At 38.4% G+C, this 57,671-nt stretch carries 58 protein-coding genes and 1 pseudogene (1 of these 59 running past the window's edge); 32 read left to right on the top strand and 27 right to left on the bottom strand.

All coding sequences use genetic code 11. The annotated features are described in order from the left end of the window. Positions 1–1,058: the 3' portion of a hypothetical protein gene (locus tag HYG88_RS09340; RefSeq protein WP_005160871.1), read on the top strand. It extends 103 nt beyond the left edge of the window; 1,058 of the gene's 1,161 nt are visible here — the last part of the coding sequence; its start codon lies off the left edge, out of view; it ends in the stop codon at positions 1,056–1,058. 34 nt (positions 1,059–1,092) lie between these two features. Continuing rightward, positions 1,093–1,920, top strand: a complete 828-nt coding sequence (gene thiM / locus HYG88_RS09335; RefSeq protein WP_005160873.1) for a hydroxyethylthiazole kinase — start codon at positions 1,093–1,095, stop codon at positions 1,918–1,920. 31 nt (positions 1,921–1,951) lie between these two features. Here the strand turns inward: thiM and HYG88_RS09330 are convergent. Both HYG88_RS09330 and HYG88_RS09325 read right to left on the bottom strand, forming a co-directional pair. Beyond that, positions 1,952–2,514, bottom strand: a pseudogene (locus HYG88_RS09330) (GyrI-like domain-containing protein); the annotation flags it as partial. Between the two features lie 15 nt (positions 2,515–2,529). Next, positions 2,530–4,242: an AAA family ATPase gene (locus HYG88_RS09325; protein ID WP_005160879.1), complete on the bottom strand. Its 1,713-nt coding sequence runs from the start codon at positions 4,240–4,242 to the stop codon at positions 2,530–2,532. A 159-nt stretch (positions 4,243–4,401) separates the two neighbouring features. Here HYG88_RS09325 and HYG88_RS09320 point away from each other — a divergent pair, with 159 nt between their 5' ends. Together HYG88_RS09320 and HYG88_RS09315 are read left to right on the top strand one after the other, a co-directional pair. Next, complete coding sequence (locus tag HYG88_RS09320) at positions 4,402–5,367, top strand: alpha/beta hydrolase (protein WP_005160881.1); 966 nt, start codon at positions 4,402–4,404, stop codon at positions 5,365–5,367. A gap of 31 nt (positions 5,368–5,398) precedes the next feature. After that, positions 5,399–6,112, top strand: coding sequence for a glutamine amidotransferase (locus HYG88_RS09315; protein WP_005160885.1), 714 nt, complete (start codon positions 5,399–5,401; stop codon positions 6,110–6,112). A 410-nt stretch (positions 6,113–6,522) separates the two neighbouring features. Here the strand turns inward: HYG88_RS09315 and HYG88_RS09310 are convergent, their stop codons facing one another. Then, positions 6,523–8,250, bottom strand: a complete 1,728-nt coding sequence (locus tag HYG88_RS09310) for a glutamine--tRNA ligase/YqeY domain fusion protein (RefSeq protein WP_005160889.1) — start codon at positions 8,248–8,250, stop codon at positions 6,523–6,525. Between the two features lie 166 nt (positions 8,251–8,416). Here HYG88_RS09310 and HYG88_RS09305 point away from each other — a divergent pair, with 166 nt between their 5' ends. From HYG88_RS09305 to HYG88_RS09295, 3 genes are all read left to right on the top strand, one after another. Beyond that, entirely contained in the window at positions 8,417–8,926 is a 510-nt protein-coding gene (locus HYG88_RS09305) for a peptidylprolyl isomerase (protein ID WP_004638567.1), read from the top strand. Positions 8,927–8,947: 21 nt separating this feature from the next. Beyond that, positions 8,948–9,664, top strand: coding sequence for a UDP-2,3-diacylglucosamine diphosphatase (locus HYG88_RS09300; protein ID WP_005160893.1), 717 nt, complete (start codon positions 8,948–8,950; stop codon positions 9,662–9,664). Between the two features lie 142 nt (positions 9,665–9,806). Beyond that, entirely contained in the window at positions 9,807–10,460 is a 654-nt protein-coding gene (locus HYG88_RS09295; RefSeq protein WP_004962856.1) for an oxygen-insensitive NAD(P)H-dependent nitroreductase NfsB, read from the top strand. 27 nt (positions 10,461–10,487) lie between these two features. Here the strand turns inward: HYG88_RS09295 and HYG88_RS09290 are convergent, their stop codons facing one another. From HYG88_RS09290 to tsaE, 5 genes are all read right to left on the bottom strand, one after another. Next, on the bottom strand, positions 10,488–11,348 hold the full coding sequence (locus HYG88_RS09290) for a DMT family transporter (RefSeq protein ID WP_005160896.1): 861 nt from the start codon (positions 11,346–11,348) through the stop codon (positions 10,488–10,490). A 79-nt stretch (positions 11,349–11,427) separates the two neighbouring features. After that, entirely contained in the window at positions 11,428–11,937 is a 510-nt protein-coding gene (gene hfq, locus HYG88_RS09285) for an RNA chaperone Hfq (RefSeq protein ID WP_005160898.1), read from the bottom strand. A gap of 92 nt (positions 11,938–12,029) precedes the next feature. Then, the gene (miaA, locus tag HYG88_RS09280) at positions 12,030–12,974 is read right to left on the bottom strand and encodes a tRNA (adenosine(37)-N6)-dimethylallyltransferase MiaA (protein ID WP_005160900.1); all 945 of its coding nucleotides are present in this window, start codon (positions 12,972–12,974) and stop codon (positions 12,030–12,032) included. A gap of 6 nt (positions 12,975–12,980) precedes the next feature. Beyond that, the gene (gene mutL, locus HYG88_RS09275) at positions 12,981–14,921 is read right to left on the bottom strand and encodes a DNA mismatch repair endonuclease MutL (protein ID WP_005160903.1); all 1,941 of its coding nucleotides are present in this window, start codon (positions 14,919–14,921) and stop codon (positions 12,981–12,983) included. Then, positions 14,911–15,387, bottom strand: coding sequence for a tRNA (adenosine(37)-N6)-threonylcarbamoyltransferase complex ATPase subunit type 1 TsaE (gene tsaE / locus HYG88_RS09270; protein WP_005160906.1), 477 nt, complete (start codon positions 15,385–15,387; stop codon positions 14,911–14,913). The genes mutL and tsaE overlap by 11 nt, the downstream gene beginning before the upstream one ends. 128 nt (positions 15,388–15,515) lie before the next feature. Between tsaE and HYG88_RS09265 the strand changes: the two genes are divergently transcribed. The 4 genes from HYG88_RS09265 to HYG88_RS09250 all read left to right on the top strand — a co-directional run bounded on the left by HYG88_RS09265 (position 15,516) and on the right by HYG88_RS09250 (position 17,768). Further along, positions 15,516–15,872: a hypothetical protein gene (locus HYG88_RS09265; RefSeq protein ID WP_005160908.1), complete on the top strand. Its 357-nt coding sequence runs from the start codon at positions 15,516–15,518 to the stop codon at positions 15,870–15,872. 18 nt (positions 15,873–15,890) lie between these two features. Beyond that, positions 15,891–16,802, top strand: coding sequence for a pseudouridine synthase (locus HYG88_RS09260; RefSeq protein WP_005160913.1), 912 nt, complete (start codon positions 15,891–15,893; stop codon positions 16,800–16,802). Positions 16,803–16,911: 109 nt separating this feature from the next. Continuing rightward, the gene (locus tag HYG88_RS09255) at positions 16,912–17,226 is read left to right on the top strand and encodes a type II toxin-antitoxin system RelB/DinJ family antitoxin (protein ID WP_005160916.1); all 315 of its coding nucleotides are present in this window, start codon (positions 16,912–16,914) and stop codon (positions 17,224–17,226) included. 98 nt (positions 17,227–17,324) lie between these two features. Beyond that, positions 17,325–17,768 (top strand): GNAT family N-acetyltransferase, encoded by a 444-nt coding sequence (locus HYG88_RS09250; protein ID WP_005160920.1) that lies wholly within the window; start codon positions 17,325–17,327, stop codon positions 17,766–17,768. Here HYG88_RS09250 and HYG88_RS09245 read toward each other — a convergent pair whose 3' ends face one another. Then, positions 17,769–18,485 carry a pseudouridine synthase gene (locus HYG88_RS09245; protein ID WP_005160922.1) on the bottom strand — a complete coding sequence of 239 codons (717 nt, stop codon included), beginning with the start codon at positions 18,483–18,485 and terminating at the stop codon, positions 17,769–17,771. It abuts the gene before it with no gap. 246 nt (positions 18,486–18,731) lie between these two features. On the opposite strand from HYG88_RS09245, the gene HYG88_RS09240 reads away from it, so the two are divergent. Continuing rightward, positions 18,732–19,235 (top strand): glycine zipper domain-containing protein, encoded by a 504-nt coding sequence (locus tag HYG88_RS09240; protein WP_005160925.1) that lies wholly within the window; start codon positions 18,732–18,734, stop codon positions 19,233–19,235. 156 nt (positions 19,236–19,391) lie between these two features. Continuing rightward, the gene (locus tag HYG88_RS09235; RefSeq protein ID WP_005160926.1) at positions 19,392–20,393 is read left to right on the top strand and encodes an LLM class flavin-dependent oxidoreductase; all 1,002 of its coding nucleotides are present in this window, start codon (positions 19,392–19,394) and stop codon (positions 20,391–20,393) included. Positions 20,394–20,457: 64 nt separating this feature from the next. Here the strand turns inward: HYG88_RS09235 and HYG88_RS09230 are convergent, their stop codons facing one another. Further along, positions 20,458–20,658, bottom strand: coding sequence for a hypothetical protein (locus HYG88_RS09230; RefSeq protein ID WP_034602717.1), 201 nt, complete (start codon positions 20,656–20,658; stop codon positions 20,458–20,460). Positions 20,659–20,721: 63 nt separating this feature from the next. Continuing rightward, entirely contained in the window at positions 20,722–21,558 is an 837-nt protein-coding gene (locus HYG88_RS09225) for a pyruvate, water dikinase regulatory protein (protein WP_004661375.1), read from the bottom strand. 158 nt (positions 21,559–21,716) lie between these two features. Between HYG88_RS09225 and ppsA the strand changes: the two genes are divergently transcribed. The 14 genes from ppsA (at position 21,717) to alr (ending at position 37,026) form a co-directional block, all read left to right on the top strand. Continuing rightward, a complete protein-coding gene (gene ppsA, locus HYG88_RS09220) occupies positions 21,717–24,095 on the top strand; it encodes a phosphoenolpyruvate synthase (RefSeq protein WP_004661374.1) in 2,379 nt (792 codons plus the stop codon). A gap of 65 nt (positions 24,096–24,160) precedes the next feature. Next, positions 24,161–24,922: an RDD family protein gene (locus tag HYG88_RS09215; protein WP_005160930.1), complete on the top strand. Its 762-nt coding sequence runs from the start codon at positions 24,161–24,163 to the stop codon at positions 24,920–24,922. Positions 24,923–25,222: 300 nt separating this feature from the next. Beyond that, positions 25,223–26,275 (top strand): ubiquinol oxidase subunit II, encoded by a 1,053-nt coding sequence (gene cyoA / locus HYG88_RS09210; RefSeq protein WP_005160931.1) that lies wholly within the window; start codon positions 25,223–25,225, stop codon positions 26,273–26,275. A 3-nt stretch (positions 26,276–26,278) separates the two neighbouring features. Beyond that, positions 26,279–28,270 carry a cytochrome o ubiquinol oxidase subunit I gene (gene cyoB / locus HYG88_RS09205; RefSeq protein WP_005160934.1) on the top strand — a complete coding sequence of 664 codons (1,992 nt, stop codon included), beginning with the start codon at positions 26,279–26,281 and terminating at the stop codon, positions 28,268–28,270. A 4-nt stretch (positions 28,271–28,274) separates the two neighbouring features. Next, entirely contained in the window at positions 28,275–28,895 is a 621-nt protein-coding gene (gene cyoC / locus HYG88_RS09200) for a cytochrome o ubiquinol oxidase subunit III (RefSeq protein ID WP_005160935.1), read from the top strand. Then, positions 28,895–29,224, top strand: coding sequence for a cytochrome o ubiquinol oxidase subunit IV (cyoD, locus tag HYG88_RS09195; protein WP_005160938.1), 330 nt, complete (start codon positions 28,895–28,897; stop codon positions 29,222–29,224). Before cyoC ends, cyoD begins: the two co-directional genes overlap by 1 nt. Before the next feature lie 10 nt (positions 29,225–29,234). Further along, positions 29,235–30,113, top strand: a complete 879-nt coding sequence (gene cyoE, locus HYG88_RS09190; protein WP_005160941.1) for a heme o synthase — start codon at positions 29,235–29,237, stop codon at positions 30,111–30,113. A gap of 86 nt (positions 30,114–30,199) precedes the next feature. Beyond that, positions 30,200–32,314: a hypothetical protein gene (locus HYG88_RS09185; protein WP_005160946.1), complete on the top strand. Its 2,115-nt coding sequence runs from the start codon at positions 30,200–30,202 to the stop codon at positions 32,312–32,314. 9 nt (positions 32,315–32,323) lie between these two features. Further along, positions 32,324–33,058: a DUF3142 domain-containing protein gene (locus tag HYG88_RS09180; RefSeq protein WP_005160950.1), complete on the top strand. Its 735-nt coding sequence runs from the start codon at positions 32,324–32,326 to the stop codon at positions 33,056–33,058. Between the two features lie 128 nt (positions 33,059–33,186). Further along, entirely contained in the window at positions 33,187–33,570 is a 384-nt protein-coding gene (gene rpsF, locus HYG88_RS09175; RefSeq protein ID WP_004654408.1) for a 30S ribosomal protein S6, read from the top strand. Between the two features lie 11 nt (positions 33,571–33,581). After that, the gene (rpsR, locus tag HYG88_RS09170) at positions 33,582–33,809 is read left to right on the top strand and encodes a 30S ribosomal protein S18 (protein ID WP_000090661.1); all 228 of its coding nucleotides are present in this window, start codon (positions 33,582–33,584) and stop codon (positions 33,807–33,809) included. A 12-nt stretch (positions 33,810–33,821) separates the two neighbouring features. Next, positions 33,822–34,268: a 50S ribosomal protein L9 gene (gene rplI, locus HYG88_RS09165; RefSeq protein ID WP_178882969.1), complete on the top strand. Its 447-nt coding sequence runs from the start codon at positions 33,822–33,824 to the stop codon at positions 34,266–34,268. Positions 34,269–34,450: 182 nt separating this feature from the next. After that, a complete protein-coding gene (dnaB, locus tag HYG88_RS09160; RefSeq protein WP_004661364.1) occupies positions 34,451–35,896 on the top strand; it encodes a replicative DNA helicase in 1,446 nt (481 codons plus the stop codon). A gap of 59 nt (positions 35,897–35,955) precedes the next feature. Next, positions 35,956–37,026: an alanine racemase gene (alr, locus tag HYG88_RS09155; protein WP_005160954.1), complete on the top strand. Its 1,071-nt coding sequence runs from the start codon at positions 35,956–35,958 to the stop codon at positions 37,024–37,026. Between the two features lie 46 nt (positions 37,027–37,072). Here the strand turns inward: alr and HYG88_RS09150 are convergent, their stop codons facing one another. The 4 genes from HYG88_RS09150 to HYG88_RS09135 all read right to left on the bottom strand — a co-directional run bounded on the left by HYG88_RS09150 (position 37,073) and on the right by HYG88_RS09135 (position 40,839). Further along, positions 37,073–37,807 carry a proteasome-type protease gene (locus HYG88_RS09150; RefSeq protein WP_005160957.1) on the bottom strand — a complete coding sequence of 245 codons (735 nt, stop codon included), beginning with the start codon at positions 37,805–37,807 and terminating at the stop codon, positions 37,073–37,075. Positions 37,808–37,824: 17 nt separating this feature from the next. Beyond that, complete coding sequence (locus HYG88_RS09145) at positions 37,825–38,604, bottom strand: transglutaminase family protein (protein WP_005160960.1); 780 nt, start codon at positions 38,602–38,604, stop codon at positions 37,825–37,827. Next, positions 38,601–39,203 carry an alpha-E domain-containing protein gene (locus HYG88_RS09140; RefSeq protein ID WP_005160963.1) on the bottom strand — a complete coding sequence of 201 codons (603 nt, stop codon included), beginning with the start codon at positions 39,201–39,203 and terminating at the stop codon, positions 38,601–38,603. The genes HYG88_RS09145 and HYG88_RS09140 overlap by 4 nt, the downstream gene beginning before the upstream one ends. An 85-nt stretch (positions 39,204–39,288) precedes the next feature. Next, positions 39,289–40,839: a circularly permuted type 2 ATP-grasp protein gene (locus HYG88_RS09135; protein ID WP_005160967.1), complete on the bottom strand. Its 1,551-nt coding sequence runs from the start codon at positions 40,837–40,839 to the stop codon at positions 39,289–39,291. A 212-nt stretch (positions 40,840–41,051) separates the two neighbouring features. Here HYG88_RS09135 and HYG88_RS15180 point away from each other — a divergent pair, with 212 nt between their 5' ends. Continuing rightward, positions 41,052–42,053: a YafY family protein gene (locus HYG88_RS15180; RefSeq protein ID WP_005160970.1), complete on the top strand. Its 1,002-nt coding sequence runs from the start codon at positions 41,052–41,054 to the stop codon at positions 42,051–42,053. Between the two features lie 13 nt (positions 42,054–42,066). Here HYG88_RS15180 and HYG88_RS09125 read toward each other — a convergent pair whose 3' ends face one another. The 5 genes from HYG88_RS09125 to HYG88_RS09105 form a co-directional block, all read right to left on the bottom strand. Then, positions 42,067–42,342 (bottom strand): DksA/TraR family C4-type zinc finger protein, encoded by a 276-nt coding sequence (locus tag HYG88_RS09125; RefSeq protein WP_005160973.1) that lies wholly within the window; start codon positions 42,340–42,342, stop codon positions 42,067–42,069. A 517-nt stretch (positions 42,343–42,859) separates the two neighbouring features. Then, on the bottom strand, positions 42,860–44,179 hold the full coding sequence (locus tag HYG88_RS09120) for an adenylosuccinate synthase (protein ID WP_005160977.1): 1,320 nt from the start codon (positions 44,177–44,179) through the stop codon (positions 42,860–42,862). Positions 44,180–44,237: 58 nt separating this feature from the next. After that, positions 44,238–45,404 carry an ATP phosphoribosyltransferase regulatory subunit gene (locus HYG88_RS09115; protein ID WP_005160980.1) on the bottom strand — a complete coding sequence of 389 codons (1,167 nt, stop codon included), beginning with the start codon at positions 45,402–45,404 and terminating at the stop codon, positions 44,238–44,240. 439 nt (positions 45,405–45,843) lie between these two features. Further along, positions 45,844–46,158 (bottom strand): hypothetical protein, encoded by a 315-nt coding sequence (locus HYG88_RS09110; protein ID WP_005160981.1) that lies wholly within the window; start codon positions 46,156–46,158, stop codon positions 45,844–45,846. Between the two features lie 39 nt (positions 46,159–46,197). After that, on the bottom strand, positions 46,198–47,223 hold the full coding sequence (locus HYG88_RS09105) for a type I glyceraldehyde-3-phosphate dehydrogenase (RefSeq protein WP_005160984.1): 1,026 nt from the start codon (positions 47,221–47,223) through the stop codon (positions 46,198–46,200). A 180-nt stretch (positions 47,224–47,403) separates the two neighbouring features. On the opposite strand from HYG88_RS09105, the gene alaS reads away from it, so the two are divergent. From alaS to csrA, 3 genes are all read left to right on the top strand, one after another. Then, positions 47,404–50,094, top strand: a complete 2,691-nt coding sequence (alaS, locus tag HYG88_RS09100; protein ID WP_171063563.1) for an alanine--tRNA ligase — start codon at positions 47,404–47,406, stop codon at positions 50,092–50,094. Positions 50,095–50,160: 66 nt separating this feature from the next. Further along, positions 50,161–51,441 carry an aspartate kinase gene (locus HYG88_RS09095; RefSeq protein WP_005160988.1) on the top strand — a complete coding sequence of 427 codons (1,281 nt, stop codon included), beginning with the start codon at positions 50,161–50,163 and terminating at the stop codon, positions 51,439–51,441. A gap of 240 nt (positions 51,442–51,681) precedes the next feature. After that, positions 51,682–51,945 carry a carbon storage regulator CsrA gene (csrA, locus tag HYG88_RS09090; protein WP_004661337.1) on the top strand — a complete coding sequence of 88 codons (264 nt, stop codon included), beginning with the start codon at positions 51,682–51,684 and terminating at the stop codon, positions 51,943–51,945. Between the two features lie 78 nt (positions 51,946–52,023). Here the strand turns inward: csrA and rnhB are convergent, their stop codons facing one another. From rnhB to HYG88_RS09075, 4 genes are all read right to left on the bottom strand, one after another. Then, positions 52,024–52,590: a ribonuclease HII gene (rnhB, locus tag HYG88_RS09085; RefSeq protein ID WP_005160993.1), complete on the bottom strand. Its 567-nt coding sequence runs from the start codon at positions 52,588–52,590 to the stop codon at positions 52,024–52,026. A gap of 39 nt (positions 52,591–52,629) precedes the next feature. After that, positions 52,630–52,836: a hypothetical protein gene (locus HYG88_RS15275; RefSeq protein ID WP_005160996.1), complete on the bottom strand. Its 207-nt coding sequence runs from the start codon at positions 52,834–52,836 to the stop codon at positions 52,630–52,632. An 18-nt stretch (positions 52,837–52,854) separates the two neighbouring features. Then, complete coding sequence (locus tag HYG88_RS15270; protein WP_005160999.1) at positions 52,855–53,016, bottom strand: hypothetical protein; 162 nt, start codon at positions 53,014–53,016, stop codon at positions 52,855–52,857. A 145-nt stretch (positions 53,017–53,161) separates the two neighbouring features. Next, positions 53,162–53,536, bottom strand: a complete 375-nt coding sequence (locus tag HYG88_RS09075) for a hypothetical protein (RefSeq protein WP_005161007.1) — start codon at positions 53,534–53,536, stop codon at positions 53,162–53,164. A 215-nt stretch (positions 53,537–53,751) separates the two neighbouring features. Here HYG88_RS09075 and HYG88_RS09070 point away from each other — a divergent pair, with 215 nt between their 5' ends. Continuing rightward, positions 53,752–54,306 carry a cytochrome b gene (locus HYG88_RS09070; protein WP_005161010.1) on the top strand — a complete coding sequence of 185 codons (555 nt, stop codon included), beginning with the start codon at positions 53,752–53,754 and terminating at the stop codon, positions 54,304–54,306. Between the two features lie 42 nt (positions 54,307–54,348). Here the strand turns inward: HYG88_RS09070 and HYG88_RS09065 are convergent, their stop codons facing one another. From HYG88_RS09065 to HYG88_RS15265, 3 genes are all read right to left on the bottom strand, one after another. Next, a complete protein-coding gene (locus tag HYG88_RS09065; RefSeq protein ID WP_005161014.1) occupies positions 54,349–55,347 on the bottom strand; it encodes an adenosine deaminase in 999 nt (332 codons plus the stop codon). A gap of 81 nt (positions 55,348–55,428) precedes the next feature. Next, complete coding sequence (locus tag HYG88_RS09060) at positions 55,429–56,748, bottom strand: NCS2 family permease (RefSeq protein ID WP_005161017.1); 1,320 nt, start codon at positions 56,746–56,748, stop codon at positions 55,429–55,431. A gap of 331 nt (positions 56,749–57,079) precedes the next feature. Further along, positions 57,080–57,277: a hypothetical protein gene (locus HYG88_RS15265; RefSeq protein ID WP_005161023.1), complete on the bottom strand. Its 198-nt coding sequence runs from the start codon at positions 57,275–57,277 to the stop codon at positions 57,080–57,082. Between the last annotated feature and the right edge of the window lie 394 nt (positions 57,278–57,671).

Here is a 57,671-nt window from a genome sequence, read left to right as displayed (position 1 = left end):
TCCAATTTCATGAATGTAGTCATTGCCAACATCGTGTATTTAAAAGTGACAGCAAGCTGAATTGCCATTGTGCTCAATGCACCGCTCAGCGCAAAAAACAAACTCAACAAACCATTTTACAAGAACAACGTAAATACAAAGTCAAAGATGAAGTGATTTATAGCCTGAATCAACTCAGCTTTATGCATAAATTATTTTTACTAAGTTTGTTGGACAGTTATGCTCGTGAAGATGTACAGCATGATGAATTCATCCACTGGAAGAACATTAAATATCATGATTTCACCCCCAATTATTTATTTCAAAATCAACTCGTTCAAGAGTTACTCAAATTAGGCATCTTTAAATCACAAGATTCGAGCCTAGAACCAGAACATTTTTATCTTAATCTTCGGCTTGATGGTTATTCTGATCCGAGTTTGTTTAGTGTAACCCAACAATTGCGCCATTGGTTTTATGAGAATCTAAGTTTAGGTATTCCCTTCAAAACAACAGATGAAGTTAAAGATGCTTTGTATTTGATTCTTTATCAAGAAATCGTCCAGTTCATGCAGTTTTATTGTAGAACTTGGGGAATTCAAATTGCAGGCAATCGCTCCTTTCAGGCCTTTTGCTATCGCTTGATGGAAGGACTCGCAGTGGGTCAAATTTTTTACTTAATCCAAACTGCGTTAGAGTATCTCTATAAGCAAAACGCATTGCAGCCAAGAAACGATAAATTTATTAATACCAACTTACTCAAAAAGACATTAGCACAATATCGTGAACGCGCTTTGGCTGAACGTTGGGAAACCACGACATTACCTCGCCCATACACCATTCCATTTAGTAAAATGAGCGAAGTATTATTATTTAAATTCTTGGGTTATGACGAAAGTGTTTTTATTCAACCTGTCTGGAAATCTTGGCGCAAGATTGAAGCTCGTTTAAATTTTTACGCAGTAAAGCGTTGCATGTATTGCGGTTCAAATGATCTTGTAGTCGATTATGATGCTACAGACTATGTCTCATTGATTTGTCGTCGATGTAAGCATCAAGACCACTACTTTACGCGTTAAACTATTATTTTTGTAAATTTTTAAGGGGTGATGAATGTCACAAAAACAACAACTGATTGAACAAGTGATTGAACAAGTGATTGAAGCTTGGCAAGCTCTTCAGCAAGAAGCCCCATTGGTACAATGTATTACCAATAGTGTCGCCAATAATTACGTCGCAAATATCTTACTTGCAGCTGGTGCATCGCCCGCAATGATCGACAATCCATTTGAAGCAGCAGATTTTACAAACATTTGTGCAGCTTTAAGCATCAACATTGGTACACCGACGACTGAACAAACTCAAGCGATGCTCATTTCTGCTGAAACAGCGCAACAGCAACAAAGACCATGGGTACTCGATCCTGTTGGCTATGGAGCAATCCTGAAATGGCGTAGTGAAACTGTCGATCAATTACTCAAGTTTCAACCTACGATTATCCGTGGCAATGCCTCTGAAATCAGCACTTTAGCGGGCAGTCAAGTTCAATCTAAAGGTGTTGATAGCACATTAAATAGCCATGATGTTTATGCTCAAGCAAAAAGCTTGTTACAGCATACTGAGTGTGTTGCGATTTCTGGTGAATCTGACTATATCATTTCCAAACAATTGGATATGGTAATCAAAGTAAATGGTGGTTGCCATTTACAGCCTAAAATTACTGCAACAGGGTGCGCTCTAGGAGCCTTAACCGCCGCTTATCATGCAGTAACGAATTCAACCATTGCGGCGCTCGCTGCACATATTCACTTTGCTATTGCAGGCAAACTGGCATATGACCATGCTCAAACAGTTGGAAGCTTTAATGTCGCTTTTTTAGATTATATTCATATGCTCGATGATAATTTAATTCAGCAATATGTAGACATTGAAATTTTATAATTCAGCTCTGCTTATTCGCAGCGCTTAAACCTTATTTCAGTAACAAATAAATGTCTGTGATCAAATCACATTCATCTACGTCATGAACAAAGTTGTGGTAGTGAAAAAAGACGGGAAAATCCCCTACTTCAAGCGCTGATTATGGTTACCAGTGCTTACACCATATGTATTTTCAGGGATATCCGCCGTGATTGTTCCAGCAATATCAAAACGGAATTCATCACTTAAAGTCTGTTCAGGGTCAGAAAATGGAATACCCTAGGTGCGGCTTTTTGCTATAGCAGATAATCCCGTTTCTTTGCGCCACTGAATAAATTGTGCTGCCGATTCAAATACACGTTCTGGTGCACCGTGATGAGAAATAAATGCAATTTTCTCTTCTGCTCTTTCTACAATATTAACGTTCATCATGATTTCTCTCGGAGGTAATGAAAAAACAAACCTTTCATGCCAAGACGACCAACGCGGCTGTTCTCTAAAAGCACTTGGGGTTTGATCAAATGAACGTTTAAATGCGCGGCTAAATGCTTCAGGGCTATCAAAACCAGACTGTAAAGCAATATCAATAATTTTGGTGTCTGTAGAAAATGTAAGAGGCATTTAAATCCCTTATTCGATAAACAGTAACGCTAAACGGACTTGATCATAAGCCATACGCGGACTTGTAGCTTCCACAATTGGACGTAACTTAATTGAACCATCATCGGTAAAATGCTCAGGATTTTTACGTTTGTGTAAACGTTTATAAATCTTACGAACTTCTTCAACGACTTCATCACCGGGATTGGCAATGGAAATATCTAATCCTTGCTCTTTATGCAATCGCGCGAGATGGTTAATAATCGTTGCAGGCGTTAGCCCTCGCTCATGCGCGATATCTTCAATTTCATAACCATCTTCAAATAAAGCACGTGTTTCCTCTAAAGTCGCTGCTGCATAATTCTGTTTTTCGCCTTTCGAAAGTTTTTTCTCGTTGCGTGCAATTTCAGTTGCATTCAGCGTGCCGCCACAATGACGAATAAAGGCATTATGCTGTGGGGTTAGATCAATATTTTCAAAATTCACTTCTGCTTCGGTCGATAATTCCTGAAAACGGCGGTCTGCTTTAATTGCTAAACTATCCAACTCAAGTGCTTGTTCATTAAACCCAAGCAATTTCAGTCCAGTTAGTGACTTTAATCGAGACAAAGCCACATAACCCTGACCTTTTTCAAAAGTATGCGTTAAATTAATTTCTGCTGCTTCTAAAGTCATACCCTGACTTTTATGAATAGTGATTGCCCATGCCAAACGTAAAGGAATTTGCTGATAACTTGCAATCACCTTGCCTGCTTCATTTTCAATTGACCATGTTTCTGGTTCAACAAGTAATGTCGTTCCATCTGTCAATTTGACTTTTGGTAAAATCCCTTGTTTATCATCTTCCTCAAAACCAATCACTTCACCTAAACTGCCATTGATATAGCCCATATCAAAGTTATTTTTGACAAACATCACTTTGGCATGCTTTTTAAGGGTCAATTCTTCAGGTGCGCGTACCGAGGACTTCAGTGTTTCGATTAATTTTTCATTACCATCTAAAACAGCATTAAATTGATGACTTTCATTCTCAATTTCGTTCAGATGCTGATAATTGATGTTATCCACATCCATATTATGTGTGTATAAACGGGTAAAGGTCTCGCCAATATCGTGCTGACGCGATTGTTGTAATGCGAAAATATGATTCTGCTGAATGCTCTGTGCTCGAATCGCATTTAATATCTGATTTAAAATTTCATCATCCTGACGGTGTTGCTCAGTCAAATAGCAAACTCGGAATTTTGCTTCAACCCACGCTTCAGACATGAAGCAAAATTTATCTCGATTACTTTCATCTTTCTTACCTACTGGTGGTAACTGGAAAAAGTCACCTGCAACAATGACTTGAATTCCACCAAAAGCTTCATCACTTTCTTTGAAGTATTTAAGCACCTGATTGACTAAATTAAGCTGTTTGGCATGCAGCATTGAAATTTCATCAATAATCAAGACTTGGGCATTTTCTAAATGCTCTTTTAAATATTTACGCTCTTTCATACGCTTCAGATCATCATCACTCAAACGATCTTTAATTCCAATCCCTGCCCACGTATGAATGGTCATTCCATTCATATGCGTAGCCGCGATCCCTGTAGAAGCCGTAATCGCAACGGGTACTTTTCGCGCTTTAAGATAGTGAATATATTGATTAAGCGTATAGGTTTTTCCTGCACCCGCGGAACCTGTTAAAAAAACATTTTCCCCAGCTTTAAGTAACTTCAGTGCAGTCTCTTGTTTCATAATTTCTTCAGTCAAAAACAACAGCACATAGCTTAACGATTTTTTTGTAAAAGTAAAAACTCAAACTGATTTTGAGAACTGTTTGTATCTCACTTTTACATTGACATCCAAACATTTTCATTTAATGTGTTTCTTAATTAATTCAGATTAGATATCAAAATGAACATTTCAAATTCACATAAATATCAAACAGATATATTGGGAGAAGATTATCAGCAACTCACTTTAAATTTTGCTGATGATTATGATGGGAAAGTCGTTGCAACATTAGTTCGCAAGAAATCAGCTCAAGCCACCAAGAAAGCAGTTCTATATATTCATGGTTTTTCTGACTATTTTTTCCAAACAGAAATGGCAGAACAATTTAACCAGCATGGTTATGATTTTTATGCTCTCGATCTCAGAAAATATGGTCGCTCAAAATTACCGCATCAAACCCTGTATTACGTGCGGGATTTACGTGAATATGATGCTGAAATTAGCAAGGCACTAGAGATTATTGGTCAGGAAAACCATAATCAGGTATTGCTTGCTGGACATTCAACAGGTGGCTTGATCACAACCTTATATGCAGCACATTATCCTGACCATCGTCTGGTTAAGGCGTTATGGGCAAATAGTCCATTTTATGATTTCTTTAAGAGTATCATTGAGAAAAAAGTGGGCATTCCTTTGCTGAGTGAATTTGGCAAACGCTTCCCAAATGCCAAGTTTCCAAGTGGCTTGAATCCGTGGTATGTACCAAGTTTACATAAAAACTTTCATGGTGAATGGGAGTTCAATCTGGAATGGAAACCTGAATCCACGCCATTTGTACAACTGTGCTTTGTTCATGCCATCCATGAAGCGCAAAAAGAAATCCATAAAGGGATTACACTGAATATTCCAACCCTGATCATGCATTCACATCAATCCAAATACCCTAAAAAATGGGGAATTGATGCCCAGCAAAGTGATGTGATTTTAGATGTCAAAGATATGACACACAATGCAAAGAAAATGAAAGGTGATGTACAAACCTTAGCAATCAAAAATGGCTTACATGATTTAGTCTTATCTGCACCGCCTGTGCGAAAGAAAGTATATGAGGATTTATTTTCTTGGCTTGAACAAAAAATGCCTTAACTAAGCTCTATTTATAGTGATTACACAGATTATGGATACTTCAATTTCTTTGCCTAAAACAGTTTATGCAATTCAACATCTTGCATTTGAAGATTTAGGTTCATTAGAAGATATTTTTTATCAACTCGGTTTCCGTTTTCGTTATTTTGAAGCGGGTGTGGATGATCTTAAACCCGCTTTAAATTATGAAGGTCTTACCATTATCCTTGGTGGACCAATTGGTGTTTATGAAACTGAAGACTACCCTTTTCTTATAGAAGAAATTGAAGGCCTTAAGCAACGCTTGAATGCGAATAAACCAACTATTGGTATTTGTTTAGGCGCACAATTGATCGCACATGCATTAGGTGCAAAAGTCTACGCAGGTCATCAAAAAGAAATTGGTTGGAGCCCATTAGAAATAAAAAATCTTGATCAAAACCCATTATCAGGATTAGAAAATATTCATGTCTTACACTGGCATGGTGATACTTTCGATTTACCATCACAAGCAACTTTACTCGCTAGCTCAGAAATTTATCCAAATCAGGCATTCGCCGTGAGAAATAATATTCTAGCTTTACAATTTCATCTTGAGATAAACCAACACAGTTTTGAGAAATGGCTCATTGGGCATACGTGTGAAATACGGCATGCAGGCTTATCAATTCCTCAGTTACGACAAGCTAATTTAGATTATGCTGAACAATTAGAAAGTAAATGCAGGGCAATTATTGAATTTTTTTTAGAAAAACTTGATGGTTGAATTCATGACTCGAAAACAGTATGTTTATGATAAATTTAGACATACTATTTGCCTAACTTAAATGAGTTATTTAAAAAATAGAATATTACACTTATTGAAATTTTATTACAGAAACAAACATTAAGACCAATAAGTAACGACAGTACTCGCAAGCTATTTTCTAAAAAAGCAATAAAATAACATTATTCATTTACACTCTTTTAGTTGGAATAAAAATATGATCAAGTTAATAAAAAGTTTTCACTCAATTAATACTTATTTATTCATGTCGACGGCTTTACTTATTTCAATGATTATTTATTTCTATCACATAAATCCATAATATAATAGAAAAACCCAATTTAAAATTGGGCTTTTCCATGTCTGAACTAAATTCTTCGAGCTAAAAAGAGTTCAAATTCACCTAAAGGTTATTTCTTCTCTACTTTAAAGCTATCTTTAAGATCAAGAATACGGTTAAACACTGGTTTTTCAGCTTGATGATCATGTTGATCTGCAACAAAATACCCCTCACGTTCAAATTGGAAACGATCTTCAGGCTTTGCCTGAGCTAAAGCAGGTTCAATCACAGCTTGCACAACTTTTAATGATTCAGGATTAAGATTTGCTAAGAAGTCATCATCTGCATCTGGCGCAGCTTCGGTAAATAAACGATCGTAAATACGAATTTCAGCAGGTATACCTTTCGTTGCAGAGACCCAATGAATAACCCCTTTGACTTTACGACCTTCAGGGTTTTTGCCTAATGTTTCAGGATCAATTGAACATTTAAGCTCAATTACTTCACCATTGGTATCCTTGATTACTTCATCACACTTGATCACATAAGCATGGCGTAAACGCACTTCGCCTTCTGGAATCAAACGTTTAAATCCTTTTGGTGCAACCTCTTCAAAGTCTTTACGATCAATATAGATTTCACGAGTTAAAGGGATAATTCGCTCACCCATATCTACGTTTGGATGGCGGGCATGCGTTAGATCTAACTCTTCAGCTAAATTCGTCAGAGTCACTTTAAGTGGATTTAGTACAGCCATTCCACGTGCTGCGGTATTTTCTAATGACTGACGAATACAGAATTCAAGCATTGCTACATCAACAATACCATCCGTTTTAGACACACCTACACGCTTACAGAAATCACGTAAACCTTCTGGAGTAAAACCACGACGACGCATACCAACAACAGTAGGCATACGTGGGTCGTCCCACCCATTCACATAACCACCCTCAACCAATTTACGTAGTTTACGTTTAGAGGTGATCGTATAATCCACATTTAGACGCGATGACTCATACTGACGAGGAACTGCATCAGAGTGAACTTTTTCGATAATCCAGTCATAGAATGGACGATGATCTTGGAACTCTAATGTACATAAAGAATGCGTAATTCCTTCGATAGCATCTGATAATGGATGAGCATAGTCATACATTGGATAAATTTTCCATTTATCCCCTGTTTGATGATGTTCTGAATGTAATACGCGATAAAGGATTGGATCACGCATATGTACATTCGGGCTTGCCATATCAATTTTGGCACGTAAAACCGCCTTGCCCTCGCCCAACTCACCATTACGCATTTGCTCAAAACGCGCCAGATTTTCTTCCACAGTCGCATTACGGTATGGTGAGTTTTTACCTGGCTCCACAAAGCTACCGCGATTCAACTTGATTTCTTCAGGTGTTTGCAAGTCCACATAGGCATCCCCCTGTTCAATTAATTGAACAGCCCACATGTAAAGTTGATCGAAATAACCAGAAGCATAGCGAGGCTCACCATTCCAGTTAAAACCTAACCACTTCACATCATTGGCAATACCATCAACATATTCTTGTTCTTCGGCATCTGGGTTTGTATCGTCAAAACGTAAATTACATAGACCATCAAATTCTTCGGCAATACCAAAGTTCAAACAAATTGCTTTGACATGACCAATATGCAGATAACCATTTGGCTCAGGCGGGAAACGAGTTACAACTTTTTGGGTACGACCTTCTTTTAAATCATCGGTAATCACCTGACGTACAAAGTCCAAGCCTGCCTGTTGTTCTTGCTGCGCGGCATCGACAGAGGCATGAGTATTCGGCGTCGGGGTCTTTGGCAGTTCTGAAACAACATCATTTGGCTTCATAGGGTGTAAATCACTTCTTACAGTTAAAAATGGGAAATAAAAACGCAATCTTTGCTATTTATGAAAGATTTTAACGTTTTTTACTTGCCTTGTAGTTTACAGTTTGCTTATGCTTCTCTCAACCAAAAACCCATGGTCACAAACCCATGTTTAGGAGATTAATGTAATGAGTTTTCCTCAAGTCGAATTAAATACCAACAAAGGTCGTATTGTTCTTGAGCTTAACGCTGAAAAAGCACCAAAAACGGTTGCAAATTTCTTAGAATATGTACGCGACGGTTTCTATGACGGCGTAATTTTCCACCGTGTGATTGATGGTTTTATGATCCAGGGCGGTGGCATGGACGAAAACTTCAAAGAAAAAGCAACTCGTGATTCAATCGAAAACGAAGCAGACAACGGTTTAAGCAATGATGAAGGCACAATTGCTATGGCACGTACGCAAGCTCCTCATTCTGCATCTGCTCAATTCTTTATCAACGTAAAAAATAACTCTTTCTTAAACCACACTGGTAAAACAGCACAAGGTTGGGGTTATGCAGTATTTGGTAAAGTTGTTGAAGGTATGGATGTTGTAGCTGCAATTAAAGGTGTCCGTACTGGTAACCGTGGTTATCATGCTGATGTTCCTTTAGAGAATGTAGTTATCGAATCTGCTAAAATTATCTCTGAATAATTTTATCCAACAGGATTCTTTGTGACTTATCTGTTTATTTCAGATTTACACTTGTCACCTGATCACCCTCGACTCGTTCGAGGGTTTTTGGCTTTATTAAAAGAATATAAAAATAAAAACACTCAACTCTATATTTTAGGTGATTGGTTTAATGCTTGGATTGGTGATGATTATAGTGCCCCATGGCTAGATGAAATTATTACAGCCTTACAAGAATTCACAGCTGCGAATAATCATGTTTATTTCCAAGTTGGAAATCGAGATTTTGTTTTGGGTAAGAAGTTTTTAGCACTATTTAATGCTACGCTTTTACCTGATGTTTATATTCTAGAAATTAATCATAGGAAGTTTCGCCTCGAACATGGCGATGCTTTATGTACCGATGATGTTGCTTATCAACGTTTTCGCAAAGTGATACGTAATCCAATCTTATTGGGCATTCTAAAACGCACACCTTTAAATTTTAGACAAAAACTTGCCAATGGTTTTCGTAAAAAAAGTAGTGAAACTAAACAACTAAAAAGTTATGACATTATGGATGTGAATCTACATGCCGTTGAAAATGCAATTTATCAAGTAGATTTCTTAATCCACGGTCATACCCATCGCCCTGAAATTCACGAAGTTATTAATAAAAAGCGTATTGTCCTTGGTGATTGGCGTGAAGATACGGCTTGGATACTTGAGATAAATGAACAAGAAAACTTTAAGTTAGATTTCAAAAAATGGTCATATTAATCGAGTAATTATGTAGAATATTTTTGACTAACTTATTCACCGTTCGTAAAACTTAAATCTCTATAAAAAATCACATTTAGCTACTTTCGATGTAATTAATATCAAGTAAAATCATTAAAATTTCTAATTGAGTGAAAGACGGATGGATGTTCTAGTTACTGCCAAAACACGCTATGCAACAAAGGCATATAATGCAGAGAAAAAAATTCCACAACAACAATTTGAAAAACTACTCGAAGTTCTGCGTTTTAGCCCTTCTTCAGTAAATATTCAGCCTTGGCACTTTTTAATTGCTGAAACCGATGAGGCGAAACAAAGAATTGCGAAGGCCCTAACTGGTAATTATATTTATAATTCAGCAAAAGTTTTAAATTCTTCGCATACTCTTGTATTTTGTACTCGTACTGATATCAGCGCTGAATACTTAGAACAATTACTACAACAAGATGAACTAAATGGTCGCTTCAAAGATGAAACCGCAAAACAAGGGCAACGAGATACTCGTAAAGGCTATGTTGAGTTTTATCGCAATGAACTTAAAAATCTCTCTGCTTGGATGGAGAATCAAACTTATCTTGCTCTTGGGCAACTACTATTCGCTGCAGGATTAGAAGGAATTGATGCAACCCCAATGGAAGGCTTTGATCGAGATACTATCAATCAAGAATTTGGATTAGCTGAAAAAGGTTTAAAGGCATCCGTTGTTGTTTCTCTAGGTTATCGTAGTGAAAATGACTTTAATGCAAAATTGCCTAAATCGCGACTGCCAGATCAAGTCGTATTCACTCGCTTATAATTTTAATTTAAGGGAGTTAAAGCTCCCTTAATTCATCATTGATTTAGCTAAACACAGCACTGCAAATATTCCAGTAAATAAACCAATCCATGTGTAAGTAGTTAGTTTTTCTTTAAAAAACACTACGCCACTAACTACACCTAACATGACGACAAGAATATTCATTCCAGCAAATACGATTGCAGGTGACTCTTTAAAAATCATATGTGCTTTTACATACAAGGCAATATTCGCGAAATTTACCCCACCAAGAAGTAGACCCATAAATATATTTTTAGGTTGCCAATTTGGTTGCGCAAATGCGAGATAGCCTATTGATAAAATAAATGCAGCTATAAATGTTAAATTTAATGTCAGTGCAAACTGCAGTCCTAAAGTACTGCTATATTTAAGCAATACATCAATTGCAGCATATCCAGCCCAAACACTTAACAGGAAAAGCGCTGATCTTACACTGGTGCCTTTAAGCGATTTCTCAGTCGCCTGTCCAAAAATAATAGCGAACACTGCGATTATTCCAACACCGACACCAATTAATTTTAACTGGCTAAATTGTTCTGAAAATATAAAGTAGGCCGCAAGTAAAGAAAGTACAACTGATAATCTTTGGGCTATTTCAGTTTTAAGAATTCCAGCAAATTGCAATGATTTAGCTAAGCATAAGAAAATGCTAGGGAGTAAAATAGCTAAAAGAAAAATAAGCCACCAAGGAGTATTCTGAATTGAGATATGCGTGATGTCAGTTTTAAACCAATAAAAACATAAGATGCTTGCACTCAAATAATTCCATGCGATCATTTGAAAGACATCAAACCCTTTTGTTTTTAAAAACTTTAATAAAATCGATACCAGTACACTGCAACACGCAGCAGCAAAAATCATTTCCATAATATTTATTCTGACTTTTTAAACACAAAAAAATGCCAGTCTGAAATTAGACTGGCATTTTCTTAACGATCATTATCAATTAACGATTATTTTCGTCTTCTTGACCATCTTCGAATTTAGTTTCGCTGTCGAAGCCACCTTGATGACCACCGAACCCACCTTGACTACCAAAGCCGCCTTGACCACCGAAGCCGCCTTGACCACCGAAGCCACCTTGACCGCCGAAGCCACCTTGACCGCCGAAGCCACCTTGACCACCGAAGCCACCTTGACCGCCGAAACCGCCACCTTGACCACCAAAGCCACCAGCAGCACCTTGACCACCGAAGCCACCAGTCGCACCTTGAGCTGGGAAGCCACCAGTACCTTGAGCACCAGCTGGACGAGGGTTACGCGCAGGAACAACTGTAGAAATAGCGTGTTTGTAAACCATTTGGCTTACAGTGTTCTTTAACAAAACAACATATTGATCAAAAGACTCAATATGCCCCTGCAATTTAATACCGTTCACAAGGAAAATAGAAACTGGAATACGTTCTTTACGGAGAGAATTTAAGAACGGATCTTGTAAAGTTTGACCTTTAGACATTTTTAACTCCAAAAAAAATTTTAAATCAGCGCAAAAAAACTATCTTTATTTTTCAACTAAAAATTATAAAAAGACAGCCTGCGAATTTTGCTTTATCCAAAGAAGTTTCGCAAGTCTTCTTTCGCCTGCTTTATCGTCACGTAAGTTTTAAAATCGTGTGTTTCTTGCAAAGAACGTAACCAAGTGTATTGACGTTTGGCAAGTTGCCGTGTCGCAAATAATGCTTTATTCTCCATTTCTACTTTATTTTTGAGACTTAGGTCACTTTTTAATAAAAAATCTAAAGCTTGACGATAACCCACAGACCGCATGGATGGTAAATTATCACTTAAATCGTATTTTTCAATTAATTCCTCTACTTCATTTAAAAATCCAATACTCCACATTTTGCTTAAACGTTGCTCAATACGTTGATGTAATTCTACCCGATCTGGCATCAATGCGTAATTATGAAATTTGTAACGATAGGGTTGATTTTTAGGCTGCTCTGCCTGTAGTTTTGTTATTGGTTCACCTGTAATTCGGTAAACTTCTAATGCCCTAATAATTCTTTGTTTATCTGAAACTTTGAACTTTTGTCCAGCAATTGGATCAACAGAAACCAATTCATCATAAACAGACTGCCAGCCTTCAAGATCAGCTTTAGCGAGAATTGCATCACGAATACTTTGATCCGCATTCGGTAGATTATCAGCTAATCCTTCAAGTAGTGATTTAAAATATAGCATTGTGCCGCCCACTAAAATTGGTGTTTTGCCACGCGAATGCATGTCATCAATTAATGGGCAAACATCTTCAACAAATTGTGCTGCTGAGTATACATCCAATGGCGTAATAATATCGATTAAGTGATGCGGGTATTGTTGTTGCTCTTCTTTTGTGGGTTTAGCAGTCCCAATATCCATATCTTTATAAACTAAAGCTGAATCCACAGAAATCAATTCGAAATTACCGCGTTCATAGAGTTCGCATGCCAATGCTGTTTTACCACTTGCGGTAGGCCCCATTAAATTGATGACGGGCAATTGATTTGACATGTAAAACTACTCTCCTCGAGCAAATAATTTATCTAATTGATGTAATGGAAATGCGCGCCAAGTTGGACGCCCATGATTACATTGACTGGCAAATTCAGTTTGTTCCATTTGGCGTAATAAAGCATTCATTTCAGAAAGACTGAGTTGTCGATGTGCTCTTACAGCCCCATGACACGCCATACCAGCAAGAAGCTCATCACGTTTTTGTAATAGGCCTCTGGCTTCATCATTCGGGTCAAGATCATTTAATAATTCTGGAATTAAATTACTAAAGTCAGCTTTATGCAAAATAGCAGGCACACCACGCACAATCACTTGATCATCGCCGTATTGATCAATTTCCAACCCCAAACGTTCTAATTGTGGCTGTAAATCTTCAACGCGAGTCGCTTGCATACGAGTAATGGAAACAACTTTAGGAATCAGCAGTTGTTGCGAAGTCCAAAATTCAGGTTTATCCCATGCTGACTTCATCTGCTGCAACAAGATACGTTCATGTGCCGCATGCATATCCACAATGATCAGGCCTTCAGTATTTTGCGCCAAAATATAGATGCCATGCAGTTGTGCGATTGCAATCCCCAAAGGAAACTCATCTACACGTGATGGACCAGGATTATTTCCATCTTCTGTTTCTTCACGTAAAGGCGCTAAATAGCTTTTGAGTGCATTATTTAACTGTGCAGAGCCATTATAACGTGCTTCTTGAGTTGTTGAATTGTACTGTACTGCCTGTGGGCGGCTTTGATTAAACTCAGTGAGTAAATCTGTCGCAACAACAACCTGCTGATTGGGTTGTCGTTCAGGCTCAGCTACTGCTCGATGTAAATTGAATTGTTCTTGGTATTTTGGCTGAGGCTGATAATTAAAATTTTCTGCCTCAGCTTCATCTGTTTTCATCGCTTGTGCTAAATCAGCAGTTGCGGTTTGAAATTGAGACAAGGTTGCTTTGGCATAATGCCGTACAAACTCATGTACTTCACGCTGGTTCAAAAAACGAATTTCATGTTTGGTTGGATGTACATTCACATCGATATTTTCAGGATCAACTTCTAAAAACAATAAATAAGAGGAATGTTGATGACCATGCAAAATTCCTTCATAGGCCATACGTAACGCATGCGAAATGGTTTTGTCTTTGACAATACGACCATTCACATACACATATTGCATGTCAGCCTGTGCTCGTGCGTCGGAAGGATGTCCTAACCAGCCTGACAAACGCATATTGATACTTTCAGCATCGATCCAATAGGCATTTTGAATAAACTGTTGACCTAACAACTGCTGGACACGCTGATAACGTAATTCACCACTATCAGCAATCGGCAAATTTAAACGAATATTATCATTATGTTCGAGTACAAAACGAATTTCAAAATGAGTCAAAGCCAAACGACGGACTATTTCTTCAATATGACCAAATTCTGTACTTGGTTTTTTTAAAAACTTTCGGCGCGCTGGCACATTGAAAAATAAATCTTGTACACGAATATGTGTACCTTTTTGTGCTGCAACAGCCTGTATTTGTTGATGATCAAATGCTGTTCCATTCACTTCAACCTGATAACCCACGCCTTGTTCATCTTGACTACTGGTCAACGTCAAACGTGATACTGCAGCAATCGAAGCTAATGCTTCTCCACGAAAGCCTAAACTAACAATTGCATGCAAGTCTTCCGATGTTTTAATTTTACTTGTCGCATGCCGCATCACCGCCAATGGTAAATCTTCAGGATGAATTCCATGGCCATTATCAATGATTTCAATCAGGGTCGAACCACCTTGCGCTACCCGAATAATAAGTTCGGTTGCGCCAGCATCGATTGCATTTTCTAATAATTCTTTAACAACTGATGATGGACGTTCAATCACCTCACCCGCAGCAATCTGGTTGGCTAAGGCAGCATCAAGGGTATGAATACGACGAGTTGAATCATGCGCCATTCAATTGTTCCTGCAAAGTTTGAGATAAAGATTCGGATTCAGTGGTTAGCGTGACAAAACGAGTTAACTCATCATCTGATTTTTGTATATCAATAACAACATCAGCCTGTGGAATTTCATCACCACCTTTTGATGGCCATTCAAATAAAAATAACCCATTTGGTGTTTCAAGATAATCTCTAATACCCATTAACTCTAATTCATATGGATCATCTAATCGGTATAAATCAAAATGGAAAACTTCTTGACCATTGATGGTGTAAGGCTCAACCAATGTATATGTCGGGCTTTTTACTGAGCCTTGATGCCCCAAACTCTGAAGAAAGTAGCGTGTGAAAGTCGTTTTACCAGCACCAAGATCACCAATCAAATAAATAATGCCTGAACGAATCTGCTGAGATAAGACTTGTGCAAAACGTTGAGTGTCTTGTTCATGATTTAGGGTAAATTTCACTGAATACGACATGGCAAATAAAACAAAATTGGGATGGCAGCTATGATAACATTGCCCTGCTTTAAAGCCTAACTTGTTAATTAATAGCCCTATCAATTAATATACATTTAACATGCAACCTATTTTTAAAAGAGGAACTCATGACACCTAAAACTGTTTCAACAAAAGAAGAACTCAAGTCAGCTAAAGAACAAGGTATTACAGAGATCATTGTTACTGGCAAACTTGCTAATGACCTCAAAAAATCAAAGAAAATTGCCCTTGCTGGTACTGTAACAATTGGGATATTAACAGCAGCATTAGCTGCGACACCATTTACAGGTGGTATAACTGCTTTTGCTGCTGCACCAGTAGCGGCACTAACAGGAGTTGAAATTGTAGCTATTATTGCAGCTGCTTCAATTGGGCTTGCTCTCATTATTGCTGTTTACAAAGAATATGATGAGGTTTCCTATGAAAATGGAAAGTTAGTCCTCCGAAAGAAACAGAAAAATTAGTGCAACATTGTATTGAAGATGAAACTTAACAACAAAAATTTCTCCCCGCCTCTCATCAATGCTGTTAGTGCCAGTAAAGTCTTTTTACCTCAAAATATTTCGGCACCTACCATTTTTGAATATCTTTGCCAACACTTCTCGCATATTCAAGCCAGTGAATGGCAGCAGCGCTTTGCTGATCAGTTAATTTATGCGGCTGATGGTGACATCTTAAGCATAGAAAGTCACTATACGCCCAATAGCCATATTTTTTATTATCGTTTCTTAGCTCAAGAAACTCATGTGCCTTTTCAGCATGAGATTTTATACGAAAATGAACATTTACTCGTGGTTGATAAACCCCACTTTCTTACTATGACCCCAACTGGACAATATGTTCAGGAAACATTATTAGTACGTTTAAAAAAGCAAACTGGATATGAGGATCTGACCCCGATTCATCGACTGGATCGGGAAACGGCAGGCGTGGTTTTATTCAGCAAGAAACCTGAATCGCGCGGAATCTACCAACAACTTTTTGCAGATCGAAAAGTGCAAAAAATCTATCACGCGATTGCAGCTTATCGAGCTGAATTACATTTTCCACAAATATTACAGCTCCATTTAGAAAAAGGTCAGCCGTTTTACACGATGCAAATTAATTCTGAAAAACCTCAGAATTCTGAAACTTTGATAGCGCTTTTAGAACACAATCAACATTACGCAAAATATCAGCTTAAACCCAAGACGGGTAAACAACATCAATTGCGTGTGCACCTTAATTACTTAGGCATTCCAATTTTAAATGATCCGTTTTATCCAGTTGTCGCACATAAAGCCGATGATGACTTTGAACAACCGCTCCAGTTGTTAGCAAAAGAGATTTATTTTATCGATCCCGTTTTAAATCAAGAAATGCATTTCAATTCTAAATTTGAATTGATATTGTAAATACAATGTAATGACAAAATTGCTATTTTTTCACTTCAGAAATATTGAAATTACATTGCAATGGTTTAGAATACATGACGATAATTAAAAATATTTGGTCGTATTCTGTATGCGAAAAACAGAAGTTTATCAAGTTCGCCTTGATTCACAGGAAAAGAAACAAGCTTTTGCTGTTTTTAAGCAGCTAGGTATATCCCCTGCTCAAGCTGTTCGTCTTTTCTTTAAACAAGTTGTGTTGACGAAATCAATTCCTTTTGCGATTGAAAATCAAAACATTAATATGGAACAGTTGCTCAAGCTCCGTAAATCCAAAAATGCAGCAATAAATAATCCTTCAACTGCTATAGATTTGGACGTTGAAGACGATCATGAAGATCTATTTGAAGAATTGAATGCACTGTTAGGTGAAAGTGACAAAACTTAACAATGTTGCATTTATAAACAAGTTTTTATTTTTTAAGCTTAAATTTTTTCGTTATTCTGATAGTCCAAATAAAATTATAAATGCAAGGATGGACAGGAATGATTGTTAAACGAGCAACAAAAGAAGATCTTCACCAACTTGCTGTCTTGTTTGATGAATACCGTCAATTCTATGGTACATCATCCAATATTGAACAATCCTATCGATTTCTAAAACATCGTTTCGAAAATAAAGATAGTGTCATTTTCATTCACGTTAAAGATGATGTGCTCACAGGCTTTGTTTTACTGTACCTTGCTTTTTCATCTGTTTCTTGCGAAACCTATTATATTTTAGATGATGTTTATGTAACCCCATCTTATCGAAAACAAGGATCGGCTAAGCAATTAATTGACACCGCAATCCTTTTTGCTCGCCATGAAAATGCACAAAGAATTAGTCTCGAAACACAAAAAAATAATTATGAGTCTCGCCGTCTTTATGAACAAATGGGATTTATTCAAGATGATGAATTCAAGACCTTTCACTGTTTTTTAAAATAGTTACTCGATATCTAAAGCAATATTTTGACTCAATTGTTTTTGCGAAGATGTAAGATAAATCCATTCACCTTCTGGTAATTCAGGAAGCTCAAGTAATCCTATTTGTTGGCGATGTAAAAGCTCAACTTTATTTCCGACTGCGGCAAGCATACGTTTAACTTGATGGTAGACACCTTGATGAATTGTCATTGCCAATTGATGTGTGGAAAATAGTTGAAGATTGGTTGCGGCATAAATACCTTTTTCATTCCTTAGCTCAACTCCCTGTTCTAAAGCTATTAATTGCTCAGCTGAAATCGGATCGGCAGTCGTTACATGATAAACTTTTGGCACATGCTTACGCGGATTGGTTAAGGCTTGTAAATATTGACCATCATCAGTCAATAACAATAATCCTGTGGTATCTTGGTCTAGTCTTCCCACGCATTGAATACCCCGATGGATCAAAATTTCAGGCAGTAGGCTAAATACACTTTTATGATGCGTTGCCTGATGTGAACATTCATAGCCCTTCGGTTTATTTAAAACAATGTAGAGATGTTCTCGATATTGGTATTCTTCGCCAAATACTTGAAAACAAAGCTGATCCGTATTTATATTCTGTTTAGGGTTTTCACAAACTTGTCCTTCAATCTGCACAGAACCATTTTTAATTATCTGTTGGCAATACTTTCTTGAACCAAAGCCTTGCGATTGCAAAATTTTTTCCAACAGCATAACTATATCCTCATCTCAAACTCAGTCTATTGTACTCGATTCAGCTAGGCATCGTTGCTTACAGCTTACTCATTCTTATTTTTTATAATTTATTCACAATCTGTTCATTTGTAATAGAACATATACAAAACTCTTGCCAAACTCTCTCAATCATCCTATTGCGCTCCATATTTCCACTTAAAAGTCCTGTTACATTTGTCTCAAGCAAAAGAATACTGTCCAAAAGAATGGATAAGGAGTTTCACCATGAAATCGAATATGTGGTTATGTAGCGTCATCTTAGCAACCTCATCAATGATGACTGTTGCACATGCAGATAATACAGCACGTGTTGCAGCAACTTCAGCACTTGGTAGTATTGTTGGTACAGCAGTTGGTAAACAACTTGGCGGTAATACAGGTGCTATGATTGGTTCCGCAATTGGTGGTGCTGGTGGTGCAGCAGCATCAAGCAATAAACGTGATCGCACTGAAGCCGCCATTGGTGGTGGACTAGGTGGTGTTGGTGGTTACACCGTTGGACGTAATGTCGGTGGAACGAGTGGCGGCTATATTGGTGCTGGTTTGGGTGCAGCAGGTGGTGCGGCTTTAGGTCAAAAAGTTGGTCAAGATCGTGAAGAAGACCGCCGCTACGAAAATCGTCGTTCTTACGACGAGCGCCGTTACGACAACCGTCGTTCTTATGATGATCGTAGATACTATAAATCTCGTCATCATTACCGTCATGATAATGGCTATCACCGTGGTTGATATAAAGATTAATCATCAAATCCTAACACTTTCTCTTTTGGCGTCTTCGGGCGCTTTTTTTATTTTATCCAATGCGCAACAAATATCGACAATATTCGATATACAAAACCAAACTTATATCGTATTATTTCGATATATGATTTTGAGAGTTAAAAAATGAAGTCACTACAAGAAATCAAATTTTCAATTTTGGAGTTAGCTCCTGTCAGAGACGATAAAAGTATTGAATTTTCACTTCGTCATGCACTAGAAGTTGCTCAACACGCTGAAAAGCTTGGTTATGAACGTTTCTGGTTAGCTGAACATCACAATATGGATGGAATTGCGAGTTCCGCAACGGCAGTTTTACTAGGATTCATCGCAGCAAATACACACAAAATTCGCTTAGGTTCTGGTGGCATCATGTTACCTAATCATGCACCATTAGTTGTTGCAGAACAATTCGGGACTTTAGCAACACTTTATCCAAATCGTTTTGAACTTGGTTTGGGGCGTGCTCCAGGAACTGATCAAATGACGATGCGTGCATTACGACGCGGGCGTCAAGAAACTGAAGATCAATTTCCTCAGGATGTAATGGAAATTTTGCAATATTTTAAAGAGCCACAACCCAACCAAAAAATTATTGCCACCCCAGGTCAAGGCACTCATGTACCTGTCTGGTTGCTAGGTTCAAGTCTGTTTAGCGCACAGCTTGCTGCAAAGTTGGGACTTCCCTATTCTTTTGCATCACATTTCGCTCCACGCATGTTAGGTCAAGCAATCGAAATTTACCGTGAGAATTTTCAAGCATCTGAATATCTTGATAAACCTTATGTGTCAATGGGCGTACCAACAGTCGTTGCGGCAACTGATGAAGAAGCACAATATTTAGCTACCAGTTCTTATCAGCGTATTTTAAACCTGATTCGGGGGCACAGTCTAAAACTCAAACCGCCAACTGAATCAATACAAGGTCTGGCAAGCAGCGCTGAGCAACTCGCCATCCAGAATTTCTATGCAATGGCTCAAATTGGTTCACAGGAAACTGTCAAAACAGGACTGGAAAAAATTGCCGCGCAATATGATGTAGATGAGTTTATCTTCACCTGTGATATTTACGATACACAAAAACGTCTGGAAAACTTTAGCTTGCTCATGGAGCTAAAAAACCAGTAGGCAATCCTATTTTCGAATAAGCATTGCCTCGTTCCGCAATGCTTATTTCACCACGCCCATGTATTTATTGATAGGAGGTGTTTTTCTTGCCGTAACGTAGATACTTTCCTTGAGGTTTATAGTTTTTATCCAGCAACATAATATCAATATTATTCTTCAAGCTTTTGTCTGTACGGATGTCATCAAGTGTCTCATCCGAGCTTTCATGGTTTTTACAGTCAAAATCGACCTGAATGGCATCAAGCAGTGCTTTAGAGGTTCCCAATCTTATTTCTTCAAAATAAAAAAGCGTAGCCCATCCTCTACGCTTCTCATTTAAAGATACTATTTAGCCAATACGACGTTTTAAACCAGTCAACTGTAAAATACGCGTTGAAATTTCTTCAATCGACATTTCAGTGACGTTCAAATACTTAATACCTTCAGAAATATAAATACCCTCTATGGCACGTAATTCCATTTGGCACTGACTAAAACTTGCATAACGACTATTGGCTTTTCGTTCGCTACGAATAGCGACCAATCGCTCAGCATCAATCATTAGACCAAAGAGCTTATTTTTATGTGCTCGTAGCACAGCAGGTAGACGATTATCATCTAAATCTTCTTCAGTTAAAGGATAGTTCGCAACACGAATTCCAAACTGTAATGATAAATAAATCGAGGTTGGTGTTTTCCCAGATCGAGAAACGCCAACTAAAATCAAGTCAGCTTTATCATAATGACGAGTTCGAGCACCATCATCATTGTCTAATGCAAAATGTACTGCATCAATACGAGCCTTATAAGATTCAGAATCTGTTACAGCATGGGTCTGTCCAACTAAAGTTGTCGGTGGTGTCCCCAACTCTTGCTCAAGTTTACTAATCAATCCCTCGAAAACATCCAAATTTACGGCTTTAGCTGTATTAATAATTTCACGGACATGTGGGTCTACCAATGTGTCAAAAACAAGTGGTAAACATCCATCTCTTGATTGGCATCCATTGATGTCAACCACCACATTCATTGCAGCTTCTTCAGTGGTAATATAAGGCATAATATGAATATCAAAATCGACATTCGGAAATTGCGCAAGTAGTGAATGTCCAAGGGTTTCTGCGGTAATTGCAGTACCATCCGAAATAAAAAATACACTCCGTTTAATTTGTTTACTTTCGGGCATCAAAATTCTCCTTAAACATTTGTCTTAGTGCTCTATAATCTTTATAGTAAACTCATCTAACATGACTGTCGCTTAGTAAAATACTAAATCTAAGCACATTCGTATAATTTCATACCAATGATGGTCATTCATACTGCAAAAAAAGTGGAGTAAATACTTTGGAAGCGCGCGTAATCGGTCTGGAAAAATTAGGGAAACACGATGTCGAACTCGTAGGTGGGAAAAACTCATCTTTGGGTGAAATGATCAGCCATTTATCCAATGCTGGTGTATCGGTACCTGGTGGTTTTGCAACAACTGCAGCTGCCTATCGTGAGTTCTTGGATCAAAGCGGCTTAAATGCTCGAATTCAGGCTGAACTTGAGCAGCTAAATGTTGATGATGTAAACGCACTTATAGAGACAGGTGCTAAAATCCGTAAATGGATCGTTGATACTCCACTTACTGCTAATTTAGAACAAGAAATTCGTGACGCGTTTACAGCACTTTCAAACGGTAATCCAGACATCGCTGTTGCTGTACGTTCTTCTGCGACTGCAGAAGATTTACCTGATGCTTCTTTTGCAGGACAACAAGAAACTTTCTTAAACATTCGCGGAATTGATAACGTTCTTATCGCAATTAAAGAAGTTTTTGCTTCGCTTTATAATGACCGTGCCATCGCTTACCGTGTACACCAAGGTTTTGAACACAGTGTTGTTGCCCTATCTGCGGGTGTACAACGTATGGTTCGTTCAGAGACTGGTGCTGCAGGTGTAATGTTTACGCTTGACACAGAATCTGGTTTCCGTGATGTGGTATTTATTACTGCATCATACGGTCTGGGTGAAATGGTTGTTCAGGGAGCTGTTAACCCTGACGAATTCTATTTGTCAAAACCATTGTTAAATGCAGGTAAACACTCAGTTTTACGCCGCAATCTCGGTTCTAAACACCAAAAAATGATTTATGGTGAAGAAGGCGCTGCAGGTAAATCCGTTGTTGTGGTTGATGTAGAAAAACCAGAGCGTCAACAATTCGCATTAAATGATCATGAATTACATGAACTTGCTAAACAAGCATTGATTATTGAACAACATTACGGTTCGCCAATGGACATCGAATGGGCGAAAGATGGTGATGATGGTCAAATCTACATCGTTCAAGCACGTCCTGAAACTGTTAAAAGCCGTCAAAATGTCGGCACAATGGAACGTTACCTATTAAAACAACGTGGTACAGTTATTTGTGAAGGTCGTTCAATTGGTCAACGTATCGGTTCGGGCAAAGTTCGTGTCGTAACTTCGATTAAAGAAATGGATAAAGTACAAGACGGTGATGTACTTGTATCAGACATGACTGACCCAGATTGGGAGCCAGTCATGAAACGCGCCGCAGCGATTGTGACCAATCGTGGTGGCCGTACTTGTCACGCTGCAATCATTGCACGTGAGTTAGGTGTACCAGCAATCGTAGGTTGTGGTAATGCAACAGAAGTATTAACCGATGGTCAAGAAGTCACTGTTTCGTGTGCTGAAGGTGATACAGGCTTTATCTATGAAGGCGCATTAGATTTTGAGGTGCAACGTAACTCAATTCACTCAATGCCAAAACTTCCATTTAAGATTATGATGAATGTTGGTAATCCAGACCGTGCATTCGACTTTGCTCAAATTCCAAATGAAGGGATTGGTCTTGCACGTCTTGAATTCATCATTAACCGTATGATCGGTGTACATCCTAAAGCGCTTCTCAATATTGACAGCCTACCACGTGAAACGCGTGCTGCTGTAATGACACGTACATCAGGTTATTCTTCGCCAATCGAATTCTATGTAGAAAAATTAGTTGAAGGTATTTCAACACTTGCAGCTGCATTTGCGGAAAAACCAGTCATCGTTCGTATGTCTGACTTTAAGTCAAATGAATATGCAAACTTAATCGGCGGTAAATTATACGAGCCAGAAGAAGAAAACCCGATGTTGGGTTTCCGAGGTGCAAGTCGTTACGTATCTGACAACTTCCGTGACTGTTTTGAGCTTGAGTGCCGTGCTTTGAAGAAAGCCCGTGATGAAATGGGTTTAACCAATATTCAAATCATGATTCCATTCGTGCGTACAGTGTCTGAAGCAAAACGTGTGATTGAGTTGCTTGCTCAAAATGGTTTAAAACGTGGTGAAAATGGCCTCAAAATCATTATGATGTGTGAGCTTCCAACCAATGCTTTATTGGCTGAACAGTTCCTTGAACATTTTGATGGTTTCTCAATTGGTTCAAATGACTTAACACAATTAACACTTGGTCTTGACCGTGATTCTGGTATCGTATCTCACTTATTTGATGAGCGTGATCCAGCGGTTAAAGCCCTTCTTTCTATGGCAATTCATGCATGCCGTAAAGCAGGAAAATACGTTGGTATTTGTGGTCAAGGTCCTTCAGACCACCCTGACCTTGCTAAATGGCTCATGGAACAAGGTATTGAATCTGTGTCACTTAACCCTGACTCAGTGCTTGATACTTGGTTCTTCCTTGCTGAAGAACAAATCAAGAAAGCCTAGTCTTTTAAAAAAAAGACCCTTTCGTAGGGTCTTTTTTCATCTTTAGTCATTGAGAATTTTTAATTATGCAAATTTACTTGGCTCGTAATAACCAACAAGCTGGACCTTATAGTTTAGACCAATTGAACCAAATGCTGTCTAGCCAACAAGTATTACTTACAGACTTGGTTTGGCACGAAGGTATGAGTGAATGGAAAACTCTTGGCGAACTCACTCAAGGAAAACTTGTCTACGAACCTGTAGGTTATTCATCATTCAATCATCAAATTAACAATCAAACTGAGCAGTCAACTTTTAAAATTAAAGTTGAACAAAAAACATTTGAACTCGCCTCATTTCATTCTCGTGCACTCGCTAAGGTGATTGACTTAACTCTTTGGCTTCCGATGGCTGCTATACCATCTTTTTTCTTTAACGAAAGCCAGTACACAGAATTATTTAAAATTCAAAAGCAATTACAAGCAAGCCAAGTCGCTTCAAGTGAAGCAGTTGAGTTGCAACATCAACTTATGCAGCTTATTCCAAATGAAGCATGGATGAGTATTTTTGTTTATTTGATCCTAATGCTGATGCTGCAAGCTTTTTTAATTGCGAAGTCTGGACAAAGCATTGGTAAAAAAACAACCAAAATTAAAATCGTAGATGCTGAAACACATACGGCAGTCAATACGATTAGAGCTTTTTGGTTGAGAAGTGCTTTATTTATCATTCTGAATTTATTGTTTATGCCATTTATTACCATTATCGACTATGCTTTCTTTGCATTTAATAAAAATCGCCAAACTTTGCACGATAAATTGGCAAAAACTAAGGTCGTAAAGCAATAATTTTTAATTAACTAAGCAAAAGAGGATTTATTCCTCTTTTTTGCTCTATAAAATTGATATTTATAGAAAAAATACACATTTCAACAACAATTCCTACAAAATAAATCGAGTTTTAAAACAAGTATTTCAGACTACTTTATCAGTAGCTTAGTTTTTCAATATGAGGCATAATGCCCTACAACGTAGCGGTGTCGCATGATTGCCAAGCAATTCACAAAAAATTCTTATCAATCATGCGACACTTTAATCGCTATCCCATAATTTAATTTAGGGAATGGGACTCTTCACCGAGGTTGTAAAATGAGACAAACGATTTTAGCTGTATTGTCTTTATCAACGATGGCTGCGCTCTTGACAGGGTGTGGCGGTGATATGGTACTTCTAAACTCAAAAGGACCAGTCGGTCAAGGCCAAAGTAGCCTGATGATGACCGCTGTCTATTTAATGCTGTTGGTGGTGATTCCATCAATTATCATGGCATTATGGTTTGGTTGGAAATATCGCGCATCGAATAAAGATGCAGACTATAAACCTACTTGGGCACACTCTACGACAATTGAGATTGTTGTTTGGGGTGTACCTGTCATTATTATCGGTATTTTAGCTTGGTTGGCTTGGTGGGGTTCCCACAAGTACGACCCTTACCGCCCGTTAGAATCAGACAAAGCACCTTTAACAATTCAAGCCATCGCTGAGCAGTTTAAATGGGTCTTTATCTATCCTGAGCAAGAAATTGCAACGGTAAACGAAATACGCTTCCCAGAAAAAATACCTGTCAATTTTAAGATTACTTCTAACTTCACAATGAACTCATTCTTCATTCCACAGTTAGGTGGTCAAGTCTATGCCATGGCAGGCATGCAAACCCAGTTGAACTTACTGGCAAATGATCCTGGTGTATTCCGAGGTATTTCAGCAAACTATTCAGGCTACGGTTTCTCTCAAATGCGTTTCAAGGCGCATAGTGTCACCGAGTCAGAATTTGCACAATGGGTAGAAGCTGTTAAAGCGGGTAATGGTACAAGTATCAATCCTGAAGCCATTCAAAAAGGTACGCTTGATCAAGCTGAGTTCGCAACGCTTAAAGATGGTGATCGTTCTAAACACCAGATCGAACACTTAATTGATCGTGCCAAGGCTGCTGGTGATGCAGAAGCGCTTGCCAAAGCTGAAGCGATGAAACCGTTCCCAACCAAGCCTCACCCTGTGACCTATTACTCTTCAGTTGAGCCGAAATTGTTTGAAACAATCATCAACCATTACATGAGTAATTTTCACGGCGCTGACCACTCTGCTGGACATGCGACAGCAGAAACTCATGTTGCAGCAGAACATGCTGCTCGAGGGGAATAAGACATGGATATGATTTTTGGTAAACTGGGTTGGGACTCTATTCCAACAGAGCCAATCGTACTCGTCACCATGGTCATGATGGCACTTGGTGGCATTGCAGTTCTAGGCGGTATTACCTATTTCAAAAAATGGGGATATTTGTGGAATGAATGGTTTACCTCTGTAGACCATAAAAAAATTGGTATCATGTATATCCTTATCTCCGTAGTCATGCTTGTGCGTGGTTTCGCCGATGCGATCATGATGCGTTTACAGCTTTTCCTTGCCAAAGGCGGCGGTGAAGGCTATCTACACCCAGACCACTACGATCAAATTTTCACCGCGCACGGTGTGATTATGATCTTCTTCGTGGCAATGGGTCTTGTTGTTGGCTTAATGAACGTCGTTGTACCATTGCAGATCGGTGCGCGTGACGTGGCATTCCCATTATTGAACTCTTTAAGCTTCTGGTTATTCGCTGGTGCTGCTGGTTTGATGATGGCATCACTGGTACTCGGTGAGTTTGCTGCGACTGGTTGGTTAGCTTATCCTCCTCTGTCTGGCATTCAGTACTCTCCTGGTGTGGGTGTTGACTACTATATTTGGGCACTTCAGATTTCGGGTCTCGGTACACTATTAACGGGTGTTAACTTCTTTGTGACCATCATCAAGATGCGTGCACCTGGCATGAAACTAATGGACATGCCAATCTTTACTTGGACTGCCCTTATTACTGTCATTTTAATCATTGCAACATTCCCTGTATTAACAGGTACACTTGCAATGTTGACACTAGACCGTTATTTCGATTTCCATTTCTTCACCAATGAGCTTGGCGGTAGTCCAATGCTTTACGTGAACCTGATCTGGACATGGGGTCACCCAGAAGTATACATCCTAGTATTACCAGCATTTGGTATATATTCAGAAGTCGTAGCAACGTTCTCCCGTAAAGCGTTGTTCGGTTACAAGTCTATGGTGTATGCGACAGTTGCCATTGGTGGACTATCTCTTGTCGTATGGCTTCACCACTTCTTCACCATGGGTGCTGGTGCGAACGTGAATGCGTTCTTCGGTATCATGACCATGATTATTGCGATTCCTACAGGTGTGAAAATCTTCTCTTGGTTATTCACCATGTATAAAGGTCGCATTACTTATACTACCCCGATGCTTTGGACACTTGGTTTCCTTGTGACGTTTGGTATCGGTGGTTTAACTGGCGTACTTATGGCTGTTCCACCTGCGGACTTCCTTGTACACAACTCACTCTTCTTGATCGCTCACTTCCATAACGTGATTATTGGTGGTGTGGTCTTTGCAATGTTTGCAGGAATCACATATTACTGGCCAAAAATGTTTGGCTGGAAGCTCAATGAGTTCTGGGGTAAAGCGTCATTCTGGTTCTGGTTCTTTGGTTTCTATTTTGCGTTCATGCCACTCTATATCCTTGGTTTCATGGGTATGACTCGTCGTTTGAATACATATGACAACCCAGAATGGGATCCATACTTAGCAATCGCATTGTTCGGTGCAGTTCTTGTTGCAATTGGTATTGCATGTTTCCTTATGCAAGTTATCGTTGGCTTCCTGCAACGCAAGGACAACATGGACTATACAGGCGATGCCTGGGATGGTCGTACGATTGAATGGGCAACTTCTTCGCCTGCACCATTCTATAACTTTGCACATCTTCCTCAGGCAGATGGTATTGACCGCTTTTGGGTTGATAAAGAAAATGGTGTAGCATACGCTCGCAATACTAAATATGAAGACATTCATATGCCAACCAACCGTGCGGCTGGTTTCGTCATTGCCATGTTCATTACCGTACTTGGTTTTGCACTGATTTGGCATATTTGGTGGCTGGTCGTTGTTTCATTCGTTGCTGCTATCATTAGCTTGATCGTAAGCTCATTCACCAAGAATGTGGACTACTACGTTCCTGCTGCTGAAGTAGAGCGTATTGAAAATGAACGCTATGCGTTACTTGAAAAACACTTGAAGAAGGACTAAAGATATGGCTGAAGTACTTCATCACGACAACCATGGTCATGACGGTCATCATGAACACGATGATACCGACTTAACGGTCTTCGGTTTTTGGACGTACCTGATGAGTGACTTGATTCTTTTCGGATCACTCTTCATTGCGTTCGCCGTACTAAACAGTCATGTTCCACCTGGTACTCCAAGTGCGAAAGATCTTTTTGGTGATTCTTTAGGTTTTGTATTAACCGAAACTTTTGCCCTGTTGATCTCTTCGGTAACATTCGGATTTGCAGTACTTGCATCTTATAAAAAGAATGTCAATCAAGTGATTGCTTGGTTGTTTGTTACTTTCTTATTTGGTGCAACGTTCATTGGGATGGAAATTTATGAATTCCAGCACCTTGTACATGCTGGCCATGGTCCAACTCATAGTGCGTTCTTATCAGCATTCTTTACTTTAGTTGGTACACACGGTATCCACGTAACCTCTGGTTTAGTGTGGATGCTGGTATTGATGTACCAGATCAAGAAGAATGGTTTGACTCTGCCGAATACACGTCGTCTGGCTTGTCTAAGCTTGTTTTGGCACTTCCTTGACATCGTTTGGATCTGTGTATTCAGCGTCGTTTACTTACTGGGAGTTCTCTAATGAGCAGTCATGACCACAATACCTCAGGTGCAGCACACGGCAATACAAAACAGTACACCATTGGTTTTATCCTCTCTATCATTCTCACTATCATTCCATTTGGGATGGTAATGGTGGGTGGTTTTGGGCGCGGTATGCTGGTTACGGTCATTGCAATCACTGCTATTGCTCAGGTTATTGTACAGCTTGTGTATTTCCTGCACATGAACACCTCATCTGAGCAGCGCTGGAACTTGATTGCATTTGTTTATACAATCCTGACCATTGCTGTTCTTTTAATTGGTTCTGTGTGGGTAATGAACTACCTACACTACAACATGATGATCTAAACTGGTCGTCATGTTTAAAAAGTATTTATTCCTGACTAAACCAGGAATTCTCTTCGGTAATTTCATTACCACCTTGGGCGGCTTCTTTTTAGCCGCCCAAGGCTCTATAGACTTCCTCTTATTATTAATTACATTACTTGGAACAACTTTTGTGGTTGCTTCTGGTTGTGTAGTCAATAATGTTATTGATCAAGACATCGATCAGAAAATGCAACGCACAATGAATCGTGCTCTTGTTAAGAAAACAATATCTCCTACTATTGCAATGTTTTATGCTCTTGTATTAGGTGTGATTGGTTTTAGCATGCTCTGGTTCTATGTGAATGCCTATGCATTTTTATTCGCTGTGATTGGTTTTGTGGTTTATGTTGGGTTTTATAGTTTGTGGACAAAACGTACCACAATCCATCAGACCGTAATTGGTAGTATTTCTGGAGCGAGTCCTCCTGTTATTGGTTATACGGCTGTAAGTCATCATTTCGATATGGCTGCTCTTCTCATTTTTATTGCATATGCCTTATGGCAAATGCCGCATTCATGGGCAATTGCGATTTATCGTTTTGAAGATTACAAAAACGCAGGAGTACCAATTTTACCTGTAGCACGCTCTATTCTACGCACGAAAATAGAATCCTTAATTTATGTGATTTTATTTACTATTGCGATGAATGGTTTATATGTTTATGGATATACCAATATTGTATTCTTGGTGATTTGTAATTTACTGTGTGCATACTGGTTCTACATTGGTATTTTAGGTTTTAAAGCTGAAAATGACCAACTTTGGGCAAAACGCTTTTTCTTATTTTCAGTGATTTTGATTACTGTAATTAGTTTAAGTTTCAGTTTTACTTTTAATAGTCCTGCACCCACCTTCCCTATTTTCTAAAAAGATAGAGGAACCTCTATCTTTTTATTCTCTGCTTCAATTGTTATCATTTCGTGCAATAAAAACATTCATACTTTATTGCCTAAATGAAACTTCAAAATATATCGATTTTAAAACCCATTTTTTATACTTTTATCACAGCAATTTCTATTCAAGCTCAAAGTATTTATGCTGGAGCTGAAAATATCTGTGAACCAAATCTACACTTAGATGATCGCGATCTAAATGGTTGCAGTAATTTACCTGTTCTATATCCTTCAAACGATAGTCAAACTAATACTGCCTTATTACTAAGCGATTTGGGTCTAGCTGAAATCGAACCAATGCCTATAGATCAAAACTTATGGGATGCGACTTTTGGTTCTGTGCCATTTGATGCTGCAAATGTATCATTGGCAACGAAGAATAAAATTCAGAATCAGAGAAATGAATTAGCAGTAAAAGACGAAATCATATTTGATGAACGTTGTTACAGTTTTAATTCAGGCAACAATGCTTTTATTGATCAAGTTAAAACCCATAAACTAATTCCAGCAAATGAAAAGCTTGTTCTGATCAACGAACGCAAGAAGATGAATCAATGTGACAATAAAATTGCATTGATCTCTATCGATCCAAATTGGTCAACAACCACGCGTCAATACGCATCTTATTTAAATGCGAGTATTTTGTTTTATAATGCTAACTATTCATCTTCTACGAAAATTTTTACGGTATTAACTTCGGTTGAAGATGCATGGTTGAAAGAAACAGCTCTATATATGTTGATTCGGACGACACTCAATTCAGCTTATGCAACAGGTGTTGATCAATACGGTGATGTATACCTTGATAATATTAATCAAAATTTACTAAAACAGTTCTTAAGTCATATCACGAACTATCTAAATGCTTATCCTAATGGTCGTTATGTAGCAAGTGCGCGTGGATTTTTACGTCGTGGTTTTTGGTTATCTAAACGCCAAGATCTTTTAGTCAATGAGATCGTATGGCAAATTCAAAATCCTAAATCTAAATTTTACAATTTAGATATGGGACAACTTCCTGCTGAAATTGATAGACGTATTTTTAGTAGCAATTCATTTGAACTCAAAAATCTCAAGGACCCTTTTTTCTTGACGATATATAATTTAATGAATATGCGTGACTACAAAACTGAACATTACCAACCTATTACGTGGTCTCAACTTAATGCACAAAAAGATTTCTTTAGAACTCAACCTGAATTATTTAACTATTTAAGAGCGATTCATTTATTTTTTATTCAGAATAAACCCCAAGATGCTTTAAATTATTTGCCAAAGTCAAATACTAAAAATAATAATTATTTACAACTGAGCCAAACTTTTTTAAAAGGTCAAATATTGGAAAAACTCGGTCAAAACCAAACTGCTGAAGAATATTGGCGTCAGCAACTTGTACAAGCCAAAGACAGCTATCAACGCGGTTTATTTGAAACAGCATTATCCAATCATTTGGCAATAAAACAGGACTATTCAGCATTTATAGGAAAAAAAGCTCAAATTACTCAGCCGAACCTACAGAGAAATTTTATTACTCAAATCGCAAATACAAACAGTTTGCAAAAAATTATTCAATCTGATCAAAGCAACATAGATCAAAAACAAGCTGCGATCTACACCCTTCTAAGTAAAAGCTTAGTACATCAACAATTCGAATTGTTTAAACAAAGCTATGCTTTTATGCCCAAAAATCCCATGCAATATCAAGGTTATAACAGTGACAATGAACAATTGAAGAATAAGCCAGATTTTTCTAATTTCATTTGGAATGGAGCAAACATTACACCACAACTAAAATGCTCAAATTTAGAGACTTTAGTTAATCAACTGGCTCAGACACCTAAAGATCCATTATTAAATGTTTGCTTAGGTGAATATTTCCGTAGTGAACAAGGTTATTCAGTACAACAGTTGGCTTATGCTGAACAGCAACAATCCAGTTTTTCGGGAAAAATATTTTCCCGTGGTCAGGTATATAAAGACATTCTAAAATCATCTAGTAAAGATGATTTACACGCCTATGCCTTATATCGTTCGATTCAATGTTATGCACCCAGTGGAATCAATGATTGTGGTGATGCAGAAGTGAGTAAGCCAGTTCGTAAACAATGGTATGACCAGATCAAAAGAGACTATCCAAACAGTACTTGGGCAAAATCACTTAAATATTATTGGTAACTTTTAGCCATGAAGTTGCTTAAAACGGTTTTCTGTATTTTTCTGGTTTTTAGCCTGAATGCCTGCCAACCGACACAATCAGCAACTTCAAAAGTTGATGCCAATGATTTTGCTTCTTTCTGGATTTGGGGTGATATTCAGACAGCCCCTTATCTGGTTCATGCAAAGGAACTGTATATTTTACAAGGTGAAATCCGTTATTCCAAATCAAAACAGATTTCAACTTTCACACCGCAAGGCGTATCCATACTGAAATTACCCCATCAAAAAATATGGCTGGTTTTCCGAACCCATCATTTGGCGTGGAATGAACAAAATTACCAAACCATTCTCAATCGATTGGAACACTGGAGAAATCAGGGCAATCAGGTTCAAGGCATTCAAATTGATTTTGATAGTAAAACCAACAGCTTGAAAGACTATGCCATTTTTCTACAAAAACTCAGGCAGAAATTACCCCAACAATATCGGCTCAGTATTACAGGATTACTGGACTGGACCAATTTTAAAGACCAGAACACCTTAACACTTTTTAGGCAAAATATTGATGAACTGGTGATCCAGACTTATCAGGGTACGACCACAATCCCGAATTATCCTGAATATTTAAAACGTATCTCTGCCCTGCGCTTGCCCTATAAAGTTGGGCTGGTACAACATGGAACATGGTTCGGGAATAGTACAAAACAAAAAGATCCTTATTTTAAAGGCTATATCATCTTTTTACTTCGATCTAAAACATGAATTTACTTGCGATTTAAATGAAATGTGTCTAAAATCCCAGCTTCGCAATTTGCGACATAACTTTTTAGTTATGACTCCTTGCTTCTGACTTTTTAGTTGGGGGCTGCTTAAACCGTAAGGAGCTGACAATGCGTCACTACGAAATCGTACTATTGGTACACCCAGACCAAAGCGATCAAGTTGTAGGTATGGTTGAACGCTATATCTCTCAGATCAAAGAAGCTGAAGGTCAAATTCACCGTTTAGAAGATTGGGGCCGTCGCCAATTGGCTTACCCAATCAACAAGATTCACAAAGCACACTACATTCTTATGAATGTTGAATGTGGTCAAACGACTCTTGATGAATTAGAAGAATTGTTCCGTTATAACGATGCAATCATTCGTAACATCATCATCCGTCGTGAACACGCAATTACTGAAGAATCTTTACTTGCTAAGAGTGCTGAAGAGAAACGTGCGCGTAAAGCTCAACGTGAAGAAGCACAACAAGCAATTCAAGAAGCTGAATAAGGAGAACCTCAATGGCACGTTTTTACCGTCGTCGCAAGTTCTGCCGCTTTACAGCTGAGAATGTTGCGTACATCGACTACAAAGATATCGACACTTTAAAACAGTACATCACTGAAAACGGCAAGATTGTTCCTAGCCGTATTACAGGTACTAAAGCTCGTTATCAACGTCAATTAGCGTTAGCTATTAAACAAGCTCGCTATTTGTCTTTGATTCCGTACACTGACAACCATAAGTAAGTGAGGTGAGCTGTGGACGTTATCTTATTACAACGCATTAAGAATCTTGGTAAATTAGGCGACAAAGTATCAGTTAAAGCTGGTTACGGTCGTAACTTCTTGATCCCTCAAGGTAAAGCTGTAGCTGCAACTGAAGCAAATACTGCTGCATTTGAAGCTCGTCGTGCTGAACTTGAGAAACAAGAAGCTGCTATTTTAGCTGCTGCGAATGCACGTGCTGAACAATTGAACGAAGTAAATATCGTTATCACTGCTAAAGCTGGTGATGAAGGTAAACTTTTCGGTTCTATCGGTACTCGTGATATCGCTGACGCTTTAACGAACGCTGGTCTAGCAGTAGATCGTGTAGAAGTTCGTTTACCAAACGGTGCGCTTCGTCACACTGGTGAATTCAACATCGCAATCCAATTGCATCATGATGTTGTTGCTGAAGTTCTCGTTACTATCGTATCTGAGTAATTTCTGCAAAGAAAAGAGCATGTTTTTACATGCTCTTTTTTTATGCCTAAAATTTTATATTTTAGTACACCCTACTTTTCCAGCAATTAAACAATTTTCTTCCAATTAAATTCTCCTGTCTGCGTCCATTTGGATTAAGATAGTCAGTCGTTACAGTTTCATCTTTTTTACTAGGTCTTGTTATGTCACAGGCGAATGCCAATTTTACGAAAAATTCTCCAAACACAGAGAGTAAAGTGAGTGACTCAGGTCAATTAAAAGAATTTCGTACACCACCGCACAATCTCGCAATTGAGCAAGCTGTGCTCGCGGCATTAATGACGGTTGCCGAATCATTTGAACAAGTCAGCGATTTACTTAAAGAAAATGATTTTTATGCAACACGTCATAAATATATTTATCGTGCCATCGAAAAACTAGCGCAAGAAAACTCGCCTTATGATGCTGTATTGGTCAATGATTGGTTACTCAAACAAAACCTGCTTGATGCAATTGGTGGTGAAGAATATTTAATGCAATTGATGGCAGATTCACCTTCAAGCTTTTACAATCTTGAAATCTACGCCAATAAAATTAAAGAATTTTCAACACTACGCGCAATGATTAAAGTCAGTAGTGATATTTTGCAAAATGCTTATGACACCAAAGGTCGCCCTGTCAGTGAAATCCTAGATTTAGCCGAAACCAGTATTTTCTCTTTGGCCGAACAACATAACAACAACAAGAAAGATTCAGGACCAAAATCGATTAGCTCTGTCACTGCTGATGTGATTTCTAAACTCGATGAACTTTCTAAATTAGACGGCAATATTACAGGTTTAACCACAGGTTTCTTAGAGTTAGATAATAAAACCTCAGGTATGCAAGCTGGGGATTTGATTATTGTTGCAGCCCGTCCTTCGATGGGTAAAACCACCTTCGCCATGAACTTAGTTGAAAGTGTACTGCAATACAACCGCTTACCTGCTCTCGTATTCTCAATGGAGATGCCAGCAGACTCGATTGCTATGCGTTTGATCTCAGCAATGGGTAAAGTCCATCAGGGTCATCTACGTTCAGGTAATCTCGATGCAGATGAATGGACCAAAGTCACAGGAACTATTCTTCAATTACAAGAAATGCACCTCTATATCGATGATTCCTCTGCCCTACCACCAACCGAACTTCGTGCGCGTGCGCGACGTATTGCCAAAATGCATGATGGAAAAATCGGCTGTATCATGGTCGACTACTTACAATTAATGAAAGTGCCGGGTATGGGCGATAACCGTGTGGGTGAGATTTCGGAGATTTCTCGAAGCTTAAAAGCACTAGCTAAAGAAATGCAATGCCCTGTCATTGCACTGTCTCAGCTTAACCGTAGTTTGGAGAACAGACCAAATAAACGCCCTGTCATGTCAGACTTACGTGAATCAGGCGCAATCGAGCAAGATGCCGACTTGATCATGTTTATTTATCGTGATGAAGTCTATAACAAAGAGTCTAAAGAAGCTGGTACAGCCGAAATTATTATCGGTAAACAACGTAATGGTCCAATTGGTTCAGTTCGTCTTGCCTTTGAAGGTCAATACACTCGCTTTAGTAACCTTTCACCTGAGTTCTATGCTCAATACGATGACGAGGAATAATCCCTCGGTTATTGATCTGCCTTAAAAACTTTCCATGTCGACCCAAAGGAGAAATCAGGGTGCGCCAAGCAACAGTTTATATTGATAGTGATGCACTACAATATAATTTAAACCGCGTTAAACAACTTGCTCCACATTCACAAATTGTTAGTATGGTCAAAGCAAATGCTTATGGACATGGAGTTAAAGACTGTTTAGCCGCCTTGGATGCCACAGACGCCTTTGGTGTCGCCTGTTTAGAAGAAGCTTTAGAGATCAGGCAACTGGGATATTCTCAACTCATCACTTTGATTGAGGGCATATTTTCAGAAGACGAAATGCAACAAGTAATTGAGTACAAACTCGAATGCCTGATTCATCAAAGTCAACAAGTTGAATGGTTGATTCAGCATAAACAAGCTTATAATGCTTTGGGCTTAAAAGTGTGGGTCAAGCTAAATAGCGGAATGAACCGTTTAGGCTTTAAAGTGACTGAAATTATCGATGTCATTCAACGTTTAAAATCAGAAGGCTTTAGCTGTGTCCTTACTATGCATTTTGCCAATGTAGATGCCGATCACCCTTTAAATGAACAACAAAAGCAGCAATTTCTCCATGTCAAAGAAGCATGTGCCCCTATCTTTGCATCATGCTGTAACTCTGCTGCGATCTATAAATATCCTGAATTGCATTTCGATTTTGTTCGCCCAGGTATCATGCTTTATGGCGCAAGTCCATTTGCTGACAAAAATGTAAATGAACTCGATTTAAAGCCTGTAATGACCTTTAGTGCAGAAATCATTGCGCTTAATCAAATTCAACAAGGCGAATCTGTAGGTTACGGTTCAACGTTTACAGCAACACAGCCTATGAATATTGCCATTGTCTCCATTGGCTATGGTGATGGTTATCCAAGAGCATATATCAAACCAAATTTCGTTGCGATTGATGAACAACTTGTTCCTGTTATTGGTCGTGTCAGTATGGATATGATTGCGATTGACGTTACTCAGGTTAAAGCTGAATTAGGTACTAAAGTAGAACTATGGGGCAAACATCGACTCGTCGATGATGTCGCTGCGGCAAATGGCACGATTGGTTACGAATTATTATGTCGGTTAAGCAATAGACCCATTCGAAAAGTGATTTAAAACAGATAAAAAATCCAAGCCTTTGCTTGGATTTTTTCTTATATGATTACAAACCATAATCAGTCGTAGGCTTTGGTAACTCTTGAAGTCCACGGCGTAAGGTTTCAGACCATTGCTTACTAATCTGAGTAAAATAAGGATCATCTTCTCGGATGCGTTTCCCTTCAGGAATTTTAAAACTATCTTTATGATAAACCAACGCGTCTAAAGGCAATCCGACAGAAACATTAGACCTTAATGTTGAATCAAAAGAGATCAAACTGCAACGTAACGCATCATCTAATGGCATCGTATAGTGCAGTGCACGATCTAAAATTGGCTTTCCATACTTACTTTCACCAATCTGGAAATATGGGGTATCGGTAGTCGCACAGATAAAATTACCTTGTGGATAGACATTATACAATTGCATTTCCTCGCCCTGTATCTGCCCACACACCAAAATACTACACGAGTAGTTCATCTGTTCCTGAGTATCAGTCGTAACATCCTCGAGTACCTTACGCAAAGTCTTTCCAATTAATTCAGCAACTTCAAACATGGTATTTGCGCTATATAAATTTGGCTCTTGATGTAATGCTAAAGCATTTTGTAAATGACCAATAACAGCTTGTGTTGTTGCTAAATTACCTGCTGTTTGCAATGCAATAAAACGCTCACCTTCAACACCAAAGGTATGTAATTTACGAAATACAGAAATATGATCGACCCCTGCATTAGTTCGAGTATCACTAATCAATACCAAACCTTGCTCTAATCTTAATGCACAACAATAGGTCATCTCTTCTTCTCTTACCTTCAACAAGCCAAAACTTGAACCGTAGATATCATACTTTCCACCCCACCTTGCTCACGGATACCTCGAATTGGTGCAACATCTAGATAATCACGACCAACTGCGACATAAATATGATTTTGGGGGGTAAATATCTGGTTACTTACATCGAAACAATACCACTCATTTTCTACAAAAACCTCAGCCCATGCATGACTGGCTAGGTGCGGTTGATTTGCATCATATATATAGCCAGACACATAACGAGCTGGTAAATGTAATCCACGGCACATTGCAATTAAAATATGTGCATGATCTTGACATACACCTTGTCTTGCATGAAATGCATCAATTGCAGCAGTCGTCACTGAGGTGGTCTCAGGCTGGTACTGAACTTGTTGTAAAATTTTCTCAGATAAAAGTATTAAATGCTTACGATCTTTTACTTTGACCACCGCCTGAGCAAAATCAAGCATACTTAGATCGCAACACGTCATCATGGTACGCTGCAAAAAAAGCATTGGAGAAACATCCGTTTCTACATAGCCGAGTTCTGTTGCATATAAATCAACGACACCTTGCGCCATAATGGTCAAGTAGCGATATTCATGTCTCTGAGTTGCAGTGATCCATAAATTATTAAATGCGTCTCTTTGACATGAATATTGCCCAGGCACACTAATATGCCAGTTTTCTATGCTTTGGTGCATAGAACTCTGCGGCATCATTTTAATCGATTGCACACTATTTCGAGCAACTTGCGTATAACGATAGTGCGTTTGATGATTCACCATGAGTTTCATGAGAATGCCTCAAATTGATTTTCTAAGTTATAGGTAAAGGCATAAAACTGATTTAAATTAGGTTGCTCTTTTAAAATCTGCCAATTTGGCTGCAAGTCATCCCAACCTAGTTCAAATAACTGTTCAATAATCGGATCAATCGAAGCTATAACATCCTGAATATTATGTTGAAAACGGAAATGCGTATCAATTTTTTCAATACATTGTCCAACATGAAAGAATAAGAAAACATCGTTTTGTTCTGTTTTTAAAAGAGCACAACACTTCCCTACGACGGCTTGAATCTCTTCACCATCTGATACTGCATTTTTAATTATATGATTCAGCTCAGCATAGGTTTGAGCTGACAGTAAACCACGTAATTCTTGAATATTATCTCGAGCAATCTCAAGCTGGCTCAATAAAGAATAGGGTTGTTGATGATCTAGCATAAAATTATTCAGATTCTCAGCATCATCGATATGTAAACAAAGCGCTTGAGCAAAATCTGCTGCTTGTTCATCATCACAAAATGGCAAATGGCTAGCAACATGACCAATTCTAAATAAATAACGACCTAACCAATAAATATGATGAGCGCTTGAGCTAAGTAAAAGCATAAATTTCCTCCCTTATATATGATCAAAATCCCCAAAGTACGGCACTATGCTAGAGACTTTGGACTAAAACTCTTAAGGAAAGCGTTCAAGAATGCAATGTTTCTACAACCCATGTATCTTTGATACCACCGCCTTGAGAGGAATTAACCACTAAAGAACCCGCTTGCATTGCAACTCGAGTCAGACCTCCTGGCACAATCTCAGTACGATAAGGCGAACTCAAAACGAATGGACGCAAATCGATATGTCGTTCAGCAACCCCTTCAGACGTTAATGTTGGTGCTACAGAAAGTGCCAGAGTGGGTTGTGCAATATACAAATGAGGTGTTTCAATAATTTTTTGTCTAAATAGTTCAATTTGTTGTTGATCTGCTTGTGGTCCAATCAACATCCCATATCCACCCGAACCTTGTGCTTCTTTCACGACCAATTTTTCTAAATTACTAAGTACATAATCCAAGTGTTCTTGATCACGACATTGATATGTCGGAACATTACTTAAAATTGCTGTTTCACCCAAATAAAATTGAATCATTTTATCAACATAAGGATAAATTGATTTATCGTCAGCAACACCTGTACCTGGTGCGTTTGCAATCACAACATTTTTTTGCAAATAAGCCGACATCAACCCTGCAACTCCTAATGTACTATCAGGTCTAAAAGTTAACGGATCAAGAAAGTCATCATCGACACGGCGATAGATCACATCAACTTGCTGACGACCACGAATTGTTTTAACAAAAACTCGATCATTTTCAACAAATAAATCTCGACTCGTGACTAATGGCACATCCATTTCTCGTGCTAAAAATGAATGCTCATAATAAGCACTGTTAAAACGACCCGGTGTTAATACCACAATAAGTGGCTTATCCACATAAGCGTTCTCTTCTAAAATTGCTCTTAATAAAGTTGGGTATTGTTCTATGCCTTGCAAATTGTTACTGATGCACAAATCAGGCATTAGTTTTTGACTAATCTTACGGCTCTCAATCATATAAGATACGCCAGACGGTGTTCTCAAGTTATCTTCAAGTACGAAGAAATCACCCTGACCATCACGAATAATATCAATACCGCTAATTTGTGAATAAACCTTCCCTTTAAGATGATGATTTAACATATGTGGCTGAAATGCTTCATGTGCAATCACTTGATCAGCAGGAATAAGCCCCTCTTTTAAAATATGTTGTCCATGATAAATATCATCTAAAAATGAATTGAGTGCTTTCACACGTTGTGCACAACCTGATGAAATTTTTTCCCATTGTTTCTTTTCAATCACTCTTGGAATCAAATCATAAGGAATGGTTCGCTCAGCACCCTCTTGATCGCCATACACATTGAATGTGATTCCCTGATAAAGGAAATGTTGCTTCGCTTGATTCCCAAGTGTTCGTAACTCATCAAGGCTGCGAATACTCAACCACTGTTCAATTTTTTTCGAAGCTTCCGCATTAAAACTTTTGTCATCAAGCATCTCGTTAAAAAACTCAGATTTAAGCTGCTCAAACAAGTTTGTGCTGACACTAAGCTGTGGGATAAATGTAGACGAATGGACTGATACTGCTGCCGTTTGCTCTTGAGTATAATAATCCGCACTGGCATGTAGGTTGTGTTCTTGTTCTGACATAGAAACCTCGTCTCATCATTTATTTATATCTCAAATAAGCAATTTCAATGCCACTTACATAAAACGATTATTTTTTCATCAGGATTAAGATCATTCAATAAATCGACAGTTGTTTCAGTCGTAAATACGTAATCTCAAGATCTTGGGCTTGCTAAATAGTGCTAGTTTTTTTATTGTGTCTGCTTTAGACCATTAAATTACGTATTTCGCTTATGTCATCCGTACAAGAAAAAGAAACTTCCAATAGCCTTTATCGCCAATGGCAGATATTGTCTCGTCTTTCTACAGGGAAATGGATGGGGACACGTGAATTACAAGAAACATTACAACGTGAAGGAATCGAAATTAGCCTTCGAACCATTCAGCGGGATTTAAATCAGATTGCTCAACGCTTTCCCATTGAAAGCAATAAGGCTGTACCGCAAGGTTGGCGTTGGCGTTCAGATGCACCCATCCAAAGCTTGCCACATATGACCAGCTCTCAAGCTGTCACCTTTATGATGGTAGAAGAGCATTTAAGACACTTACTTCCGCCAAGTTTACTTGAAGAAATGACACCTTGGTTTGATCTGGCAAAACGTAGTTTGTCTACACAAAACAATGTCAGACAATGGATCAATCGAGTTCGTATTGTTCCTGCTTCGCAACCATTAATCCCTCCGATGGTTGATAAACAAGCTCAACAAGCAATTTATGAAGGCTTACTACAAGATAAACAAATTGAATGTATATATCGAGCACGGACCAATTCAGGCGAAGATAAATCCTATATTTTAAATCCTTTAGCTTTGGTTCAAAAAGGTGCAGTAATTTATTTAATCTGTACCAGAAATGACAAAACTGAAGTACAAACTTTTGCCTTGCACCGCTTTAAAGCAGCAACTGTACTTGATAGCCGTGCTTTACATCCCGTAAATTTTGATATTGATAATTATATCGAATCAGGCGCGTTGGGCTTCCGTGTAGATTACAGCAAACCGACTGAACAAATTCAGCTCAAACTAACGATGACCGAAAGTACAGCAAAAAGCTTTTATGAAAGTCAGTTAAGTAAAGACCAAAAGATTACGCCGTTAGAAGAAAATATTGTTGAGGTTAGTGCAACAGTCGCTTTTACCTCTCAACTGGTTTGGTGGTTACGTAGCTTTGGCAAAAAGTTGCTCAATATTAAGCCAAGCGTTGTATATAATGCTGTGAAAGAGATAGAAGATTAATAAGGCAAAAGATTTAACGTAATTGGCTATCCTTACTTCCCCGCCGATTAAATAGTTCCAGTGCCTTACTCTTTTCCTCAAGTTGTTGCTGGCAACGAATACAATATTTCACGCCTTTCATCGCTTCACGGCGGGCTTGAGGAATGGGCTCGCCACATTCTTCACAATATAATGCGGCTTCTCCATCTTCATTATGAGAAAGACCTTGTCTTGCTTTTGCAATCGCATCATAAATTGTTGCATCAATCTGCTCCTGCTCTGCACCGTCACGTGCCCAACCACCCGCCATTGCTGATCTCGTTTCATTTTTATATCTTGTCAATTTAAAATTCTAATACCATTTTATTTAGCTCACAATACGATTATTTATAACGATCACAATTGCTGTGCTCTCCACTTCAAAGCACAACAGTTTTATTTTTAGAAAAAATAAGGGAATCAGTAGATTCCCCTAGATTTATTATTCGTTTTTTTATTTAACATTTAGGGTTATTCTTATTGTATTAAAATGTTCAAACCAATTCCTTTCCCCGCCTGATCAAAATTGGCTTGTACCTTTTTAATCGCCTTGATATAACCTAACATTGGCATGCCAGTTCACATCCATTATAGCGAATTGTTTTTTTCGTCATGGTTAAAACCCTCTTCGTTTGAATGTAGAGTGAATATAACGGGGATTTTCCACTCTGTGAAATAACAATGACTGGAATAAAAAGCTGATTTTTTGCTAGAGATTTTTGATATATAAATCCATAAAAATAAAAAAGCCCCTTTTAAAAAGAGGCTTTTGACGTTATCTATTCAGTTTAAGCTGAAAATGGATGACGTAAAATAATGGTTTCTGCACGATCTGGACCTGTAGAAACAATATCAATTGGGCATTCAATTAACTGCTCAAGACGTTTTACATAAGCTAACGCATTTGCAGGAAGTTGATCAATTTGAGTTAAGCCTACTGTAGACTCACTCCAACCTGGCATTGTTTCATAGATTGGTTTTAAGCTTTCAAATGAAATTGCATCAGAAGAACCTGCACAGCCTGAATCCACATCTTCATAGCCTACACAGATCTTGATTTCTTCTAAACCATCTAATACATCTAGCTTAGTCAAGCAAATACCAGACAATGAGTTCACTTCAACTGAACGACGTAGGATTTCAGCATCGAACCAGCCACAACGACGTTGACGACCTGTAGATGCACCAAATTCGTGCCCCACAGTACCTAAATGACGACCAATCGCATCACCAGTATCTGTAGCAGCATCGTAATGCAACTCAGTTGGGAATGGACCAGCACCTACACGTGTTGTATATGCTTTAGTAATACCTAATACATAATCTAAATGTAATGGACCCATACCAGAACCAGAACTTACGCCACCAGCGGTTGTATTCGAACTTGTTACAAACGGATAAGTACCATGATCGATGTCAAGCAATGAACCTTGAGCACCCTCAAACATAATTGACTTACCTTCTTTGCGGTAATCATGTAACACTTTAGTCACGTCAATCACTAATGGTGCAAGCACTTCACGCCATTGATTACAAAGCTCAAGTACATCTTCAAATTTAACTTCATCAACGCCATAGAATTGAGAAAGTTGGAAGTTATGCAGCTCTAGCATTTCCTTAAGTTTTTCTTCAAGTAATGCGCCACCACGAATTAAATCAGCTACACGTACAGCACGACGCGCAACTTTATCTTCATAAGCTGGACCAATGCCACGACCTGTTGTACCAATTTTGGCATTACCACGTTTTTTCTCACGTGCTTGGTCTAATGCAATATGGTTTGGCAAAATCAAAGGACAGTTTGGTGAAATACGTAAACGCTCTTTAACAGGTACGCCTTCCGCTTCCAGAATTGCCATTTCTTTGATTAATGCTTCAGGAGAAAGAACAACACCATTCCCGATTAAGCACAATACGTTTTCACGTAAAATACCTGATGGAATGAGGTGTAATACAGTCTTCTTACCACCGACGACAAGTGTGTGACCTGCATTGTGTCCACCTTGATAGCGTACGACCGCAGCCGCCTGATCTGTGAGCAGGTCGACGATCTTACCTTTACCCTCGTCGCCCCATTGGGTACCCAGTACCACAACATTTTTGCCCATAATAGCCTCATTACATCATGCTGTTAAAATTGGAAGCCAAGCTTTTTCAACTTAGCAATTAAATTTTTTCAATTACCCATTGCCCATTTTGCAACACCATTTGATGCGTCGCATAAGGTACAGAGCTTAAATCATCATTACCTAACAATTGCACTACACTTAAACCTTGAGTACGTGCATCAGCAATAGCATTCAATAGATCTTGTTGATTGCCTTTAGGAGCGACCACTGTTTCAATTTCAGCAAATTGTGTAGCGCCTAAAGCATATAAATCACAACTAAAACCTGTTGCTGGACGAGCACGACCAAAGTGCTCACCAATACCATCATAACGCCCACCCTGAGCAAGTGGCGCAGCGCGATTAGGCGCATAAATGGCATACATCAAACCCGTATGATAGTGGTAACTACGCAGTTCAATGACATCTATACCAATATCAAGGCTAGACCAGCGAGATCTTATTTCTGCAAAAGTTGTTTTCAATGCATCAAACGCATTTTTAAAATCAACATCATTTAAAATATTTGGACTTAAATGTGCTTGCAAAGCGTCTAGATCGCTTGCATAACGACCTAGAGCATAAAAATCAGTACCCATTGGCAAGTCTTGAGTAAATTCTTCTAATTCTGGTAAAGCCTTACGCTGATATAAATCAGACAGCTGATTTTCAGTATTTTTATTTAAACCAGCGCGCTTAACCAGACTACGGAATAAACCAACATGACCTAAGTCTAAGTGAACACCTTGTAAACTATCTGTTTTTTCCAACAAACCGAGCATAACATCAATCATTTCGACATCAGCTTCGATGCTGTCATGACCATATAGCTCCGCACCCAACTGGAGTGGGGCGCGTGTTGCATTAAAGTTTTGCGGTTTTGTATGAAGGACTGTACCTGCATAGCAATAACGAGCTACACCTTCAATTGGTCGAACATGCGCATCAATACGTGCAACTTGCGGTGTCATATCCGCTCGAACACCAAGCAAACGACCAGAAAGTTGATCAATAACTTTAAATGTAACCAAATCTAAATCTTGATTTGATTCTGAAAGTGAAGATAACGATTCGATGTATTCAATAAATGGGGTATATACCAATTGATAACCGCGAACTGCAAGAAAATCTAATGCTTGTCTACGCAAAGCTTCAACAACTTGCGCTTGTTCGGGCAATACATCTGCTACCCCGTCAGGGAGCAACCATGTCTCTGAAATGGTCATGTTCAAACCTAAAATCTGTTCAATGTGGAGGCATCCACACAAAAAGCAACCACATAAAAAAATCGGGTGAATGCCCGATTCAGCGTAGTGTAGCACGAAGATTTATATGATGCACCTGAGAATTTGAAGAAATATGATTGATTCAATTCTCTTTATCTTGAATCTTTACACTACATTTAACGAGTTAATTCAATAGATTGAAACTATTCACTAATATGAGAAACCCATGTTCTCGTCCCTAAGAACTGCCCGACATCTGAACTATCACCCTGCTTCCAGTTAATCAAGTTTAATTTTTTTACTGCATTAAGTTGAGTATTCAAAATAAACATGCAAAAAATTCTTTTAGAAAATTAGGCTTAGCTTGTTTATAGATGAAATTAAAACAGACGTACACATGGTTACTTTTTTATGGCAACTTATGAATACAAATAAATATTTAAAAGTTTTTATTACTTCCTTTAACCACAATTTCTAAAACATTCACCAGCTCAACATTTTGTTTTTCTAATGCAGCAATATTAGCAACAGTCCTATCTAAAACTTCTTGTTGTACATGCATTTTTTTAGCAAGATCCTGCATAATTTCCAAACTCTTTTTTAAATGCAACTCTAAATGCACTACTTTTTCTTCTAATTGCAAAACATGAATATCTTGGCTTTGTACAGTTGAAGTTTTAAACTGAAACCAAAATAAAAAAGCAACAGCCATCAATAAAACAATCAGAAAACCCCAAATCAACATCAATGTCATAATTTCATCCCCAAATTTTCTTTTTAATATATGATCTGTTTAATTACAAAAAGATTCACACAAATCAAGTAGTCGATTCGCATATCCCCACTCATTATCATACCATGCAAACACTTTAGCTTGATGACCCACCACCATGGTTTGAGTTAAATCGACGATTAAAGAATAGGGCGAATGATTAAAATCACTTGAAACCAAATCTTCATCTGTCACTTGCATGATCTGCGCATAATCATATTGAGCTGCTTTACTCAAAACCTCATTGACTTTGTGTACTGTAATTGGTGAATGCGAAACAAAAGTTAAATCAATTGCTGCGACATTAATGGTCGGCACACGAATGGAATAACCATCAATTCGACCTTCCATTTTTGGCATGACTTGTTTTAATGCCCCTAATGCACTCGATGTGGTTGGAATAATATTTTGTCCTGAAGCTCGGGCACGACGTAAATCTCGATGTGCATGGTCTAATACCGATTGATCTGCTGTGACTGCATGGATTTCTGTCATTAAAGCGGTATCAATGCCAAAGGCATCATCAATAATTTTGACCAACGGAACCAAGGCCTGAGTAGTGCAAGATACACTCGAAATAATTTGATCAGTTACTTTCACATCATTGTGATTGACACCATAGACAATTGCAGCATCGACCGAATCAAAAGGTGCAGCCCCAATAATCACCCGCTTTGCCCCTGCTTCGACATGCCGAGTTGCATCAGCACGTGAACGGAATAGACCTGTACATTCCAATACAACATCTATTTTTAAATCTGCCCAAAGAAGTAATTCAGGTTGAGCCTGTTTAAATACCTGTAATTTTAATTGTCGTTGATGGGACTGAATATTTAAAAATATCTGTTCATTTTCAATCTGAATTTCAACTTGACCTGCAAAACGTCCATGCGTGGTATCGTATTTAAACAAATGTACCAAAGTCTGCACATCGGCAATGTCGTTGATAGCAACGATATCAAATTGAAATTGTTTTGGACTCTCAAACCACGCACGTAATACATTTCGACCAATTCGACCAAATCCATTGATAGCGATACGTTGCATGCAGAGCCCTTTCATCAAAACATCATCTTTTCTATGCTATATGGTAAAACATGAACAGCGCTATTGAATATAGATTTTTAGTTTAAACACAGTTTTATATGATATTGCTTGTAAAATCGTTGGTTGGGATCATATTTTCCGTTATAATTTAGCACTTTTAAAAATTATGGACGCTTGGTTGTGAGTACTCGTTTTATGACATCCGCTGAAATCCGTGAAGCATTTTTGCGTTACTTCGAATCGCAAGGGCATACACGTGTTGCTTCGAGTTCTCTCGTTCCTGCCAACGACCCAACTTTACTGTTTACCAATGCTGGTATGAACCAGTTTAAAGATTGTTTCTTAGGTTTAGAAAAGCGTGATTATGTTCGTGCTGTTTCATCTCAAAAATGTGTACGTGCAGGCGGCAAACACAATGACCTCGACAATGTAGGTTATACCGCACGTCATCACACTTTCTTTGAAATGTTAGGTAACTTTTCTTTCGGTGATTATTTTAAAGAAAATGCACTGAAATTTGCTTGGGAATTTTTAACCAGCGAACAGTGGTTAGGCTTACCGAAAGATCGTTTATATGTCACGGTTTATCATACCGATGATGAAGCATTTGATATCTGGAACAAAGAAATCGGAATCGATGCTGAACGTATCATTCGTATTGGCGATAACAAAGGCGGAAAATACGCATCTGATAATTTCTGGGCAATGGGTGATACAGGTCCTTGTGGTCCGTGTTCTGAAATTTTCTATGATCATGGTGATCATATCTGGGGTGGCTTACCAGGCTCACCTGAAGAAGATGGCGACCGTTTCATCGAAATCTGGAACAACGTTTTCATGCAGTTTAACCGTACTGCGGATGGTGTAATGCACCCTCTTCCAGCACCTTCTGTAGATACAGGTATGGGCTTGGAGCGTATTTCTGCAGTTCTGCAACATGTCAATTCAAACTATGAAATTGATCTGTTCCAGCACCTGTTAAAAGCTGCTGCTGAAATCATTGGTTTGGATACCACTGCAATTGAAGCTGAAGCGAAAGCTCAAAATAAACCAGTTGAATACCCAGCTTCTTTAAAAGTGATTGCAGATCATGCACGTTCATGCTCATTCTTGATTGCTGACGGTGTTAATCCTTCAAATGAAGGTCGTGGTTATGTGTTGCGTCGTATCATTCGTCGTGCAGTGCGTCATGGTAACAAGCTCGGTGCAACTGGTTCATTCTTCTACAAGATGTTGCAACCGCTAATTGAAGTCATGGGTGAAGCATATCCTGAACTTGCAGCACAACAGGCACGCATTGAAGCGCAACTGCTGAAAGAAGAAGAGCAATTTGCGAAAACACTTGAACAAGGCTTGAAATTACTTGAAGGTGAATTGGCTCAGCTAAAAGGCAATGTGATTGCTGGTGAAACTGTATTTAAACTTTACGACACTTACGGTTTCCCGACTGACTTAACTGCTGATATCGCGCGTGAACGTGATCTTACAATTGACGAAGCTGGCTTCGAAGTTGAAATGGCTGCACAACGTCAACGTGCACGTGATGCTGGTAAGTTTGCAGTTGATTATAACAACATTGTAAAAGTTGAAGGCGAAACTCAATTTGACGGTTATGATGCAACTCAAGGTCAAGGTCAAATTGTTGCGATCTATAAAGATGGCATTCAAGTTGATGAAATCAACGAAGGTGACGAAGCACTCATCGTATTGAACCAAACCCCTTTCTATGCAGAAAGTGGTGGTCAGATTGGTGACACTGGTATTTTCAAAAACGATACCGGTATCTTTGAAGTTCAAGATACCAAAAAATCTGGTGGTGCTTTTGTACACCAAGGTATCGTCACTATGGGTAGCCTCAAAGCAACTCAAAATGTAGAAGCAACGGTTAAAGCAGATATTCGTGCAGCAACAGCACGCAACCACTCTGCAACTCACCTTCTGCACGCAGCTTTACGTCAAATTCTGGGTGAACATGTTCAACAGAAAGGTTCTTTGGTTGCAAGTGATATTTTGCGTTTCGACTTTGCTAATGACCAACCTGTTTCATTTGAACAATTGCAACAGATTGAGCGTTTAGTCAATGCTGAAGTGATTGCAAATACGGCAGTAAGCACTGAATTACTTGATATTGAATCGGCGAAGGCCAAAGGCGCAATGATGCTTTTTGGTGAAAAGTATGGCGAAGAAGTTCGTGTACTTTCTATGGGTTCTATTATTGAAGAGAAAAACTTCTCTATTGAACTTTGTGGTGGCATTCATGTTAAGCGCACAGGTGATATTGGTTTATTCAAGATCACTTCTGAAGGTGGTGTAGCAGCTGGTGTTCGCCGTATTGAAGCCGTAACGGGTACCAAAGCACTTGAAGTTGTGCAAAAAGCTGAAGCTGATATTCAGACGATCAATGCTTTATTGAAAGCGCAAAAAGATCAAACTGTTGAAAAAGTTGAATCAATTGTTGAAACAGCATCAAGTCTGCAAAAGCAAATTGAACAATTGAATCAAAAATTAGCCAGCTTCCAAGCAGCTGATTTATTAGATCAAGTGAAAGAAATTGCTGGTCGTCAAACACTTATCACATCAGTAAAAGGTTTAGATGCCAAATCATTACGCAATCTTCATGACAGCGTAAAATCAAAATTGGAAGATGCAGTCATTATTTTAGCTGGTGTTGACGGTGATAAAGTGAGTTTAATCGCCTCTGTCGCTAAACAATACGCTGCAACTCTAAAAGCAGGTGACATCATCAAACATTTAGCTCAAGAGCTTGGTGGCAAAGGTGGTGGTAAACCTGACTTAGCACAAGGTGGCGCGCCACTTAACGAGAAGTTTGATCAAGTAATCGCAGCATTGCCTGCTTGGCTTGAGCAATAATAACAACTTCACTTTTGTGTAACTGACCCTGATGCCTCTCAGGGTCATGGCTTATATGGAACAACTATGGCATTAATCGTTCAAAAATATGGCGGTACCTCTATGGGTACTCCTGAGCGCATTTTAAATGTTGCTCATCGTGTCAAGCGTTGGCATGATCACGGTCACAAAGTGGTCGTGGTTGTATCGGCAATGAGTGGTGAAACCAACCGCTTACTTGCGCTTGCTAAAGCCATTACTAGCACCCCTAACCCACGTGAACTTGATCAAATGGTGTCTACGGGTGAGCAAGTAACGATTTCCATGTTAGCTATGGCACTGAATTCTATTGGTGTAGAAGCTAAATCATACACTGGACGTCAAGTTGGTATTAAAACTGACAGCGCATTTACCAAAGCGCGTATCGAATCTATTGATACCGATGTCATGACAGCTGACTTAGATGCTGGTCGTGTGATTGTTGTCGCAGGTTTCCAAGGCTTTGATGCTGAAGGAAATATTACAACATTAGGTCGTGGCGGCTCAGATACCTCTGGTGTAGCGCTTGCAGCTGCATTAAAAGCAGATGAATGCCAAATTTACACAGATGTGGATGGTGTTTATACCACTGATCCTCGTGTTGCACCTAAAGCGAAAAAAGTTGACCGTATCTCTTTTGAAGAAATGCTTGAAATGGCATCTTTAGGTTCAAAAGTTTTACAAATTCGTTCGGTTGAATTCGCAGGCAAATATCAGGTTCCATTACGTGTATTATCAAGCTTTGATAATGACAATGACGGCGCATTTGATGAAGATTTCAAACAAAACGTAGGCACATTAATCACGACTGAGGCAGAAGACGACATGGAACAACCAATTATTGCAGGCATTGCATTTAACCGTGACGAAGCAAAATTAACGATTTTGGGTGTTCCAGATGAACCAGGCATTGCCTCTAAAATCTTATCCCCGATTAGTAATGCTAACATTGAAGTGGATATGATTATCCAAAATGTTGAAGAAGATGGTACTACTGATTTTACCTTTACTGTAAATCGCAATGATCTTGCTAAAGCTAAAGCAATCTTGGACCAAACAGCAAGCAGCATTGAAGGCTGTGAAGTTGTCACTCGCGATGACATCGTAAAAGTGTCTATTGTTGGTGTAGGTATGCGCTCACATGCTGGTGTAGCAAGCAAAATGTTTACAGCTCTTGCGGATGAAAGCATTAATATCCTCATGATTTCTACTTCAGAAATTAAGATTTCTGTCATCATTGAAGAAAACTACTTAGAGCTTGCTGTACGTTGCCTACATACTGCTTTTGGTTTAGACCGTGAACATGGCGAAAGCAGTGCACGTGCTTAATTCATAGCACAATAAACATATTTACTTTCAAGTAAATGGTAAAAAATACAGAGCCACTATAGTTTTTATTACAGTGGCTCTGTTATATTAAGTTGTGAGGTTTTTCAGAAAAACTCGGCAGAACTTACGAAAAAAAGCTGTTTTTTACATATTTCTGTTAAAATTTTCTGTATATTAAGGCTGTGCTTTCAAATAATGAATTCCCTGTCGCAAGTTTAAGCGTTTAGCAAGGAGATAAACATGCTGATTCTGACCCGTCGTGTCGGAGAAACATTAATGATTGGGGATCAAGTCAGTGTTACTGTGCTTGGCGTAAAAGGTAATCAGGTGCGTATTGGTGTAAATGCTCCAAAAGAAGTTTCCGTGCATCGTGAGGAAATTTACCAACGTATCCAACATGAACGTGCTATGCATGAGCATTTACAACATCTTGATCAAGATTATCAACTTTCTTTTGAAGAAGATAATAACGATTTCACTCGACATAATAACTTCAATCGTTAATGTACAGAATTCTTCTCTAACAACTAAAGCGACTAATCATTAGTCGCTTTAGTTGTTTATGGAGACTCATTTATATATTTATAAACCCAGTGCTTTTTTTACTGGCGCATAACTACGACGATGTTGATCAATCACCCCATACGCTGCAATTGCTTCAAAATGTGCTTTGGTTGGATAGCCTTTATGTTTTGCAAAACCGTAATTCGGGTATTTCTGATCTAGTTCATACATTTGACGGTCACGTGTTACTTTAGCCAAGATACTTGCTGCACTAATCTCAGCATGACTCGCATCCCCACCAACAATCGCCTCACACAATATTTCAATTCCTTTCGGAATTTGGTTGCCATCAACAATCACTTTTTCAGGCTGAATGTTTAAGGTATCTACAGCACGACGCATGGCTAAAAAAGTTGCCTGTAAAATATTAATTTCGTCAATTTCTGAGTGGGAAGCTTCTGCAATTGACCAAGCTAAGGCCTTCTCTTGAATTTCTAAGAAAAGTTTTTCACGTTTCTTTTCAGTTAATTTTTTAGAATCATTTAAACCATCAATCGGATTATTGGGATCTAAAATTACCGCAGCAGCAACAACTGAACCGACCAAAGGCCCACGCCCTGCCTCATCTACACCAGCAACAAACATGATATTACTCACAAAGATTAGCTGCTTCAGAGCAACTAATTACAACCTATTTAAACTGTTGTATTTTATCACTTCTGATACGCAAGCGTTCATCGTTTTTGCGACAGCAACTCCTGTTAATGCTGTTCTAGCTTTTGAACCAACTGCCGCTAAAGCAAGCTCTGATGGAGATAATACAGTAGGTGCATTTTTACCAACACATTTACAAATTTGCTTTTTCTTCTGTTGTTTTTGGTTCTTGGTCATTAATTTACTTGCAACTTTCTAAGCCGCGAAATCATCGATATCATGAGTACACTTGGTTTGTGCTGCACATTGTATTGCTGACGTACCCATTTTCAGTTTAGTTGGTTCAGCACTTTGTGCGTCAACACCTGCAAATAAGGTAAAGAAAGAGAAAAGAATAAAAAAATTGTTCTTATTCATACAAAACCTATTCTAAACGTAGGTATTTTTACAATTTAATCATATAAGTCTATTAACACGATCTCCAATTACAAGACCATATCAATTTCATGTAAAAAAGCAGAACCAAGTCAAACTTAGCTCTGCTTAGCGTATTTCATCAGAATTATTTCTTCAACACTTCTGCGACACAGGCATTTACTGTTTTAGAAACAACTTGATTTACAATCGTTGCACGCGCTGTAGGATCAATCGCAGCTGTGGCCAATTCAACAGTCGTTACACTATTTGGTGCTTTTTCACTAACACATCCACATACATTCGTTTGAATGTTTTCACGTTGCTCAGATGTCATTAAACGCGTCGCTGTTTTCCATGCTGGTAATGTATTGATCTCATTAATACATTTTGCATTCACAGCAATTTTTAATGCAGCCATACCTAGCTGCTGAGATGTTGTTGCAGTGGAATTATTAGTATTTGGCGCAACGCACCCATTTAAAGCAAATAACATAGGTACGATAAAGAATAATTTTTTCACGAACTCAAACCTGTATCCAAAATTTTAGCACGCGTATTGTGCCTAAAGGATGACTTGAAAGAAATGACTGTGTAGATTCTTTACATAATATAACAATCAAGTTGCATTTTACTTACTGCTCTACACGTAAAACGCTCTGTTACATATACACTGTATATGAAGAAAAATGAGCTATTTAAAATCGTAAAACTCATATTCACCGCTAGGATGTTGCGATGTCAACCTCAGCACAATATTACACTCGCACAGCGCAAATTTTACACTGGCTGATGGCAGCTATTTTTATCACAGCTTGGCTGATCGGCTTTTACAGTGGGAATTTTCTCAGCTATGACGTTGATGGAAGCTTCAAAGGCAATGTTATTACACTACATAAAAATATAGCCACCACCATTATCTTTCTGGTTGTGATTCGAATTTTTTGGCGTTATACCCACCCAGTCCCTAAACTACCAAACACCATGTCACCTATGATGAAGACTTTGGCTCATATCGGCCATTTCTTACTGTATCTCATGCTACTTGCGCTACCAATTACCGGCTGTTTATTTAGCTGGAGTGCTGGACATCCAGCTCCTGTTTTATATTTATTTGAAATTCCTCGCCTAGTTCAAGATAATCCTGAATTGCTTGAAATAGTGAAACCATTACACATTTATCTTTCTTGGTTTGCAGGTTTACTTATTGTTGGTCATGCTTTAGCAGCAATAAAACATCACATGATTGATAAAGATAATGTCTTATTGAGTATGTTGCGCCAACCTAAATAAATCCTGACACATAAAAAAACCGCTTAACGCGGTTTTTTACATTTAAATCTTTTTTACTTCTGCAATCCATTTCTGTTTCTCATCATCAGAAATAAAGGATGCCTCAAAAGAGTTAATTGCAAGTTGCTTAAGCTCATCATTCGATAAATCTAAAGCCTGCTGAATTGCTACAAAGTTATCATTCATATAACCACCGAAATATGAAGGATCATCCGAGTTTACAGTAACATGCACACCTTTTTGTAATAAACGGCGGATGTTATGCTCACCCATGTCATTGACAACACAAAGCTTTAAATTACTTAAAGGGCAAACTGTTAATGGCATTTTTTCTGCGATTAAACGTACCATTAACTGCTCATCTTCTTCTGAGCGAACACCATGATCAATACGGTTTACTTTGAGTAAATCCAAAGCTTCCCAGATATATTCTGGGGGGCCTTCTTCACCTGCATGTGCCACAATCAAGAAACCTGCTTCACGTGCTTTAGCAAAAACACGTTCAAATTTCGAAGGAGGATGCCCTACTTCGCTTGAATCTAAACCAATTGCAATAATGTCATCTTTAAATGGCAAGGCTTGCTCAAGTGTTTCAAATGCTTTTTCTTCACTTAAATGACGCAAAAAGCACATGATCAATTGAGAACTAATCCCTAATTTTTCTTGAGCATCTTTACAAGCACGCTTTAAACCTGCCAGTACCGTTGCAAATTCAACCCCACGCTCAGTATGTGTTTGTGGGTCGAAGAACATCTCTGTATGCACGACACGATCTTCAGCACATTTCTCGAAATATGCCCAAGCTAGATCATAAAAATCTTGTTCATGCACCAGCACGTTCGCACCAGCATAATAGATATCAAGAAATGATTGAAGATTATGGAAGTTGTAGGCTTGCTTTACTTCCTCAACTGATTGATACGGAATCTGAATCTGATTACGCTGTGCAATTGCAAACATCAGTTCTGGTTCAAAAGTCCCTTCAATATGCACATGCAATTCGGCTTTGGGTAAAGCACGAATCAGCTCGATTTGATTCATATTAACTCCATGTTTAAATAAAAAAGGGTGTTGCCTGTTCGGTACACCCTCTAAAGGTTTTATCAATAACTTTTAAATGGCTTAACCACCAAATGCAATAAATTTAAATACCCACAGTGCAGCAATAATCCAAACCATGTAAGGAACTGTTTTTGCTTTGCCTGTAAATAATTTGACTAATGCATAACTAATAAAGCCCATTGCAATACCATCCGCAATTGAATACGTAAATGGCATAAATACAATCGTTAAAAATGCAGGTACTGCTTCTGTAATATCATCCCAATCAATATGTGTGATTCCTTGAATCATCAACACACCGATAAATAATAATGCAGGAGCTGTTGCAAAACTTGGAACAGATTGAGCTAATGGTGCCAAGAATAAGCAGCCAATAAATAAGAATGCAACGACAACGGCAGTCAAACCTGTACGACCACCCGCAGCAACACCAGAGGCAGATTCGATATAAGGTGTGGTTGAAGATGTACCTAATGCTGCGCCTGCAACAATTGCTGTTGAATCAGCAAACAACGCTTTCTTCAAACGAGGTAACTTACCATCTTGTAGTAAACCTGCACGGTGCGATACACCAACCAAAGTCCCTGTACTATCAAATAAATCGACAATAAAGAAGACAAAAATCACACCAACCATACTTGCAGTAAATAAACCTTCAAAGTCCATTTGCATAAAGGTGGGTGCAATCGATGGAATTTGTCCAACAACACCTTTAAATTCATTTAAGCCTAAAGCTGTCGCTATTCCAGTCACAGCAAGAATACTAATGATGATCGCACCACGAACTTTTAACTGGTGTAAAACCACAATCATTAAAAAGCCAAATAAAGCTAGTAAAACCGTAGGTTGCTTGATATTTCCCAGACCAACTAAAGTCGCTGGATTGTCTACAATGATGCCTGCATTTTTAAGTGCAATGAGGGCAAGAAATAAACCAATACCCCCGCCAATCGCAAATTTAAGCGACATAGGAATAGCATTGACAATCGCTTCACGAATTTTAAAAAAGCTGATTGCCAAAAAGATTAAACCTGATACAAAAACAGCCGCAAGCGCCGTCTGCCAAGGCACACCCATGCCTAAACAGACCGAATAGGTAAAGTAGGCATTTAGGCCCATCCCCGGTGCAAGTGCGATTGGATAATTGGCAACAATCCCCATTACCAAGCAACCAATAGCAGCAGCTAAACAGGTTGCAACAAACACGGCACCATGATCCATTCCAGTTTCGGAAAGAATAAGTGGGTTTACAATAATGATGTAACACATCGTCAAAAATGTAGTTACACCCGCTAGAACTTCTGTTCTGAAGTTGGTTTTGTTCTCACTTAATTTAAATAAGCGTTCTAAAACACCAACCGAAGCATTAGGCGTTGTCATAACATAGCACCTGTTAAAATCTGAGATCTTAGGAATTGAAATCTATACACTTGCATTTCAATCTTTTTTGAATTTGCGAAATGGCATACACAACGACAAAGCAATCTCTATGCCAGCCAAATGCTTGTGACACCAACAAGATGTATAAATCTGACCCGCTATCAAAATGTAAAAAGCTGCATAACAAGATGCAGCTTTTTATTCAATGGTAAATATTTTAACAGATTTTAAGCAAAACTTGATGGCTTCAAATCAAAAAAAAGCCTAGTTATCATACATTCTAGAAAGACACATACACTGAATTGCAATAATTATTGATTAATATCAATGACTATTGATCGTTCTTATACGATGACAAATGTGTATGCTTGATATAATTAGGATTATTCTGGATCATATGCAAACTGTGTTCCGCATCATTTACAATTTTCGTAAGCTCTTGGCGTCTTTTATCTTGGGCATCTACATATGCAGCGTAACCTAAAACAACAATCGAACAAACAACAAGCAATGGAAGGAATTTCTTCATTATTATCTCTATTGTATGCTTTTCTTGAATATTAACAATAATAAACAAAAAAGAGAATTAATTAACATTAAATAATCAAAAATTAGAAATAAATCACAATTATATGATTGTTTATGAATTGATTTTGTATATTTTTCATCCAAATAAATCTTAAATTATTTATATTCTTAATGCAATTGCATTTTATATAATTCAATTAGATAGCTTGAAATTTAAGCATTTTTTATAACATTTGTTAAAATTAAAGATGGATTATTATCAAAAATCAACTCTGTACACGACAAATTTCATAGAGCCCTTGTCCTATCAGGCTTTTTCTTTCTTAAAATTGCGAGCACTTTCTTAAATTCTTCTTTTTTTCCAAAACCAATCAAACGTAGAATAGCCATCTGAA

This window comes from Acinetobacter sp. SwsAc4 (genome assembly GCF_013391535.1).
Classification (GTDB): domain Bacteria; phylum Pseudomonadota; class Gammaproteobacteria; order Pseudomonadales; family Moraxellaceae; genus Acinetobacter.
Note: the sequence above shows the minus strand (reverse complement) of the source record. Positions and strands in the feature narration are given on the sequence as shown.

What these genes read in the sequence shown, in the direction of transcription:
- HYG88_RS09245 (WP_005160922.1), bottom strand. Translation starts at nt 18,485, where the DNA reads ATGCTGTTGGAAAAAATTTTGCAATCGCAAGGCTTTGGTTCAAGAAAG.
- cyoB (WP_005160934.1), top strand. Translation starts at nt 26,279, where the DNA reads ATGGATATGATTTTTGGTAAACTGGGTTGGGACTCTATTCCAACAGAG.
- HYG88_RS09070 (WP_005161010.1), top strand. Translation starts at nt 53,752, where the DNA reads ATGTCAACCTCAGCACAATATTACACTCGCACAGCGCAAATTTTACAC.
- rpsR (WP_000090661.1), top strand. Translation starts at nt 33,582, where the DNA reads ATGGCACGTTTTTACCGTCGTCGCAAGTTCTGCCGCTTTACAGCTGAG.
- HYG88_RS09250 (WP_005160920.1), top strand. Translation starts at nt 17,325, where the DNA reads ATGATTGTTAAACGAGCAACAAAAGAAGATCTTCACCAACTTGCTGTC.
- csrA (WP_004661337.1), top strand. Translation starts at nt 51,682, where the DNA reads ATGCTGATTCTGACCCGTCGTGTCGGAGAAACATTAATGATTGGGGAT.
- HYG88_RS15180 (WP_005160970.1), top strand. Translation starts at nt 41,052, where the DNA reads ATGTCATCCGTACAAGAAAAAGAAACTTCCAATAGCCTTTATCGCCAA.
- cyoE (WP_005160941.1), top strand. Translation starts at nt 29,235, where the DNA reads ATGTTTAAAAAGTATTTATTCCTGACTAAACCAGGAATTCTCTTCGGT.
- HYG88_RS09325 (WP_005160879.1), bottom strand. Translation starts at nt 4,242, where the DNA reads ATGAAACAAGAGACTGCACTGAAGTTACTTAAAGCTGGGGAAAATGTT.
- cyoC (WP_005160935.1), top strand. Translation starts at nt 28,275, where the DNA reads ATGGCTGAAGTACTTCATCACGACAACCATGGTCATGACGGTCATCAT.
- HYG88_RS09125 (WP_005160973.1), bottom strand. Translation starts at nt 42,342, where the DNA reads ATGGCGGGTGGTTGGGCACGTGACGGTGCAGAGCAGGAGCAGATTGAT.
- HYG88_RS09295 (WP_004962856.1), top strand. Translation starts at nt 9,807, where the DNA reads ATGGATGTTCTAGTTACTGCCAAAACACGCTATGCAACAAAGGCATAT.
- HYG88_RS09140 (WP_005160963.1), bottom strand. Translation starts at nt 39,203, where the DNA reads ATGCTTTTACTTAGCTCAAGCGCTCATCATATTTATTGGTTAGGTCGT.
- HYG88_RS09145 (WP_005160960.1), bottom strand. Translation starts at nt 38,604, where the DNA reads ATGAAACTCATGGTGAATCATCAAACGCACTATCGTTATACGCAAGTT.
- HYG88_RS09260 (WP_005160913.1), top strand. Translation starts at nt 15,891, where the DNA reads ATGAAACTTAACAACAAAAATTTCTCCCCGCCTCTCATCAATGCTGTT.
- rpsF (WP_004654408.1), top strand. Translation starts at nt 33,187, where the DNA reads ATGCGTCACTACGAAATCGTACTATTGGTACACCCAGACCAAAGCGAT.
- HYG88_RS09320 (WP_005160881.1), top strand. Translation starts at nt 4,402, where the DNA reads ATGAACATTTCAAATTCACATAAATATCAAACAGATATATTGGGAGAA.
- HYG88_RS09060 (WP_005161017.1), bottom strand. Translation starts at nt 56,748, where the DNA reads ATGACAACGCCTAATGCTTCGGTTGGTGTTTTAGAACGCTTATTTAAA.
- HYG88_RS09315 (WP_005160885.1), top strand. Translation starts at nt 5,399, where the DNA reads ATGGATACTTCAATTTCTTTGCCTAAAACAGTTTATGCAATTCAACAT.
- HYG88_RS09305 (WP_004638567.1), top strand. Translation starts at nt 8,417, where the DNA reads ATGAGTTTTCCTCAAGTCGAATTAAATACCAACAAAGGTCGTATTGTT.
- HYG88_RS09265 (WP_005160908.1), top strand. Translation starts at nt 15,516, where the DNA reads ATGACACCTAAAACTGTTTCAACAAAAGAAGAACTCAAGTCAGCTAAA.
- HYG88_RS15275 (WP_005160996.1), bottom strand. Translation starts at nt 52,836, where the DNA reads ATGACCAAGAACCAAAAACAACAGAAGAAAAAGCAAATTTGTAAATGT.
- HYG88_RS15270 (WP_005160999.1), bottom strand. Translation starts at nt 53,016, where the DNA reads ATGAATAAGAACAATTTTTTTATTCTTTTCTCTTTCTTTACCTTATTT.
- HYG88_RS09255 (WP_005160916.1), top strand. Translation starts at nt 16,912, where the DNA reads ATGCGAAAAACAGAAGTTTATCAAGTTCGCCTTGATTCACAGGAAAAG.
- HYG88_RS09185 (WP_005160946.1), top strand. Translation starts at nt 30,200, where the DNA reads ATGAAACTTCAAAATATATCGATTTTAAAACCCATTTTTTATACTTTT.
- HYG88_RS09105 (WP_005160984.1), bottom strand. Translation starts at nt 47,223, where the DNA reads ATGCAACGTATCGCTATCAATGGATTTGGTCGAATTGGTCGAAATGTA.
- miaA (WP_005160900.1), bottom strand. Translation starts at nt 12,974, where the DNA reads ATGTCAAATCAATTGCCCGTCATCAATTTAATGGGGCCTACCGCAAGT.
- HYG88_RS09290 (WP_005160896.1), bottom strand. Translation starts at nt 11,348, where the DNA reads ATGGAAATGATTTTTGCTGCTGCGTGTTGCAGTGTACTGGTATCGATT.
- cyoD (WP_005160938.1), top strand. Translation starts at nt 28,895, where the DNA reads ATGAGCAGTCATGACCACAATACCTCAGGTGCAGCACACGGCAATACA.
- HYG88_RS09180 (WP_005160950.1), top strand. Translation starts at nt 32,324, where the DNA reads ATGAAGTTGCTTAAAACGGTTTTCTGTATTTTTCTGGTTTTTAGCCTG.
- cyoA (WP_005160931.1), top strand. Translation starts at nt 25,223, where the DNA reads ATGAGACAAACGATTTTAGCTGTATTGTCTTTATCAACGATGGCTGCG.
- HYG88_RS09310 (WP_005160889.1), bottom strand. Translation starts at nt 8,250, where the DNA reads ATGAAGCCAAATGATGTTGTTTCAGAACTGCCAAAGACCCCGACGCCG.
- rnhB (WP_005160993.1), bottom strand. Translation starts at nt 52,590, where the DNA reads ATGTTTGTTGCTGGTGTAGATGAGGCAGGGCGTGGGCCTTTGGTCGGT.
- HYG88_RS15265 (WP_005161023.1), bottom strand. Translation starts at nt 57,277, where the DNA reads ATGAAGAAATTCCTTCCATTGCTTGTTGTTTGTTCGATTGTTGTTTTA.
- HYG88_RS09235 (WP_005160926.1), top strand. Translation starts at nt 19,392, where the DNA reads ATGAAGTCACTACAAGAAATCAAATTTTCAATTTTGGAGTTAGCTCCT.
- HYG88_RS09150 (WP_005160957.1), bottom strand. Translation starts at nt 37,807, where the DNA reads ATGACCTATTGTTGTGCATTAAGATTAGAGCAAGGTTTGGTATTGATT.
- mutL (WP_005160903.1), bottom strand. Translation starts at nt 14,921, where the DNA reads ATGGCGCATGATTCAACTCGTCGTATTCATACCCTTGATGCTGCCTTA.
- dnaB (WP_004661364.1), top strand. Translation starts at nt 34,451, where the DNA reads ATGTCACAGGCGAATGCCAATTTTACGAAAAATTCTCCAAACACAGAG.
- HYG88_RS09120 (WP_005160977.1), bottom strand. Translation starts at nt 44,179, where the DNA reads ATGGGCAAAAATGTTGTGGTACTGGGTACCCAATGGGGCGACGAGGGT.
- HYG88_RS09135 (WP_005160967.1), bottom strand. Translation starts at nt 40,839, where the DNA reads ATGTCAGAACAAGAACACAACCTACATGCCAGTGCGGATTATTATACT.
- tsaE (WP_005160906.1), bottom strand. Translation starts at nt 15,387, where the DNA reads ATGTCGTATTCAGTGAAATTTACCCTAAATCATGAACAAGACACTCAA.
- HYG88_RS09095 (WP_005160988.1), top strand. Translation starts at nt 50,161, where the DNA reads ATGGCATTAATCGTTCAAAAATATGGCGGTACCTCTATGGGTACTCCT.
- hfq (WP_005160898.1), bottom strand. Translation starts at nt 11,937, where the DNA reads ATGTCTAAAGGTCAAACTTTACAAGATCCGTTCTTAAATTCTCTCCGT.
- HYG88_RS09065 (WP_005161014.1), bottom strand. Translation starts at nt 55,347, where the DNA reads ATGAATCAAATCGAGCTGATTCGTGCTTTACCCAAAGCCGAATTGCAT.
- HYG88_RS09110 (WP_005160981.1), bottom strand. Translation starts at nt 46,158, where the DNA reads ATGACATTGATGTTGATTTGGGGTTTTCTGATTGTTTTATTGATGGCT.
- thiM (WP_005160873.1), top strand. Translation starts at nt 1,093, where the DNA reads ATGTCACAAAAACAACAACTGATTGAACAAGTGATTGAACAAGTGATT.
- HYG88_RS09115 (WP_005160980.1), bottom strand. Translation starts at nt 45,404, where the DNA reads ATGACCATTTCAGAGACATGGTTGCTCCCTGACGGGGTAGCAGATGTA.
- HYG88_RS09225 (WP_004661375.1), bottom strand. Translation starts at nt 21,558, where the DNA reads ATGCCCGAAAGTAAACAAATTAAACGGAGTGTATTTTTTATTTCGGAT.
- HYG88_RS09215 (WP_005160930.1), top strand. Translation starts at nt 24,161, where the DNA reads ATGCAAATTTACTTGGCTCGTAATAACCAACAAGCTGGACCTTATAGT.
- HYG88_RS09240 (WP_005160925.1), top strand. Translation starts at nt 18,732, where the DNA reads ATGAAATCGAATATGTGGTTATGTAGCGTCATCTTAGCAACCTCATCA.